At 73.4% G+C, this 53,925-nt stretch carries 55 protein-coding genes, 1 tRNA gene, 1 pseudogene and 1 riboswitch (1 of these 58 only partly in view); of the genes and pseudogenes, 27 read left to right on the forward strand and 30 right to left on the reverse strand.

All coding sequences use genetic code 11. From position 1 onward, the window contains the following. From ACFYNO_RS05220 to thiC, 4 genes are all read right to left on the reverse strand, one after another. On the reverse strand, window positions 1-368 hold a 368-nt coding region (locus ACFYNO_RS05220; protein ID WP_388005524.1), incomplete at its 3' end, for a transposase. A gap of 233 nt (window positions 369-601) precedes the next feature. Next, entirely contained in the window at window positions 602-1,021 is a 420-nt protein-coding gene (locus ACFYNO_RS05225; RefSeq protein WP_388005527.1) for a PIN domain-containing protein, read from the reverse strand. After that, window positions 1,018-1,239 carry a type II toxin-antitoxin system VapB family antitoxin gene (locus ACFYNO_RS05230; RefSeq protein ID WP_388005530.1) on the reverse strand — a complete coding sequence of 74 codons (222 nt, stop codon included), beginning with the start codon at window positions 1,237-1,239 and terminating at the stop codon, window positions 1,018-1,020. Before ACFYNO_RS05230 ends, ACFYNO_RS05225 begins: the two co-directional genes overlap by 4 nt. Before the next feature lie 114 nt (window positions 1,240-1,353). Further along, window positions 1,354-3,171, reverse strand: a complete 1,818-nt coding sequence (thiC, locus tag ACFYNO_RS05235) for a phosphomethylpyrimidine synthase ThiC (protein ID WP_388005533.1) — start codon at window positions 3,169-3,171, stop codon at window positions 1,354-1,356. After that, a riboswitch (TPP riboswitch) is annotated at window positions 3,167-3,301 on the reverse strand. Its footprint overlaps the gene before it by 5 nt. 146 nt (window positions 3,302-3,447) lie before the next feature. Between thiC and ACFYNO_RS05240 the strand changes: the two genes are divergently transcribed. Beyond that, window positions 3,448-3,669, forward strand: a complete 222-nt coding sequence (locus ACFYNO_RS05240; protein WP_388005536.1) for a hypothetical protein — start codon at window positions 3,448-3,450, stop codon at window positions 3,667-3,669. Window positions 3,670-3,856: 187 nt separating this feature from the next. Next, the gene (locus tag ACFYNO_RS05245) at window positions 3,857-5,335 is read left to right on the forward strand and encodes an SPFH domain-containing protein (protein ID WP_388005539.1); all 1,479 of its coding nucleotides are present in this window, start codon (window positions 3,857-3,859) and stop codon (window positions 5,333-5,335) included. A 90-nt stretch (window positions 5,336-5,425) separates the two neighbouring features. On the opposite strand, the gene ACFYNO_RS05250 is transcribed toward ACFYNO_RS05245, so the two are convergent. The 4 genes from ACFYNO_RS05250 to ACFYNO_RS05265 all read right to left on the reverse strand — a co-directional run bounded on the left by ACFYNO_RS05250 (window position 5,426) and on the right by ACFYNO_RS05265 (window position 7,773). Then, a complete protein-coding gene (locus ACFYNO_RS05250; protein WP_388005542.1) occupies window positions 5,426-6,145 on the reverse strand; it encodes a VC0807 family protein in 720 nt (239 codons plus the stop codon). A 212-nt stretch (window positions 6,146-6,357) separates the two neighbouring features. After that, on the reverse strand, window positions 6,358-6,558 hold the full coding sequence (locus tag ACFYNO_RS05255) for a DUF5326 family protein (protein WP_388005545.1): 201 nt from the start codon (window positions 6,556-6,558) through the stop codon (window positions 6,358-6,360). Window positions 6,559-6,746: 188 nt separating this feature from the next. Continuing rightward, window positions 6,747-7,415: a thiaminase II gene (gene tenA / locus ACFYNO_RS05260; RefSeq protein ID WP_388005548.1), complete on the reverse strand. Its 669-nt coding sequence runs from the start codon at window positions 7,413-7,415 to the stop codon at window positions 6,747-6,749. A gap of 40 nt (window positions 7,416-7,455) precedes the next feature. Beyond that, the gene (locus tag ACFYNO_RS05265) at window positions 7,456-7,773 is read right to left on the reverse strand and encodes a cupin domain-containing protein (RefSeq protein ID WP_388005551.1); all 318 of its coding nucleotides are present in this window, start codon (window positions 7,771-7,773) and stop codon (window positions 7,456-7,458) included. 59 nt (window positions 7,774-7,832) lie between these two features. Between ACFYNO_RS05265 and ACFYNO_RS05270 the strand changes: the two genes are divergently transcribed. Next, on the forward strand, window positions 7,833-8,210 hold the full coding sequence (locus ACFYNO_RS05270; protein WP_388005554.1) for a phage holin family protein: 378 nt from the start codon (window positions 7,833-7,835) through the stop codon (window positions 8,208-8,210). 107 nt (window positions 8,211-8,317) lie between these two features. Here the strand turns inward: ACFYNO_RS05270 and ACFYNO_RS05275 are convergent, their stop codons facing one another. Further along, window positions 8,318-8,737, reverse strand: coding sequence for an SsgA family sporulation/cell division regulator (locus ACFYNO_RS05275; RefSeq protein WP_388005557.1), 420 nt, complete (start codon window positions 8,735-8,737; stop codon window positions 8,318-8,320). A 184-nt stretch (window positions 8,738-8,921) separates the two neighbouring features. Then, the gene (locus ACFYNO_RS05280) at window positions 8,922-9,722 is read right to left on the reverse strand and encodes an IclR family transcriptional regulator (protein ID WP_388005560.1); all 801 of its coding nucleotides are present in this window, start codon (window positions 9,720-9,722) and stop codon (window positions 8,922-8,924) included. 506 nt (window positions 9,723-10,228) lie between these two features. Between ACFYNO_RS05280 and ACFYNO_RS05285 the strand changes: the two genes are divergently transcribed. After that, window positions 10,229-10,732, forward strand: a complete 504-nt coding sequence (locus tag ACFYNO_RS05285) for an NUDIX domain-containing protein (RefSeq protein ID WP_388005563.1) — start codon at window positions 10,229-10,231, stop codon at window positions 10,730-10,732. Here the strand turns inward: ACFYNO_RS05285 and ACFYNO_RS05290 are convergent, their stop codons facing one another. The 3 genes from ACFYNO_RS05290 to ACFYNO_RS05300 all read right to left on the reverse strand — a co-directional run bounded on the left by ACFYNO_RS05290 (window position 10,733) and on the right by ACFYNO_RS05300 (window position 12,663). After that, on the reverse strand, window positions 10,733-12,232 hold the full coding sequence (locus tag ACFYNO_RS05290) for a globin domain-containing protein (protein ID WP_388005566.1): 1,500 nt from the start codon (window positions 12,230-12,232) through the stop codon (window positions 10,733-10,735). A gap of 124 nt (window positions 12,233-12,356) precedes the next feature. Then, a complete protein-coding gene (locus ACFYNO_RS05295) occupies window positions 12,357-12,512 on the reverse strand; it encodes a hypothetical protein (RefSeq protein ID WP_388005569.1) in 156 nt (51 codons plus the stop codon). A gap of 77 nt (window positions 12,513-12,589) precedes the next feature. Next, window positions 12,590-12,663 (reverse strand) — tRNA-Met (locus ACFYNO_RS05300). Window positions 12,664-12,927: 264 nt separating this feature from the next. Here ACFYNO_RS05300 and ACFYNO_RS05305 point away from each other — a divergent pair. After that, window positions 12,928-13,344, forward strand: coding sequence for a prevent-host-death protein (locus ACFYNO_RS05305; protein WP_388005572.1), 417 nt, complete (start codon window positions 12,928-12,930; stop codon window positions 13,342-13,344). Further along, on the forward strand, window positions 13,341-13,766 hold the full coding sequence (locus tag ACFYNO_RS05310) for a cytotoxic translational repressor of toxin-antitoxin stability system (protein ID WP_388005575.1): 426 nt from the start codon (window positions 13,341-13,343) through the stop codon (window positions 13,764-13,766). Before ACFYNO_RS05305 ends, ACFYNO_RS05310 begins: the two co-directional genes overlap by 4 nt. Window positions 13,767-13,809: 43 nt before the next feature. Here ACFYNO_RS05310 and ACFYNO_RS05315 read toward each other — a convergent pair whose 3' ends face one another. Beyond that, window positions 13,810-14,013, reverse strand: a complete 204-nt coding sequence (locus tag ACFYNO_RS05315) for a DUF397 domain-containing protein (protein ID WP_388005578.1) — start codon at window positions 14,011-14,013, stop codon at window positions 13,810-13,812. Then, entirely contained in the window at window positions 14,006-14,872 is an 867-nt protein-coding gene (locus ACFYNO_RS05320) for a helix-turn-helix domain-containing protein (RefSeq protein ID WP_388005581.1), read from the reverse strand. Before ACFYNO_RS05320 ends, ACFYNO_RS05315 begins: the two co-directional genes overlap by 8 nt. Window positions 14,873-15,032: 160 nt before the next feature. Between ACFYNO_RS05320 and ACFYNO_RS05325 the strand changes: the two genes are divergently transcribed. The 4 genes from ACFYNO_RS05325 to ACFYNO_RS05340 are packed head-to-tail and all read left to right on the forward strand — an operon-like array spanning window position 15,033 to window position 16,795. Continuing rightward, the gene (locus ACFYNO_RS05325) at window positions 15,033-15,419 is read left to right on the forward strand and encodes an ATP-binding protein (protein ID WP_388005584.1); all 387 of its coding nucleotides are present in this window, start codon (window positions 15,033-15,035) and stop codon (window positions 15,417-15,419) included. Beyond that, window positions 15,416-15,655, forward strand: coding sequence for a hypothetical protein (locus tag ACFYNO_RS05330; protein WP_388005587.1), 240 nt, complete (start codon window positions 15,416-15,418; stop codon window positions 15,653-15,655). Before ACFYNO_RS05325 ends, ACFYNO_RS05330 begins: the two co-directional genes overlap by 4 nt. Next, on the forward strand, window positions 15,652-15,804 hold the full coding sequence (locus ACFYNO_RS05335; protein ID WP_388005590.1) for a hypothetical protein: 153 nt from the start codon (window positions 15,652-15,654) through the stop codon (window positions 15,802-15,804). The genes ACFYNO_RS05330 and ACFYNO_RS05335 overlap by 4 nt, the downstream gene beginning before the upstream one ends. Window positions 15,805-15,838: 34 nt before the next feature. Continuing rightward, on the forward strand, window positions 15,839-16,795 hold the full coding sequence (locus ACFYNO_RS05340) for an NAD-dependent epimerase/dehydratase family protein (RefSeq protein ID WP_388005593.1): 957 nt from the start codon (window positions 15,839-15,841) through the stop codon (window positions 16,793-16,795). A 44-nt stretch (window positions 16,796-16,839) separates the two neighbouring features. Here the strand turns inward: ACFYNO_RS05340 and ACFYNO_RS05345 are convergent, their stop codons facing one another. The 3 genes from ACFYNO_RS05345 to pdhA are packed head-to-tail and all read right to left on the reverse strand — an operon-like array spanning window position 16,840 to window position 20,197. Then, entirely contained in the window at window positions 16,840-18,066 is a 1,227-nt protein-coding gene (locus ACFYNO_RS05345) for a dihydrolipoamide acetyltransferase family protein (protein WP_388006557.1), read from the reverse strand. 5 nt (window positions 18,067-18,071) lie between these two features. Next, window positions 18,072-19,058 (reverse strand): alpha-ketoacid dehydrogenase subunit beta, encoded by a 987-nt coding sequence (locus ACFYNO_RS05350; protein ID WP_388006560.1) that lies wholly within the window; start codon window positions 19,056-19,058, stop codon window positions 18,072-18,074. A 5-nt stretch (window positions 19,059-19,063) separates the two neighbouring features. Beyond that, window positions 19,064-20,197, reverse strand: a complete 1,134-nt coding sequence (pdhA, locus tag ACFYNO_RS05355; protein ID WP_388005596.1) for a pyruvate dehydrogenase (acetyl-transferring) E1 component subunit alpha — start codon at window positions 20,195-20,197, stop codon at window positions 19,064-19,066. A gap of 187 nt (window positions 20,198-20,384) precedes the next feature. On the opposite strand from pdhA, the gene ACFYNO_RS05360 reads away from it, so the two are divergent. Beyond that, window positions 20,385-20,888 carry an Lrp/AsnC family transcriptional regulator gene (locus ACFYNO_RS05360; protein ID WP_388006563.1) on the forward strand — a complete coding sequence of 168 codons (504 nt, stop codon included), beginning with the start codon at window positions 20,385-20,387 and terminating at the stop codon, window positions 20,886-20,888. A gap of 3 nt (window positions 20,889-20,891) precedes the next feature. On the opposite strand, the gene ACFYNO_RS05365 is transcribed toward ACFYNO_RS05360, so the two are convergent. Then, window positions 20,892-21,476, reverse strand: coding sequence for a TetR/AcrR family transcriptional regulator (locus ACFYNO_RS05365; RefSeq protein ID WP_388005599.1), 585 nt, complete (start codon window positions 21,474-21,476; stop codon window positions 20,892-20,894). A gap of 113 nt (window positions 21,477-21,589) precedes the next feature. Between ACFYNO_RS05365 and paaN the strand changes: the two genes are divergently transcribed. Continuing rightward, the gene (paaN, locus tag ACFYNO_RS05370; RefSeq protein ID WP_388005602.1) at window positions 21,590-23,272 is read left to right on the forward strand and encodes a phenylacetic acid degradation protein PaaN; all 1,683 of its coding nucleotides are present in this window, start codon (window positions 21,590-21,592) and stop codon (window positions 23,270-23,272) included. A 70-nt stretch (window positions 23,273-23,342) separates the two neighbouring features. On the opposite strand, the gene ACFYNO_RS05375 is transcribed toward paaN, so the two are convergent. Then, complete coding sequence (locus tag ACFYNO_RS05375; RefSeq protein WP_388005604.1) at window positions 23,343-24,617, reverse strand: glycosyltransferase 87 family protein; 1,275 nt, start codon at window positions 24,615-24,617, stop codon at window positions 23,343-23,345. A 516-nt stretch (window positions 24,618-25,133) separates the two neighbouring features. Between ACFYNO_RS05375 and ACFYNO_RS05380 the strand changes: the two genes are divergently transcribed. After that, window positions 25,134-26,435, forward strand: a complete 1,302-nt coding sequence (locus ACFYNO_RS05380) for an LPXTG cell wall anchor domain-containing protein (protein WP_388005607.1) — start codon at window positions 25,134-25,136, stop codon at window positions 26,433-26,435. 14 nt (window positions 26,436-26,449) lie between these two features. Here ACFYNO_RS05380 and ACFYNO_RS05385 read toward each other — a convergent pair. Further along, window positions 26,450-27,316 (reverse strand): annotated as a pseudogene (locus ACFYNO_RS05385) (dolichyl-phosphate beta-glucosyltransferase); the annotation flags it as partial. Window positions 27,317-27,423: 107 nt separating this feature from the next. Between ACFYNO_RS05385 and ACFYNO_RS05390 the strand changes: the two are divergent. From ACFYNO_RS05390 to ACFYNO_RS05420, 7 genes are all read left to right on the forward strand, one after another. Next, window positions 27,424-28,941, forward strand: a complete 1,518-nt coding sequence (locus ACFYNO_RS05390) for an FAD-dependent oxidoreductase (RefSeq protein ID WP_388005610.1) — start codon at window positions 27,424-27,426, stop codon at window positions 28,939-28,941. A gap of 66 nt (window positions 28,942-29,007) precedes the next feature. Continuing rightward, entirely contained in the window at window positions 29,008-29,904 is an 897-nt protein-coding gene (locus ACFYNO_RS05395) for an oxygenase MpaB family protein (protein WP_388005613.1), read from the forward strand. 242 nt (window positions 29,905-30,146) lie between these two features. Beyond that, on the forward strand, window positions 30,147-32,567 hold the full coding sequence (locus ACFYNO_RS05400) for a protease pro-enzyme activation domain-containing protein (protein ID WP_388005616.1): 2,421 nt from the start codon (window positions 30,147-30,149) through the stop codon (window positions 32,565-32,567). A 320-nt stretch (window positions 32,568-32,887) separates the two neighbouring features. Then, window positions 32,888-33,955 (forward strand): hypothetical protein, encoded by a 1,068-nt coding sequence (locus ACFYNO_RS05405; protein ID WP_388005619.1) that lies wholly within the window; start codon window positions 32,888-32,890, stop codon window positions 33,953-33,955. 106 nt (window positions 33,956-34,061) lie between these two features. Next, window positions 34,062-34,544, forward strand: a complete 483-nt coding sequence (locus ACFYNO_RS05410; RefSeq protein ID WP_388005622.1) for an HPP family protein — start codon at window positions 34,062-34,064, stop codon at window positions 34,542-34,544. A gap of 53 nt (window positions 34,545-34,597) precedes the next feature. Continuing rightward, on the forward strand, window positions 34,598-35,065 hold the full coding sequence (locus ACFYNO_RS05415; protein WP_388005625.1) for an SAM-dependent methyltransferase: 468 nt from the start codon (window positions 34,598-34,600) through the stop codon (window positions 35,063-35,065). A gap of 48 nt (window positions 35,066-35,113) precedes the next feature. Further along, the gene (locus tag ACFYNO_RS05420) at window positions 35,114-35,890 is read left to right on the forward strand and encodes a TrmH family RNA methyltransferase (protein ID WP_388005628.1); all 777 of its coding nucleotides are present in this window, start codon (window positions 35,114-35,116) and stop codon (window positions 35,888-35,890) included. On the opposite strand, the gene ACFYNO_RS05425 is transcribed toward ACFYNO_RS05420, so the two are convergent. Genes ACFYNO_RS05425 through ACFYNO_RS05440 form a run of 4 tightly spaced genes read right to left on the reverse strand, consistent with a single transcriptional unit; the run spans window position 35,876 to window position 41,194 of the window. Next, window positions 35,876-38,023, reverse strand: a complete 2,148-nt coding sequence (locus tag ACFYNO_RS05425; RefSeq protein WP_388005631.1) for an FUSC family protein — start codon at window positions 38,021-38,023, stop codon at window positions 35,876-35,878. The genes ACFYNO_RS05420 and ACFYNO_RS05425 overlap by 15 nt on opposite strands. A gap of 10 nt (window positions 38,024-38,033) precedes the next feature. Then, on the reverse strand, window positions 38,034-39,320 hold the full coding sequence (locus ACFYNO_RS05430; protein WP_388005634.1) for an HTTM domain-containing protein: 1,287 nt from the start codon (window positions 39,318-39,320) through the stop codon (window positions 38,034-38,036). Next, entirely contained in the window at window positions 39,317-39,958 is a 642-nt protein-coding gene (locus ACFYNO_RS05435; RefSeq protein WP_388005637.1) for a DUF5819 family protein, read from the reverse strand. The genes ACFYNO_RS05430 and ACFYNO_RS05435 overlap by 4 nt, the downstream gene beginning before the upstream one ends. 27 nt (window positions 39,959-39,985) lie before the next feature. Next, a complete protein-coding gene (locus ACFYNO_RS05440) occupies window positions 39,986-41,194 on the reverse strand; it encodes a rhodanese-like domain-containing protein (RefSeq protein WP_388005640.1) in 1,209 nt (402 codons plus the stop codon). 262 nt (window positions 41,195-41,456) lie between these two features. On the opposite strand from ACFYNO_RS05440, the gene ACFYNO_RS05445 reads away from it, so the two are divergent. Further along, window positions 41,457-44,138 (forward strand): SpoIIE family protein phosphatase, encoded by a 2,682-nt coding sequence (locus tag ACFYNO_RS05445; protein ID WP_388005643.1) that lies wholly within the window; start codon window positions 41,457-41,459, stop codon window positions 44,136-44,138. Window positions 44,139-44,185: 47 nt separating this feature from the next. Here ACFYNO_RS05445 and ACFYNO_RS05450 read toward each other — a convergent pair whose 3' ends face one another. After that, window positions 44,186-44,893 carry a hypothetical protein gene (locus tag ACFYNO_RS05450; RefSeq protein ID WP_388005646.1) on the reverse strand — a complete coding sequence of 236 codons (708 nt, stop codon included), beginning with the start codon at window positions 44,891-44,893 and terminating at the stop codon, window positions 44,186-44,188. 298 nt (window positions 44,894-45,191) lie between these two features. Next, window positions 45,192-47,024, reverse strand: coding sequence for a phosphatidylglycerol lysyltransferase domain-containing protein (locus ACFYNO_RS05455; RefSeq protein WP_388005649.1), 1,833 nt, complete (start codon window positions 47,022-47,024; stop codon window positions 45,192-45,194). Window positions 47,025-47,288: 264 nt separating this feature from the next. Here ACFYNO_RS05455 and ACFYNO_RS05460 point away from each other — a divergent pair, with 264 nt between their 5' ends. The 3 genes from ACFYNO_RS05460 to ACFYNO_RS05470 all read left to right on the forward strand — a co-directional run bounded on the left by ACFYNO_RS05460 (window position 47,289) and on the right by ACFYNO_RS05470 (window position 49,454). Further along, a complete protein-coding gene (locus tag ACFYNO_RS05460) occupies window positions 47,289-47,894 on the forward strand; it encodes a response regulator (protein WP_388006566.1) in 606 nt (201 codons plus the stop codon). Next, complete coding sequence (locus tag ACFYNO_RS05465; protein ID WP_388005652.1) at window positions 47,891-49,042, forward strand: sensor histidine kinase; 1,152 nt, start codon at window positions 47,891-47,893, stop codon at window positions 49,040-49,042. The genes ACFYNO_RS05460 and ACFYNO_RS05465 overlap by 4 nt, the downstream gene beginning before the upstream one ends. Before the next feature lie 172 nt (window positions 49,043-49,214). Then, a complete protein-coding gene (locus ACFYNO_RS05470) occupies window positions 49,215-49,454 on the forward strand; it encodes a chaplin (RefSeq protein WP_388005655.1) in 240 nt (79 codons plus the stop codon). A gap of 68 nt (window positions 49,455-49,522) precedes the next feature. Here the strand turns inward: ACFYNO_RS05470 and ACFYNO_RS05475 are convergent, their stop codons facing one another. Then, window positions 49,523-50,326, reverse strand: a complete 804-nt coding sequence (locus ACFYNO_RS05475) for a hypothetical protein (RefSeq protein WP_388005658.1) — start codon at window positions 50,324-50,326, stop codon at window positions 49,523-49,525. 163 nt (window positions 50,327-50,489) lie between these two features. Between ACFYNO_RS05475 and ACFYNO_RS05480 the strand changes: the two genes are divergently transcribed. Beyond that, window positions 50,490-51,746 (forward strand): MFS transporter, encoded by a 1,257-nt coding sequence (locus ACFYNO_RS05480; protein ID WP_388005661.1) that lies wholly within the window; start codon window positions 50,490-50,492, stop codon window positions 51,744-51,746. Window positions 51,747-51,754: 8 nt separating this feature from the next. On the opposite strand, the gene ACFYNO_RS05485 is transcribed toward ACFYNO_RS05480, so the two are convergent. Next, complete coding sequence (locus ACFYNO_RS05485) at window positions 51,755-52,513, reverse strand: alpha/beta family hydrolase (RefSeq protein ID WP_388005664.1); 759 nt, start codon at window positions 52,511-52,513, stop codon at window positions 51,755-51,757. Window positions 52,514-52,671: 158 nt separating this feature from the next. Here ACFYNO_RS05485 and ACFYNO_RS05490 point away from each other — a divergent pair, with 158 nt between their 5' ends. Then, a complete protein-coding gene (locus ACFYNO_RS05490; RefSeq protein WP_388005667.1) occupies window positions 52,672-53,046 on the forward strand; it encodes a hypothetical protein in 375 nt (124 codons plus the stop codon). Window positions 53,047-53,053: 7 nt separating this feature from the next. Here ACFYNO_RS05490 and ACFYNO_RS05495 read toward each other — a convergent pair whose 3' ends face one another. Beyond that, window positions 53,054-53,716 (reverse strand): MOSC domain-containing protein, encoded by a 663-nt coding sequence (locus ACFYNO_RS05495; RefSeq protein WP_388005670.1) that lies wholly within the window; start codon window positions 53,714-53,716, stop codon window positions 53,054-53,056. A gap of 84 nt (window positions 53,717-53,800) precedes the next feature. On the opposite strand from ACFYNO_RS05495, the gene ACFYNO_RS05500 reads away from it, so the two are divergent. After that, on the forward strand, window positions 53,801-53,925 hold the 5' end (the start) of the coding sequence (locus ACFYNO_RS05500; protein WP_388005673.1) for a potassium channel family protein. It continues 469 nt past the right edge of the window; the window shows 125 of its 594 coding nt (coding positions 1-125); its start codon is at window positions 53,801-53,803; its stop codon lies beyond the right edge, outside the window.

Consider the following 53,925-nt stretch of genomic DNA (forward strand, 5'->3'; position numbering starts at 1 on the left):
TGCGGCGGCACGAAACTGGGCCTCACCAGACCGTGCTGGACGAGCTCGCAGAGCCACTCGGCGTCCTTGACGTCGGTCTTGCGGCCAGGGACGGCCTTGATGTGACGAGCATTCAGCAGCCAGCACTCGAAGTCGTCCTCGAGCAGGTAGAAGATCGGCTTCCAGTAGTCGCTGGTCGCTTCCATACCGACGACGGTGACGGCCTCGGCCAACAGCCACTCCCTCATGGCCAGAAGGTCGTTGGTCATCGTCGTGAACGTCCGGGTCTCTTTGCGGCGGCGCTTGCCGGGACCGGGGACCCGCACACATACCTTCACGTCGGCCTTGCTGATATCGATGGCTGCGGCTCGCTCGTGGACGATCTCCATGACACTCGGTACCCCCTTCGCGCAGCTGACGGCACGTCAAGGCGCCCGGGGGAACCCAGCAGGCGGAAGAGTCTGATACACGTGCTCGAGGCAACAGTTCCGGGTGCCTGTCGAAGGGGTTCCCAGCGTCCTACTAACCCTCGGGCTCGGATGGCGCCAAGCCGGAACGACGTCAGCCGGACGCCCCAGCGGATTTTCTACCCGTCAGGGTGCCGCCGTAGGCGTTCGGATTACTATCCCGGAATGTCGCGAACGCTGCGCTGGTGGACGTCGGGCAGGACGCCCGCCGCGGTGACAAAGTCGTTGTCGTCGTGCAGCACGATCAGCCCGTGGTGAGCTGCGGTCGCACAGATCATCAGGTCGACGGTGGACAGCGCCCGGACGGCTCCCCCGGCCCGGGCGAGCTGGAACTGGGCGGACTCGATCCAGCCCCAGATGTTCTTCGGCAGGGGCACATCCGGGTACAGGTCCGCAAACATCTCGCCCATCTGCTCGTAGTGGACGAGGTTGCGGGCGGAGCGACGGAACTCAGTGCGTTGCGGGGCACAGGATCCGATGACGCGCAGGTCAATGTCCTCCCCCCACGCGTCGTTCAGGTGCAGTTCGCGTGCCAGCCGCCATACGGCGGTCGAGTCCGCGAGGTACTGGATCACTCCTTGCCCCGCTTCTCGGCGTCACGGAGCTGCTGCCACCCCTCGTAGTCCCACTGCTGGGCGGCCTTCATGTGCCGGGCGCGCTGGGCGGCCCGCTCGTGGCGCTCGGCGTACTCACGGAGGGCCGCGTTGACCACGTCCTTCTTGGTGGCGCCACCGGAGACGCGCAGGGCCTTCGCCAGCGCGTCGTCGTCCAAGTCGATCGTCGTCACACTCATGCTTGACCTCTCTATATAAGGCAAGTACTTCCCTTGAATAGAGTAGCGCGCCGAGACGCCGCGCCGGGAAGCCCCCCGGCCTCCCAGCGCGGTGCCACGGCCATCCGAATCGGGTCAGTCCGCCAGGGGCAGATAGACCCGGTTGCCGTGCTCGGCGAACTCGGCGGACTTCTCGGCCATGCCCGCCAGGGCCTCGGCGTCGAACTCGGTGGCCACGGCGCTGGATCCGTCGCCGTGCTCGTCGCGGATCTTCTGACTGATCTTCATCGAGCAGAACTTCGGCCCGCACATCGAGCAGAAGTGCGCCGTCTTCGCCGGCTCCGCGGGGAGGGTCTCGTCGTGGAAGGCGCGGGCGGTCTCCGGGTCGAGGGCCAGGTTGAACTGGTCCTCCCAGCGGAACTCGAAGCGGGCCTCGGAGAGGGCGTCGTCCCAGGCGGAGGCGCCGGGGTGGCCCTTGGCGAGGTCGGCGGCGTGGGCGGCGATCTTGTAGGTGATCACGCCGGTCTTGACGTCGTCGCGGTTGGGCAGGCCCAGGTGCTCCTTGGGCGTGACGTAGCAGAGCATCGCGGTGCCCCACCAGGCGATCATCGCGGCGCCGATGCCCGAGGTGATGTGGTCGTAGCCGGGCGCCACGTCGGTGGTGAGCGGGCCCAGGGTGTAGAACGGGGCCTCGTCGCAGATCTCCTTCTGGAGATCCATGTTCTCCTTGATCTTGTTCATCGCCACGTGGCCCGGGCCCTCGATCATCACCTGGACGTCGCGGTCGCGGGCGATCCGGCCGAGCTCGCCGAGGGTCTGGAGCTCGGCGAACTGGGCCTCGTCGTTGGCGTCCGCCGTCGAGCCCGGGCGCAGGCCGTCGCCGAGCGAGAAGGTGACGTCGTAGGCGCGCAGGATGTCGCAGAGCTCCTCGAAGTTGCTGTAGAGGAAGTTCTCCTGGTGGTGCGCCAGGCACCAGGCGGCCATGATCGAGCCGCCGCGCGAGACGATGCCGGTCTTGCGGCGGGCGGTCAGCGGGACGTACCGCAGCAGCACGCCGGCGTGCACGGTCATGTAGTCCACGCCCTGCTCGCACTGCTCGATGACGGTGTCGCGGTAGACGTCCCAGCTCAGCTCCTCGGCCCTGCCGTCCACCTTCTCCAGCGCCTGGTAGAGCGGCACGGTGCCGATCGGCACCGGGGAGTTGCGCAGGATCCACTCGCGGGTGGTGTGGATGTTGCGGCCGGTGGAGAGGTCCATGACGGTGTCGGCGCCCCAGCGGGTGGCCCAGGTCATCTTCTCCACCTCCTCCTCGATCGAGGAGGTGACCGCGGAGTTGCCGATGTTGGCGTTGATCTTCACCAGGAAGTTGGTGCCGATGATGGCCGGCTCCACCTCCGGGTGGTTGACGTTGAGCGGGATCACCGCCCGTCCGCGGGCCACCTCGGCCCGGACGAACTCCGCCTCCAGGCCCTCCCGCAGCGCGATGAACTCCATCTCCGGGGTGATGATCCCCCGCTTGGCATAAGCGAGTTGGGTGACCGCGGCGCCGTCCCGGGCGCGCAGCGGGCGGCGCGGGCGGCCGGGGAAGACGGCGTCCAGGTTGCGCAGGTCGCCGCCGCGCGGCGAGGTGTGGCGGATGCCGTCGTCCTCCGGGCGGGCCTCGCGGCCGTCGTACTCCTCGACGTCGCCGCGCTGGCGGATCCAGGAGTCGCGCAGCGCGGGCAGGCCGCGGCGCACGTCGGCCCGGTACTCGGGGTCGGTGTACGGGCCGGAGGTGTCGTACAGCGGGACGGTGGCGCCGTTGGTGAGGTGGACCTCGCGGTAGGGCACCCGCAGGTCGGGGCGGCTGCCCTCGCGGTAGGCCTTGCGCCAGGCCGGGGTCGGGTACCCGGTGGCCGCGCTGCTCACGGACGTTCCGGCAGCGGACAGGCGTGCGTCATCGATGCTGGTCATCAGACCTTCTACTCCCTACGCCGGCATTACCCGGTCAGGTTCCTGCGGTCGGCGCAGCCTTCGACCCGTCCGTCGACGTGCCGGTCAGCGCCCTCTCAGCCCGGTGCTCCGAGCTCCCGTTCGGCAGGCGGAAGTGCCTGCCCAAAGACGTCCCACACGGTAGCCGCAGCTCAGCGGAGCGTCCAGTGGGCCTCGAGGGGCGGACGGCCCCCGCCCTGTCGCGCCGTCGGTGCCCGGGCGCACACTGGGGGTCAGTCACGGAACGGGGGAGCCACGATGATCGGATACACCGGCCGGGTCACCGGCAAGATCGGCGCGGGCCTGGTCGGCGAGGTGCTGGTGCACGTGCCGGAGCGGGTCGGCAGCGAGGCCTTCCTGGCCTACCTGGCGGTGCCCGGCGAGCCGCTGCCGCTCGGCACCCAGGTGGTGGTGGTCGAGTACCAGCCGCCGCGCACGGTCTTCGTCGCGCCGCTCACCCCCCTGAGCGCGGGCGGCTGACGCCGGGTCGGCACACGAACCGTCCGCGGTTCGTCACCAGTGCGTGACAACCTCCGCCGACACACCACCACCGGCTTCCCAACCGCGGAGGGCGAGGCGCAGAATCCCATTCGCCACCGCGTTCCGCGCAATCCTGCACAACCGAGCGCAGCCACGGAGCGGTGCGCCCTGAAGGGGGAACAAGCCGATGCTGATCGGCACCATCGCGGGGGCCGTCGTCGCCGCCCTCATAATCCTGATCGTTCTCTTCAAGCTCTGCTGGCGGGTCGCCGAGCCCAACGAGGCACTGATCATCTCCGGGTCCAAGCACCGCACCGAGGGCGTCGGCGAGGGGCTCGGCTTCCGGGTCGTCACCGGCCGCGGGACCCTGGTGACCCCCGGCATCCAGACCGTGCGCAAGCTCTCGCTGGACCTCAACGAGGCCGACCTGGACGTCGAGTGCGTCACCTCGCAGGGCATCCCGGTCCAGGTCAGGGGCGTGGTGATCTTCAAGGTCGGCGACGACACGGTCTCCATCGCCAACGCCGCCCGGCGCTTCCTGGACCAGCAGAAGTTCATGGGTCAGCGGGTGCACAACGTCTTCGCCGGCCACCTGCGCTCCATCGTCGGCGGTCTGACGGTCGAGGAGATGATCCGCGACCGCGAGCGGCTGACCGGCGAGACCCGGGCCGCCTCCGGCTCCGAGATGGAGAAGCTCGGCCTGATCATCGACTCGCTGCAGATCCAGGAGATCCTGGACCCGACCGGCTACATCACCAACCTGGCCGCCCCGCACGCCGCCGCCGTCCAGCGGGACGCCCGGATCGCGGCCGCCGCGGCCGACCGGGCGGCCACCGAGGCCGAGCAGGAGGCGTTCGCCCGCAAGGCCGAGGCGACCCGCAACTCCGGTATCCAGCAGGCCGGCTACCAGGCCGAGATGGACACCGCCGCGGCCCGCGCGCTGCAGGCCGGCCCGCTCGCCCAGGCCGCCGCCCGGCAGGAGGTCGTGGTCCAGGAGACCAAGGTCGCCGAGCTGGAGGGTCTGCGCAAGGAGCAGCAGCTGCAGGCCGAGGTGCGCAAGCCGGCCGACGCCCGGGCCTACGAGGTCCGCACCCACGCCGAGGCCGAGCGCGACGCCCGGATCTCGGCCGCCCAGGCGCAGGCCAAGGAGACCGAGCTGAAGGCCGGCGCCGAGGCCAACCGGGTCAAGATCGCGGCGGCCGCCGAGGCCGAGGCCACCAAGGCCCGCGGTCTGGCCAGCGCCGAGGCCACCCGGGCGACCGGTCAGGCCGAGGCGGCCTCCGCCGAGGCGAAGGGCCTGGCGGCGGCCGAGGCGGCCCGCGCGCTGGGTCTGGCCGAGGCCGAGGCGATCAAGGCCCGGGCCGCGGCGCTGGCCGAGAACCAGGAGGCCGTGGTCGCCCAGCAACTCGCCGAGAACTGGCCGGAGATCGTCCGGGCCGGCGCGGACGCCTTCGGCAACGTGGAGCACATGGTGCTGCTGAACGGCGCCGAGGGCATGGGCGAGATGTTCGCCAAGGCGCTGACCATGGGCGGCACCGGCCTCGGCCTGGCCCGCCAGCTGCTCAGCGCGATGAACCCGGGCGAGGGCGAGGGCGCCCCGGCCCCGACCGGCCGCAAGGCGGAGCGGATCCAGACCATCCCGGTCCAGGCGGACCAGGAGGGCTGAACCCGCGGCCGCCGGTGGAACAGCGGCGTCAGGCCGATCCCGCCCCCCGCGCGGGATCGGCCTGACGCCTGTTCAGGGGGCCCTGCCGGGTCAGGCGCCGGTCAGCTGCCACATCCGCTTGCTCAGCGGCCGGGTCAGCACCGTCGCCGCCCAGATGGTGCCGACCAGCAGCACGGTGGGCAGCCAGGCCATGGTGGCCAGCGGCAGGCTGTAGGCGCCGACCACCCGGGCCGCGCACTCCAGCACCAGGGCCGCACCCCAGACCAGCGAGAAGCCGCGCTCGGCCCGGCGGAAGGCGGCCGCGGCAGAGTCATTGGCGGACTCGGCGGACCCGGCGGACCCGGCGCCACCGGTGCGCAGCCCGTCGAAGGCGGCCTCGCGAGCCGCGTCGCCCTTGGTGAGGAACGGCCGCAGGCCCTCGGTCATCATCGGCCGGCCGCGCCGCACCGAGAGCAGGATGACGATCCCGATGGTGCTGCTGACCAGCCCGTCCTTGGCGATCATCAGCCGGGGGTCGCCGGTGAGGAAGGTGGTGAGCAGGCCGACCGCGTTCACCGCGAGGATCAGCGCGGCGAAGGCGTTCAGCCGGCCGGAGCGGAGCAGCCCGTAGCCGGTGCGGACGGCCGGCAGCACGCTGGAGACGATCAGCGACTGGACCAGCGGGACCCCGGCGCCGCGCGCCGCGTAGTAGGCGGCCAGCGGCAGCGCCACGTCCACCGCGAGCGGGGCGAGCGCCTGGACCAGCGGGCTGCGCCGGCGCTGCCCGGCCTTCGGCCCGGCCGCCGCGATCGGAAGTCCGACAGTGCTCATCGTCCTGGTCCCTTCCCGTGCTTCCCTGCTCCCTGCTGACGGGTTCCACACTGTCACCGGGAGCTGAGCCGCCGTCAGTGCCGACTGTCGCCGACCCGGCGTGACAGCTGTCATGCCGCCGGTCTGACAATCAGGCCGCCGGACAACGCCGAGCGCCCGCTCCCCCGGGTGCGGGGGGCGGGCGCTTGGGCGGATGGGGTGCGGGCTGCGGGTCAGCTCCTGGCGGCCTTCTTCACCAGGACCACCACGGCCGCGGCGATGCCGACCACGATCAGGATCTTGACCGCGAACCAGACGAGGGCGCTGACCACGCTGAAGATCGCGCCGATGATGTTGAAGGCGATCACCAGCAGGATGATCGGGACCACGATGTTGCGGACCCAGCCCGGCAGCGACTTCCAGATCTCAGCCATCTCGGATACCTCTTCTTCTTCGCTCGGGTCGGCTCTGCTGCCGCGCCCTCTCCGCTTCGGTACTTCGATCGTAGGAGGGCGGGGGAGCGGAAACGAGCGGATCGGCCCCCGAGAGAACCCGGATAAAGCCCTGAGGGAAACCCTTCGGGTTCGCACCGCGAACCCTCAGGCGGGACCCCCGGGACGGCTCAGACCGGCCACTCCTCGCCGCGCCAGGCGGCGTCCCAGAACATCCACTCGTACCGGGTGGTGGTGGTGAAGTGCTCCCGCACGCGCCGCCGCTCCGCCTCCGAGAGCTGCTCCCCGAGCCGGTCGGTGAGCGCCAGCACCCGGCGCACCACGGACTGGAAGGCCTCGTCGCCGTAGGTGGCGATCCAGCGGGCGTAGAGCGGGTCCGGGGAGGACTTGGCCAGCAGCTGCTCGCCGACCTTGGCGTAGACCCAGTAGCAGGGCAGCACCGCGGCCACCGCCTCGGCGAACGAGCCGCCGTAGCAGGTGGCCAGCAGGTAGCTGGTGTAGGCCCGGGTGGTCGGCAGCACCGGCTCGGCCGCGGCCCGCTCGGCGCTCTCGCCGAAGGCGTCCAGGAACTCGGCGTGCATGCCCTGCTCGGCGGCCAGCGCCCCGATCGCGTCGTCCGCGAAGGCCCGCACCTCGGCCTCGCCCGGCGCCTTGGCGGCGCAGACGGCCAGCGCCCGGGCGTAGTCCCGCAGGTAGTGCGAGTCCTGCACGACGAAGTGCCGGAACGCCCGGCGCGGCAGCGTGCCGTCGGTCAGCCCGGCCAGGAACGGGTGGGCCAGGATCTCCGCGTAGACGGGCTCGACGGCCGCCCACAGCTCCTCGGTCAGCGTCTGGGTCATGGCCCCGACCCTACGCGAGGGCCCCCGCGCCCCCGCCGGCTCAGCTCTCCGGCGGGGAGAAGACCACCAGCACCCGCAGCTCCTCGGTGATGTGGTGGAACCGGTGCGGCACCCCGGCCGGCACGAAGACCACGCTGCCCCGGCCCACCGTGGTGGTCTCCTCGCCCACCGTCAGATAGGCCCGGCCGCTGACCACCTGGTACAGCTCGTCCTGCGGGTGGGCCTGCTGGGTGTCGGTCTCGCCGGGCGCCAGCGCGTACAGGCCGACCGACATGCTGCGCTCCCGGAGGAACCTCAGGTAGGCGCCCTGCTCGGCCGCCCGCTCGGCGTCCAGCTGGTCCAGTCGGAAAACCTTCATCGGCCCGCTCCCTCTCAGATGCTTCCGCCCGCCGCCCGAGCCTGCCACCATGCGGGATCATGAAGCACTTCGTTCTCAAAACCCTGATCAACGCGGCCGCCATCTGGGTCGCGGCCTGGCTCGTCAAGGGGATCAGCCTCTCCGGCGGCACCTGGAGCAAGCAGGCGCTGACCGTGATCGCCGTCGCACTGGTCTTCGGGGTGGTGAACTGGCTGATCAAGCCGCTGGTGAAGTTCTTCTCCTTCCCGCTCTTCATCCTGTCGCTGGGCCTGATCACCTTCGTGATCAACGCGCTGATGCTCTGGCTGACCTCGTTCGCCTCGGACCAGCTCAAGCTGGACTTCCACGTCACCGGCTTCCTGCCGGCGCTCTTCGGCTCGCTGATCATCAGCCTGGTCGCCTGGGGCCTGCACCTGGCGGTCGGCGACGAGGACTGAGCCCGACGGCCCGGAACGGCCCGGCCCCCGCGGAGGGGGGCCGGGCCGTTGCCGTCTTTCGGGCGGGCTCAGCCGGCGTTCTCGGCCGACGGGCTCAGCCGACAGGCTCAGCCGGCGTTCTCGCAGCCGCGGCTGAGGATGTCGGCCAGCTCCGCGTCCAGCGAGCGGCCGGCCAGCTCCTCCCCCATCGGCACCAGCCGGTCCGCCCGGGCCAGGAAGGCCACCAGCGGCGCGGCGGCGCAGCGCAGCAGCGCGTCCCCGTCCGGGGAGCGGAGCTGGATGCAGACCTCCCCGTCCGCGACCGGGTGGATGTGCACGTCGCCCTCGCCGCTCGGCACGCTGATGCCGTCGAGCAGCAGCTCCCGGCCGAACACCCAGGTGACCGGGGCGTCCCCGGGCAGGTGGAAGGTCAGCCGGACCGCGTAGGGGTCGCCCGGGTCGTACCCCAGGTCCGCCACGAGCCGGAAGGACAGCTCGGCGGAGACCACCAGGCTCATCACCACGTGTCCCTGGACAGTGCTCTGCATGGGCCGGTACCTCTCGTTCTGCCCCGCTCGGGTCCGCACCTGGTGGCGGCCGCTGTGCCGGGCATGCCGTTCGATTCGTCTTCTGTGCTGGTGTGTCGTCCGCCGTGTGTTCAGGCCTGACTCCGTCCCCCTCGGCTGTCCCCATCCTCCACGTATGGGTAAGAAGTGGACAAGACGTGCTTTTTCAAATGGTGAACGAGGGCCCGAGGCCGCTGATCAGCGCCCCCGCCGCGCCGGCGAGGCGGTTGCCGGCCAGGGCGAGCCGGTCCGCCTGCTCGTTCGGCAAAGAGATGGCAAGGGTCGCCGCGTCCGGTCCGAGCCGCAGCGGCACCGCCGCGCAGACCGTGCCGAGCGCGTCCTCCTGGTGCTCGAAGACCGGAGCGCTCGGCCGGACGCCGGCCAGCCGGCGCAGCAGCACCGACTCCTCGGTCACGGTGGCGGCGGTCAGGTCCACCGGGCGGTGCCGGGCGAGGTGGTCCCGGCGCTGCTCCTCGCCGAGCTGGCCGAGCAGGCACCTGCCGATCGCGTGCGCATGGGCGGTGGCCCGGAAGTCCGCCCACTCGGCCACCGCCGGGCAGCGGTCGGAGTCGGCCACCTCGACCACCTCGACCTCGCCCTCCCGGTAGACGGCCAGGTAGACGGCGGCGCCCAGCTCGGCGCAGAGCTCGGTCAGGCCGGTGCGCAGCCGGCGGCGGACCCGCTGCCGGTCCTCCGCCTCGCTGATCCCCGCCACCGACTCGCCGTAGAAGAACCGGCCCTCGCTGCGCCGCAGGTAGCCCTCGTGGGTCAGGGTCCGCAGCAGGTGGTAGGTGGTGCCCAGCGGCAGGTCGGCGGTGCGGGCCAACTGCTTGGCGGTGGCGCCCTGGACGAACCCGCCGACCGCCTCCAGCAGCCGCAGCGCCCGCTGCACCGAGGCGATCAGGGTCGGCCCGGATCCCCCGGCCCGCGGCCGCACCCGACCGCTCCGGTCGGCGGCGTGTTCCACCGGGTGCCCACAAGCCGGCGTCCCAGCGGAGTTCGCGGTGCGTTGCACGGCCACACTCAGCCCCCAACCCGAGTTTTGATGGTACGTGAGCCAATCGGAACAGTTCGGTCCGGTTTGCCCGGTCGGGCTCATTGCAGCACAGCGCCCGGATAGTCGCAATCACGGTTAAGACACCCTTAAATGCCGAAATCACTCCGAACTCCCTTGAATGGTCCGGACCAGCAGCCCGATCAGCCGGGACTTCGCACCGCCGAACCACCGAACCCCCCGCTCCCGCACGGCTGCTGGCCCGTCCGGGCCGCCGGTCCACATTCACCCGTTCCCGGGCGTGTCGGAATGTTCGATTCCTTTTCGTCCACTTGTACGAGTTTCGGCCCCGCCGGGCTGCGGGATGCTCCAGCACAACGCTCCTGGAGGTGAGCACGGTGGCGGTGAGCACGGCTGCTGCGGGGACTGCTGCGACGAGGACCGCGACCGGGCCCGGCCCGACCCCGCACCCGAGACCGGTGGTCAAGCGCACCGCCCGGGCGATCCTGCTCGACCTGCCACCCGGTGATCCGCAGCACGGCACCGCCGAGCTGATCGTGATCAAGCGCACCCGGCCCGGCTGCGCGCCGTACTGGATCACGCCCGGCGGCGGCGTGGAACCGACCGACCGCACCGTCACCGCCGCCCTGCACCGCGAAGTCTCCGAGGAGTTGGGCGGCAAGGTGGTGGACGTGGTCCCGGCCTTCGTGGACACCGTCGCCCACTCGCACCACGAGGACGGCTCGCTCGCCCACCCGCACGGGGTCAAGGTGCAGCACTTCTTCGTCTGCCGGCTGGCCGCGATGGACCCGGGCCGCCGGCACGGGCCGGAGGTGGACGAGCCGCGCGGCGAGTACGAGATCGTCCGGCTGCCGTTCACCCGCGAGGGGGTCACCGCCGTCAACCTGGTACCGCCCTCACTGCGCGCCTACCTGGCCGCCAACATCGAGGGCATCCGGGCGCTGCTCACACCTGACCTCTGATCAGTTCGGCTGCGGGTCGGGCAGGTCGTGCGTGATGTGCTCGGCCCGCACCCCGGCCCGGGCCAGCGCGGCCACCGACCGCCGGACCATCGCGGCCGGGCCGGCCAGGTAGGCGCGGTGGCCGTCCCAGGGGCCGAGCTGGGCCACCACATCGCTGAGCAGGCCCGGCAGCTGACCCGCCACGGCGGGCGCCAGGCCCGGCTCGGAGACCACCGGACGGACCGTCAGCCAGGGTCGGCCCTTCGCCAACTCCCAGAGCCGCTCAAGCTGGTAGAAGTCGTCCGGACTCCGCACGCCGTACAGCACCTGCACCCTGCGGTCGCCCGGGCCGTGCGCGGCCACCTCCTCCACCAGCGCGCTGACCGGGCTGATCCCGGTGCCGCCGCCGAGCAGCAGCAGCGGCGCGGGGTCGGCGTGGTCCAGCACCATCCGGCCGGCGGGCGGCCCGAGCCGAAGCACGTCGCCCGGCTGCGCCCGCCGCACCAGCGCGCTGCTCACCCAGCCGGTGGAGAGCGCCCGGACGTGGAAGGTCAGCAGCCCGTCGGGGCGCGGCGCGGCGCCGAACGAGAAGTGCCGCCAGACCCGGGGCCACCAGGGCGTCTCGAGCGTCGTGTACTGCCCGGCGCGGAACGGGTACGGCTGGTCGGGGCGGACGGTCAGCACGGCCACGTCCCGGCCGCGCACCTCGTGCGCCACCACCTCGGCCTGCCACCAGGGCGGCGAGGTGCGGGCGGCCTCCTCGGCCGCCTCGGTCATGATCCGCGCGATCAGGCCGTAGGCCCGGCGCCAGGCCAGCTCGGTCTCCGGGTCCCAGCGGGCGGCCGCGTACTTGGCCAGCGCGGCGATCAGGCACTCGCCGACCGGGCCGTAGTGGCTGGTCAGCGTGCCGTACTTGCGGTGACCACGGCCGAGGCCGCTGAGGTAGGCGGTCAGGCCGACCGGGTCGCCGGCGCCGCGGGCGGCCTGCAGCAGGGCGCGGAAGAGGCGGTCGCGCTGCACGTCCATGGCGGCGGGGAAGAGCGAGCGGACCTCGGGGTGGTGCACGAAGATCAACGCGTAGAAGTGGGCGGTCGCCCGGTCGGCCACCGGCTCGACCACGGCCAGGGTGGACCGGATCAGCTCCAGGTCGCGGGGGGTGGGCGCCGCCTCGACCGCCGGACCGTTCCCCAGCGGAGTGGGCGGCGGCACGGGGTGCGCCTCGGCCGCCCAGGCCTGGCTCCACTGGTCGCCGGGGCCGGCCCAGTTGAGCTGCGGCGCCCAGGAGAAGAGCGGCTCCACGGCGGGGCGCTCGGGTTCCTGGTGCGCCTCCGGCTCGGGGGCGGGCACCCGGGGCGGCTCGGTGGGCATCGGCGGCACCACCAGTTCGGGCGGCTCGGCCACGGGCTCGACCGGCTCGACCGGCTGCACCATGCCCGGCACCGAGTTCGCCGCCGCCGAGCCCTGACCGGACCTGACCAGCAGCGCGGAGAGCGGCTTCACCGCTAACTGACGCGTACTCAAGAGAATCGTTTCGCCTCCGGTCGTCCCAGCAACGCCTCCGGTAGCGTGGCACGGCCGCTCAGCTGATCCGACAAATCCGTCAAACCCCGGACGGACGGACACCGGGGGCGCTATCGTCCGCCCCTCAGCCGCGGAACTGGTCGATGACGACGACCCCGGTCGGCCCGTACCCCGCCATCGACTCCAGGACCGCGCTCCGCAGCACCTTCGCCTTCGAGCCCTCGGTCAGCGACGACACCCTCCGCGCGCGGTACCAGCCGAGGACCAGCACCTCGGACAACCTCCGCACCACCCGAGGCCGGTCACCACGAACGCCGAAGGCCCGCCACGGATGCGGCGGGCCTTCGTGCTACTGAGTAGCGGGGACAGGATTTGAACCTGCGACCTCTGGGTTATGAGCCCAGCGAGCTACCGAGCTGCTCCACCCCGCGTCGGTAATGATGACCGTACACCAGTCGATGCCCGGACCGCACATCGCAGCCGGCACGGGGGGTCATTCGGTGGCGGACGGTCTGGCGGATGAAGCGCCTGGGCGGCCGCCGACGATCCGAAGGCTTGGCGTGGGGCATCGGCCCCGACCTGGACCTTGCTGCACGTCCCCTCGCCCAGGGCTCCGGGGCTATGCAAGTACCTCACGTACTTGACGTACTTATCTGCTTCTGGCGATGCTGGTACCACCAAGAAGGAGGATTCCGATGCCGGCAGTCCACTACGAGAGCTACACCGAAGCCAGAAACCACTTCAAGGACATCCTGGACGCCGCCGACCAAGGACGCGTCGCGACGGTCCGCCGGGACGCCAGGTACGCGGCCGTGGTCGACGCCGAACGGCTCCGGCACGCGCTCACCCTGTTGTGCACGTCCAAGGCGGAGGTCGTCCGTGAGGACGGCGGCTGGTCGGCCTTCTTCCCCGGGCTTCCGATAGCGGCGGACGGCGCCACCTTCGAGGAGGCCATCGACGAGCTGGCCGACGCCCTGCGCGAGTACGCCGAGGACTGGCAGGAACGCCTCCTGAACGCGCCGAACCATCGCGACAACTGGGGACTGGTCCAGCTGATCTGCCTCAGCGACGATGCCCAGCTACGACAGTGGCTCGTCGGGGCCGCCGAGTGACCTGGCCGGAGCCGAACTGCGAACGGCACGAACAGTTCTGCAAGACCGAGGAGTGGCAACGCGTACGCGACGCTCGCGGCCGCACCGGCACTCACCACGTCACCTACGAGCTCACCCTTCCTGACGGGCGCATCCTGCGCACCAGGGTCTCGCACCCGGTGGACCGCACCGGATACGGCGCGAGCCTGTGGGCGCACATCCTGCGGGACCAACTGGACGTCGTGGAAGGCGTCTTCTGGGCCTGCGTGCTGGAGGGTCGGCTCCCCGACCGAGGTACGCCCGCCCCGCCGCGCGAGGCTCTGCCGGCGCAGCTCGTCCATCTGCTCCTCAACCAGGTCGGGCTGACAGAGGAGGAGGTCGCCACGATGGACAAGGCCCAGGCGATCGAGCGGCTCAACCAGTTCTGGACCGAGGGCCGCTGAAAGCAGTGAGCACCGCTTCAGGAGAGCGGTGCTCACCGTTCGGTCAGTCGGCGAGGTCGGTGAAGTGGTCGAACTCGCCGTCCTTGACGCCCTGGAGGAACTTGGCGAACTTGGTCGGGGTGGTGCGGACGATAATGTCGCCGGAGTCGGACTCACGCAGCTCGATCAGGCCGTCGACCTCGCGCACCTCGATGCACTGGTTGTTCGCCGCGCTGTAACTGGACTTCTGCCACGCCGAGCTATTCATTCCTGTTCTGCATCTCTTTCATGATAGAGCGAATGAAGGATCGCGACTCATCGTCCGGCAGGGCAACGGACCCGATGTGATCAAGAATCGCACGATAGCGCCCCAGATGTGCCGGGAGATCAAAGATGTGAGATCCGTATGACGCATCGGCCTGAACCGTATCAAGCTCCGGAACGGGACCCGCCAGATGCGTGAGGTCCTCACTGGGGATGGGGAAATCGGCCACCTCAAACGGCACGACCCTGACCGAGATTCCCGGGCGCCCGCTGTCTTCAACCAACGAGGCAAGCTGATCGATGAGCACGTCCCGCCCACCGAACTGACCCCGCAGGGCAGCCTCGTGCACGAGTGCCAAGTACGGCTTCTCGCCCGACCGCACCACCTGCTGCCTTCGCATGCGGAAGTCGGTCCTGAGATCAATCTCTTTCAGCGGCAATGGCAGGGGCCCTCTGGTGAACAGAGCGCTGGCATAGGCGCGAGTCTGAAGCAGACCTGGAATGTAGACGATTGTGAAAGTCGTGACCCGCTTCGCATGGCCTTCCAGCTCGGCGACCTCAAGGTAGTCCACCGGAAGGGAACTCCGGTATTCCTCCCACCAGCCGCCCTTAGCTCGATCCGTGATGATATCTGCCAACGCATCGAGCAGTGGCTGGTTGTCGCACATGCACATCCCGGCAATCGCGTACAGCCGCTCCACACTGAGCCCGGTCTTGCCGCTCTCCATCTGCGTGACGTGGGCAGGGTTGATGCCCAGCTTGCGCGCGAGCTGGCTACCTCCGAGGCCGGCTTGCTCCCGCATCCTCCGCAGCTCAGTGCCCAGGCGGCGCTGACGGAGTGTCGGGTTCATTCGAAGAGCCATGGAGGCCAGTCTGCCGCAGTGCCCACGATCGGATGAACCTCGCAGCGAGAGGCACAAATTTGTGACTCTGTGCGCTATGGTCGTTGCTGCAGCCGATCCGACGGATCGTCAGCAACCCCTGCCACCAGGGCAATCACCCCCCTCCTGCCTGGAGATCCCCATGCCCGAATGCCCCCTCCCTCCCGACTGGTCCGCCGCCCGCGAGGAGCTCCGTGCCCTCCTCACCGCCGCCGACTGGCACCGCGACCTCATCGCCGACGCCGAACTCGCCCTCCACGAGCTCTTCGTCAACGCCTGGAAGCACGGCAACAGCCCCGCGCCCGTCGTTGCCGTCCTGCTCCTCACCGACCGCGCGCTCCACACCCTCCGCGTCTCCGTCGCCGACGACAACCCGACCCTCCCCAACCCCCGTATCGGCACCGCCGACCCCTACGAGATCTCCGGCCGGGGCATCCACCTCGTCCGCTCCCTCACCCACCGCTTCGGCGCCGACCCCCACCAGCACGGCGGCAAGCGCGTCTGGTTCGAGCTGGACGCCGCCGCATGAACAAGCCGCTCTCCCCCGCCGACCCCGCCACGCTCGCCTACACCGACGCCGAGATCACCGGCCTCCTCCGCGAACTCCACCAGCGCGGCCAGGGCTTGGGCCTCCTCTGGGGCTCCGCCCGCACCAACGGCACCGTCAACGGCCACATCCTCGTCAACTTCGGCAACGCCCCCGTCTCCACCCTCCTCAACCTCCTCGACCTCGTCCGCCGAACCGAAGGCAGCACCGAGGCGTGAGCTCCACCGTCCCCGACACCGTCATCGTCACCGCCCTCACCATCACCTTCCTCCTCACCCTCGCCACCACCACCCTCAGCGTCATCACCACCATCCACCTCACCAAGAACAGCGCACACCAGGAGACCCCTCCAGTCGAATCTCGGTAGAACCCCCTCCACAACACCACTACCGTCCGATGCCATGCGACTTCTTGTACTCGGCGGCACCTCGTTCGTGGGCCGGGCCATCGTCGACGAGGCGCTGCGTCAGGGCATCCACGTCACCCTCTTCAGCCGTGGCATCACCGGCACCGATCTCTTCCCCGACGTCCCCCGCCTGATCGGCGACCGCGACACCGGCGACTACACCGCCCTCCGCAACGACCACTGGGACGCCGTCGTGGACGTCAGCGGCTACGTCCCGCGACACGTCGGACAGGCCATGGACGCCCTCGGCGACCGCGTCTCCCGCTACCTCTTCATCTCCACCCAAGCCGTCTACCAACGCAGCGGCATCGGCCCCGGCGCCGACGAGGACACCCCTCGCCGCCCACCCGTCCGCGACACCGAAGAACTCACCGAAGCCACCTACGGCCCCTGCAAGGTCGCCTGCGAGGACGATGTCGTGGCCCGCTACGGCCCGCGAGCCACCATCGTGCGGCTCGGCAAGGTCGCTGGCCCGCACGACGTCCAGCACGGGCTCGTCTACTGGGTCCGCCGAGCCTCCCGCGGCGGCCGGGTGGCCCTGCCCACCCACCCCGACCAACCCGTCCAGCTCATCGACTCCCGCGACGCGGCCCGCCTCGTCGTCCAACTCCTCCTCGACGGCCGCCCCGGCGCGTTCAACGCCATCGGCCCGGCCGAGCCGATCACCATCTCGGAGCTGATCACCACCTGCGCCCAAGTCGCAGGCACCGAGGTCGAGATCGTCCCCGTACCGGCCGCACCTCCGACGGCGTTCTTCCCGCTCATCCAGCCCGACCCGCTCTGGCCCACCCAGCAACGCAGCAGCGCCCGCGCCCGAGCGGTGGGCCTGACCTCAACTCCCCTGGCAGCAACCATCGCCGACGTCCTCACCTGGGACCGCGAGCGCGGCGAACCGCCGCTCGACCACGGGTTGTCCCCGGCCGAGGAGGCCGCGCTGATCGCCGGAGCATGACGGCGGCGGGGCCGGCTCCTCGAAGCCGGCCCCGCTCGCACTCCTCACACCCCGCGCAGCAGCACCCCCGGCCGCTCCACGCAGTCCGCCACGAACCGCAGGAACCCGCCCGCTGTGCCGCCGTCGCACACCCGGTGGTCGAACGTGAACGACAGCTGCGTCACCTGACGCACCGCCAACTGCCCGTCCACCACCCACGGCTTGGCCGCGATCCTCCCCACCCCCAGCATTGCCGCCTCCGGGTGGTTCAGGATCGGCGTCGAGCCGTCCACGCCGAACACGCCGTAGTTGTTCAGCGTGAACGTCCCACCCGTCAGCTCCGCCGTCGTCAGCGAGCTCGCCCGCGCCGCAGCGGTCAACCGCCCGAGCTCCGCGCCCAGTTGCTCCGTCGTAAGCGCCTGCGCGTCCCGCACCACCGGCACCACCAGCCCGCGCTCGCCCTGGGCCGCGAAGCCCAGGTGCACCGCGGCGTGCCGCCGGATGCCGTCGCCCTCGACGCTGGTGTTCAGGTCGGGGAAGCGGCCCAGCGCCGCCACGCAGATCCGGGCCAGCAGGGCCAGCAGGCTGACCTTGGGCAGCTCGGGGTTCTGGTTCATCTGCGCCCGCACGGCGAGCAGTTCGGTGGCGTCCGCGTCGACCCAGCAGGTCGCCGCCGGGATCTCCCGGTGGCTGCGCGTCAGCTTCTCCGCCACCGTCCTGCGCAGCCCGCGCAGCGGCACGACGTCACCGTCGGCCGCGGTCACGGCGGCCGGCACCGCGCGCGCCTCGATCGCCCGGTCCACGTCGGCCCGCAGGATCAGGCCGTCCGGCCCGCTCCCCGACAGCCCGCCGAGCTCGATCCCGTTCTCCCGCGCCAGCCGCCGCACCAGCGGCGAGATCACCGCCACCACCGCGGGGGTGGGCACCGCCACCGGGTGCACCTCGGCGACCGGGGTGGTCCCGACCCGGCGCCGGCGCGCGCCCTTGCCGCCCTCGGCGATGCCGTAGCCCACGAGCGGCCGCTCCGGCACCTCCGTGCCCGGCTCCGGGGCCACCGCCACGGTGACCAGCGGCTGGCCCACCAGCCGCTCCTCGCCCACCTCGCCGAAGCGCGCGGTGACCACCCCGCCGTACGGGCAGGGCACCTCCACCACCGCCTTGGCGGTCTCCACCTCCACCACCGGCTGGTCGACGGCGATCACCTCGCCGACCTCGACCAGCCAGCGCACCACTTCGGCCCCGGTCAGCCCCTCGCCCAGGTCGGGCAGGGTGAACTCGCGCACGATCGGCATCACGGTCACCCCTCCCACTGCAGCTTCGCGACGGCGTCCAGGATCCGGTCCACCCCGGGCAGGTGGTGGTGCTCCAGCATCGGCGCCGGGTACGGGATGTCGAACCCGGTGACCCGCAGCACCGGCGCGGCCAGGTGGTGGAAGCACCGCTCCGAAACGCGAGCAGCGATCTCGGCACCGACCCCGGCGAAGCCGGTGGACTCGTGCACCACGACCGCCCGGCCGACCGAGCGGACCACCTCGGCCACGGTGGCGTCGTCGAACGGCACCAGGCTGCGCAGGTCGAGCACCGCCAGGTCCCAGCCCTCGGCGGTGGCGGCCTCGGCGGCCTCCAGGCAGACCGGCAGCGAGGGCCCGTAGGTGATCAGCACGGCGGAGCGGCCCTGGCGGCGCAGCACGGCGCGGCCGATCGGCTCGCAGTCGGCCGCCGGGTCCAGGTCGGCCTTGGACCAGTAGAGCCGCTTGGGCTCCAGGACGATCACCGGGTCGTCGGAGGCGATGGCCGCGCGCAGCAGGCCGTAGGCGTCCGGCACGGTGGCCGGGGTGACCACGTGCAGGCCGGGCGTGGCGGCGTAGTAGGCCTCGGAGGAGTCGCTGTGGTGCTCGACCCCGCCGATCCCGCCGCCGTACGGCACCCGCACGGTGATCGGCAGCGGCAGCTTGCCGCCGGTGCGGTTGCGCATCTTCGCCAGGTGCGAGACCAGCTGCTCCATCGCCGGGTAGGCGAAGGCGTCGAACTGCATCTCCACCACCGGGCGCAGCCCGTACATCGCCATGCCGATCGCGGTGCCCAGGATGCCGGCCTCGGCCAGCGGGGTGTCCAGGCAGCGGTCGGGGCCGAACTCGGCGGTCAGGCCGTCGGTGATCCGGAAGACGCCGCCGAGCTGGCCGACGTCCTCGCCGAGCAGGTGGACCGAGCGGTCCTCCCGCATCGCGTCGCGCAGTGCCGTGTTGAGGGCCTGCGCCATGGTCAGGGTGCGGGTCGCGGCCATGGTCGTCACCGGTCGGCCTCCGCAGCCAGCTCAGCGGCCAACTGAGCCTGCTGCTCGATCAGTTGGGGGGTCGGGTGGGCGTAGACGTGCTGGAACAGGCTCATCGGGTCGAGCTGCGGCTCGGCGTGGAACTCGCTGCGCATCCGGGCCGCCAGGGCCTCGGCGGCCTCCGTGGCCGCCGCCGCGCCCGCGTCGTCGAGCAGTCCGGCCGCGCGGAGCTGGCGCTCCATCAGCAGGATCGGGTCGTGCTCCTGCCAGGCCGTCACCTCCTCGGACTGCCGGTAGCGGGTGGCGTCGTCGGCGTTGGTGTGCGCCTCCAGGCGGTAGGTCAGCGCCTCCACCAGGGTCGGACCGCCGCCGGTGCGCGCCCGCTCCACCGCCTCGGCCAGCACCTGGTGCACGGCGACCACGTCGTTGCCGTCCACCAGCCGGCCGGCCATGCCGTAGCCGACCGCCTTGTGCGCCAGGGTGGGGGCGGCGGACTGCCGGGTGAGCGGCACCGAGATCGCGTAGCCGTTGTTCTGCACCAGGAAGACCACCGGGGCGTTCAGCACGGCCGCGAAGTTCAGCGCCTCGTGGAAGTCGCCCTCGCTGGTACCGCCGTCGCCGATCAGCGCCAGCGCCACCAGCGGATCGCCGGCCAGCCGGGCCGCGTGCGCCAGGCCGACCGCGTGCGGGGTCTGGGTGGCCAGCGGGGTGCAGAGCGGGGCGGTGCGGGTGGCCCGGGGGTCGTAGCCGGTGTGCGCGTTGCCGCGCAGCAGGGTCAGCGCCTCCAGCGGGTCCACCCCGCGGCCGACCACGGCGAGGGTGTCGCGGTAGCTGGGGAAGAGCCAGTCGCCGGGGGCCAGCACGGTGGCGGCGGCCACCTGGCAGGCCTCCTGGCCGGTGGAGGAGGGGTAGACGGCCAGCCGGCCCTGCTTGGTCAGGGTGGTCGCCTGCTGGTTGTAGCGGCGGCCCACCACCAGGCGGCGGTAGAGGTCGCGCAGCAGCTCCGGGTCGTACGCCGCCAGATCGGCGGTGCCGAGCACCCGGACCGGCGCGGCGTCGGGCAGCAGAGGCGCGGGATCGGTCCGCGGTGCGGTGGCACCGGGCAGCCAGCCGGGCACCGGATCGGTCGGCCGGTGATCGAGAACGGTCACAGGGCACCTCCAAGGGGTGGGGAGGGCAGCAGGGCAGGAGCGGGGGATTGCCTCCCAACCGATTGTTCGGTTGTCTTTTCATTGTGGCCACAGCGCAGCGAAGGTGCTGGACAATCGGCCGCCGCAGCAGTCTGCTGAACGCAGCACGTCCATCATCGGAGGCTTGGGGGACATGGTGGCTGAACAAATGGTCGGACCGGGTGGCGCGAGCAGACCCGGGCTGCCGGGGCAGCTGGTCGGCGGCGATCGCGGGCTGGACCGGGTGGACCGGTCGATCCTGCGACTGCTGCAGCAGGACGGGCGGGCGTCGATCCGCTCGGTGGCCGAACGGGTGCACGTCTCGCGGGCGAACGCCTACGCGCGGATCGCCCGGATGATGGAGGACGGGGTGATCCGGGGCTTCACCGCCCGGGTGGACCACGAGCGGGCCGGGCAGAGCGCCTGCGCCTACGTCACCCTGAAGATCGTCCAGAACTCCTGGCGGACCGTGCGCGAGCAACTGCTCGACCTGCCGGGGGTGGCGCACATCGCCCTGGTCGGCGGCGAGTTCGACGTGCTGATGCTGGTGCACACGGCGGACAACCGGGCGCTGCGGGAGCTGGTGCTGGGCAGCATCCAGTCGATCCCGGAGGTGCTCTCCACCCAGACCCTGCTGGTGTTCGAGGAGACCGACCGGGTGCCGCCGGGGTAGGCCCTAGGACGTCCGCAGGCCGTCGAAGGCCAGCCGGACCACCGCGTCCGGGATGCCGTCGGTGTCCCCGTGGTCCGGCCGGTACCACTCCACGATCGAGTTGATCATGCCGAAGAGCAGCCGGGTGGCCAGCCGCGGATCCACGTCGGCGCGCAGCTCGCCCGCCGCCACCGCCTCGCGCAGCAGCCCGGCGACCCGGTGGTCGAAGTCGCGGCGCCGCTCCAGCGCCCACTGCTCGGTGCCGGTGTTGCCGCGCACCCGCAGCAGCAGGGTCACGTAGGGCAGCTCGGCCAGCAGCACCTCGGCGGTCCGGCGGACCACGTGCTCCAGCCGGTCCACCGGACGGCCGGCGGCCGCCGCCGGCTCGTCGAGGATGCCGAACAGCCCGTCCAGCGCCCGGCCCACGGCGAGCCGGAGCAGCTCCTCCTTGCCGCGCACGTGGTGGTAGATCGAGGACTTGGAAATGCCCGCCGCCCGGGACAGGTCCTCCATCGAGGTGCCGTCGTACCCGCGCGCGTTGAAGACCTGCACGGTGACCGCCAGCAGCGAGTCGACGGTGTACGTGGTGCGGGTGGGGGTCTCGGCCATGCTCCGAGTATCCACGGCCCGCGGACGGGTGCGGCGCGGGGGCTGTTATCCCGACCGATCGTTCGGTTACGCTGAGCTGAGTCAGCCCCTTCCTGTGCCCCGAGGAGCGCCGCATGGCCCCCGTCGACGATCTGATCGCCCGTCACCAGGACACCCTCACCAGGGCGCTGGCGGCGCTCACCGAACGCGACTACTGGACGCCGTACCCGGAGATCCCCAAGGCCTACGGCGAGAGCGCGGCCGCCGACGGCAAGGCCGCCTTCGAGGCGCTGCTGGGCACCGTCTTCGCCCTGCCGGGCCACCCGGAGAGCGGCGAGACCACCGGCACCGAGGCCTCGCCGTACGGCATCGAGCTGGACATCAGCTACCCGCAGGCCGACCTGGACACCCTGCTCACCGCGGCCGCCGCGGCCCGGGCCGGCTGGGCCGCCGCCACCCCGCAGGCGCGCGCCGCGGTCTGCCTGGAGGTGCTGGCCCGGATCAACGCCCGCTCGCACGAGATGGCCCAGGCCGTCATGCACACCACCGGCCAGGCCTACGCGATGGCCTTCCAGGCCGGCGGCCCGCACGCCCAGGACCGCGGCCTGGAGGCGGTGGCCTACGCCTACGCCGAGCAGAGCAAGCTGCCGGCCAGGGCCGCCTGGACCAAGCCGCAGGGCAAGCGCGACCCGCTCACCCTGACCAAGGACTTCATCACCGTGCCGCGCGGCACCGCGCTGGTGATCGGCTGCAACACCTTCCCGACCTGGAACGGCTACCCGGGCCTGTTCGCCTCGCTGGCCACCGGCAACCCGGTGGTGGTCAAGCCGCACCCGCGCGCCGTGCTGCCGCTGGCGCTCACCGTGCGGATCGCCCGCGAGGTGCTGGCCGAGGCCGGCTTCGACCCCGACGTGGTGACGCTGGCGGCCGAGCGCGAGGGCCAGGGCATCGCCAAGACCCTGGCGCTCCACCCGGACGTGCGGATCATCGACTACACCGGCTCCACCGAGTTCGGCGACTGGCTGGAGCAGAACGCGAAGCAGGCCCTCGTCTACACCGAGAAGGCCGGCGTCAACACCGTGGTCATCGACTCCACCGGCGACTACAAGGGGATGCTGAACAACCTGGCCTTCGCGCTCTCGCTCTACACCGGCCAGATGTGCACCACCCCGCAGAACCTGCTGATCCCGCGCGGCGGCATCGACACCGACCAGGGCCCGAAGTCCTACGACGAGGTGGTCGCCGACCTGGCCCGGGCGATCGACGGACTGCTCGGCGACGACGCCCGGGCCACCGCGATCCTCGGCGCCGTGGTCAACCCGGCGGTGCTGCAGCGCAGCGTGGCCGCGGCGAGCGGCGAGTACGGCGACCTGGCGCTGGCCCCGCGGGTGATCGAGCACCCGGAGTTCCCGGGCGCCACCGTGCGCACCCCGGCGCTGGTCAAGGTCGAGGCGCACAAGCCGGACGACCGGTCGCACTTCCTCACCGAGTGCTTCGGCCCGGTCTACTTCGCGGTCGCCACCGAGTCCGCCACCGACGCGGTGGACCTGCTCCGGCAGACCGTCACCGAGCACGGCGCGATGACCGCCACCGGCTACACCACCTCCCCCGAGGTGGAGCACGCCCTGATCGAGGCCTGCCTGGACACCGGCGTCTGCCTCTCGCTCAACCTGACCGGCGGCGTCTACCCCAACCAGACCGCGGCCTTCTCCGACCTGCACGGCACCGGCGCCAACCCGGCCGCCAACTCCGCCTACACGGACGCGGCCTTCGTCGCCAACCGGTTCCGGGTCATCGAGGTCCGGCGGCCGGCCTGACCCCGCACCGCCCACGACCAGCGCTCCGGCCGGCTGACCACAGACCGCCGGCCGGGGCGCTGCACACGGTTCAGCGCCGTCCCGCTCCGACCGGCGCGGCCCAGGCCGGCCGGTGGCGGTCGGGCCGGTCCGCCCAGACCGGCGGCCGCCTCCGGAACTCCAGCACGGTCACCGCCAGCAGCGAGACCAGCAGCACCGCCACGGCCGCGGCGAACCAGCGCTGCTCGTGCGGCGCGTGGTGCCAGGCGTGCCGCTCCAGGTACTCCAGGTAGGAGCCCAGCGAGGCGAACTGCATCAGCAGCGGCGCGAACCAGAGCCGCCTGGGCAGGTAGCAGAAGGCCACGACGGTGAGCACGTCGGCCGGGTAGAAGTACCGGTCGTGCATCGAGGGCAGCAGGAACGGCACCGCCACCACCGCCACCGTAGCCATCAACACCACGCGGGTGTCGGTCAGTTCGGGCTCCTCGGCGCGCAGCCTCCGGCGCCCGCCGGAGGTCCGGCTGAACAGCACCGCGGCGGCCAGCAGCAGCATCACCACGCCGGCCAGCAGGATGCCGAGCGAGCGGACGAGCTCCTCCGCCTGCCGGCCCCGTACACCCACGAACTGGTAGACCGACGGCGCGTTCAGAGTCAGCGCCTGGTAACTGCCGGTCTGCCGCTGGTAGATCGTCAGCAGCTTCCAGGGGTCGGCGCCGACCAGCAGCGCCGGCACGTCCATCAACAGGTAGACCCCGGGGATGGCCAGCAGGCTGCGCACGCTCAGCCGCCGGGTGGGCACCAGGACCAGCAGCAGCGGCAGGATGAAGACCGCCTGCAGTTTGAAGGCCAGCGCCAGGCCGAACAGCGCGCAGGCCGTCCAGGAGCGCCGGCGCAGCGCGTAGTACACCCCGCCGAGCGCGAAGGAGGTGTAGATCGAGTCCGCCTGACCCCACCACCCGCTGTTGACCGCGACGGTGGGCAGGAAGAGCACCAGCACCGCCGCGAGCAGCGGCCGCCAGGGGTTCGCCGGGCTGCGCAGGGCCGCGATCCGGGCCGCGAAGAAGGCCAGCAGCAGGTCGGAGCAGAGCGAGATCGCCTTGATGCCGGCCATCGCGGGCACCGGCAGGTAGCTGAGCAGCGCCAGCAGGTAGAGGTACGGCACGTTGTAGTCCGCGAAGCTCGGATCCCGCAGCGCGCCGAAGTGCCCGTGCCACTTGATGTGCTGGTACCACGGCTGCAGGAAGTACCGGTAGTCGTCCGACTCCCGGCCGAACATCGCGTACCGCAGGCCGACCGCACCCACGACGACCAGGACGGTCACCGCGGTCCGGAGCAGTCCCCCCTTGCCGCGTCCAACCAGGTTCAATGTTCGGCCCCCCGCAGAACAAGAACTCGCGCTCAGTCTCCCCAACGGGTCGAATCGGGCATAAGTACTTCGCCGGCGATCGACAAACCGAGCAGCGGTCGGCAGAGCGCCGACCGTTCATCACATGTCTTTCACATCGTCCGATGCTCTGTCAACTGACGATGCCCCGACCCTGCCGCATGTGGCGTCCAAGCCTTGTACAACAAGGAAACAGAGGGTGCATCAGCACTGCTCAGCAGGCCGGAATGCCTTTACGAATCCCTTACAACTGGATTTCATCAACCATTTTGAGCATGCTCATGTTCTTGGGCGTCCGGTCGCCGGAATGCCTGGTTCCAAAATTTCCCCCGCACCATCCACCCGCCCCGCCCGAGCGGTCGCCGACCCGTCGGCCCGGCGTGCGGCACCCGCATACGTACTGGTCCCACCACACCGCTAGGGTGTGCGACTGCCGGGGGGAGTGCCTTCCGCGCTGCGCGGCCACACCCGGCCGCAGACCGCTGGAACGGACACCTCGTGAAGATCGCTCGCACCACGGCTGTCGGAGCCGCCGCGCTCGGCCTGTTCTCGCTGCAGCTGGCGCTCGGCGCCGCCGCCGCCCACGCGGACGGCCTCGACGGCATCACGCTCTCCCCGTGGGTCGGCGGCGACTCGACCGGCCAGGAGACCACCATCGCCCCCGGCGACAGCCTGGGCTGGAACATCTGGGCGGACAGCAAGACCGCGGGGCCGATCAACGCCAAGGTCCTGGTCAGCCTGATCCCCCGGTCCGGCACCCTGGAGCCGCTGCCGGCCGGGATCTCGCTGAGCTTCCCCAACGGCACCTGCGTGCCCGCGGCGGACGGCCCGAACCCGGCCGCCTACCTCTGCGACCTGTCCAAGCCGACCGACACGGCGACCATGCCGCCCGCGGCCCCCGGCAGCGGCGCGACCTCCCGCGCCGAGGTGACCCTCACCACCACCTCGGCGACCAAGAGCACCAACTCCCTCGAACTGACCGAGCAGTTGGTCGACTCCTCCTACACCAGCTACCAGCAGGTCGGCCTGGACGTCGCCAAGGGCAAGCGGTTCCAGACCAGTTCGGTGCCCCTGACGATCGAGTCCAAGGACCTCGCCGCCCAGAACACCGCCACCCTGCAGCTGTCCGACCTGACCGCCGGCCAGACCGCCACCCAGACCGTCAAGGTGCACGCGGTCGGCTCCTCGCTGCTGCTGCTCAAGACCGAGGACGGTGTCCCGGGCGAGGTCTGGAACCCCTCCGGCAACGGGCAGATCGACCTGCCGCAGGGCCTGGACCTGCTCTCCGTCACCACCGACGACAAGGTCACCTGCACCACCGACGAGGTGGAGCGCCAGCACCTCCCGCCTGTCGAGGGCAACTGGCTGAGCTACTGCCTGCTGACCCCCGGTGACACCACCCTGACGCTCACCTTCAAGGCCGATGCCGCCGTCAAGCAGCTCAAGGCCAAGCTGACCGCCGGCTTCCACGTCTACACCAACTCGGACATGGCCCAGCCGTTCAGCAGCGCCAGCGGCACCTTCGTGGTGAACGCGGCCCCGGCCGCCAGCGCCGCCACCACCGCGGCCCCGGCCGCCACCAGTGCCGCGCCCGCCGCGCCCAGCACGGCCGCCGCGGTGCCCGCTGCCGCCACCAAGGCCTCGCCGACCGCCACCGCCACCAAGGCCGCGGGCGGCCAGGAGCTGGCCTTCACCGGCTCGACCGGCACCACCGCGATGGCCGTGGCCGGCGCCGCCGTGCTGGCCGCGGGCGCCGGCATCGTCTTCGCCACCCGTCGCCGCCGGAGCACTCAGGCCTGACGCTCCGCCACCCCCGCCAGCGCGCTCACCGCCCCGATCACCCCGGCGCCCAGCAGCAGCCGCAGCCGCCCCGGCCCCCGGCGGGCGCCGGGGCGTCCCGGCAGGGCCGGGGCGGCAGGGACGAGGGCGGCGCGCGCCACCCGGGACATGCCGCGCAGGTCGTCCAGGACCGTGCGGCAGATGTCCACCCGGCTGTCCGGGTCGTCCACCCAGTCCACCGGGACCTCGTGGATCCGCAGCCCGGACCGCTCGGCCAGCAGCAGGAGTTCGGTGTCGAAGAACCAGGAATCGTCCTCGACCCGGGCGAGCAGCGGGCGCACCAGGCCGGTCCGGACCGCCTTGAAGCCGCACTGGGCGTCGCTGAAGCGGGTGGCCAGGGTGGCTCGCAGCAGCAGGTTGTAGCAGCGCGAGATCAGCTCCCGCTTGGGGTCGCGGACCACCGCCGAGCCGGGGTGCAGCCGGCTGCCGATCGCCAGGTCGCTGTGGCCGGAGAGCAGCGGGGCGACCAGCGGCAGGAAGGCCTCCAGGCCAGTGGAGAGGTCCACGTCCATGTAGGCCACCACGTCGGCCGAGCTGGCGGTCCAGACCCGGCGCAGCGCCCGGCCGCGGCCCTTGAGGTCCAGGTGCACCGCCTCCACCTCGGGGAACAGCCCGGCCAGCCGGCAGGCCACCTCCCAGGTGCGGTCGGTGCTGGCGTTGTCGGCGACGGTGATCCGGAACGGGTAGGGGAAGGTCTCGTCCAGGTAGCCGTGCAGCCGGCGCACGCTGCGCTCCAGCACGTGCTCCTCGTTGAAGACGGGGACGACCACCTCGACGGTCTGGATGCCGGTCAGGCCGGCTCGCTCCAGCACGGCGGGGGACCGCGGCGCGGACTCTGTCATGGGAACGAGGTTCACAGCACCCGGTGGGGCCGCGATGATGAGAGGCTGAGAGGCGGCTGAGAAGGCGTCGACGACCTCGGCCGCCGACCGCGACCAGGGGAGATGGCATGACGAGTACGGTGACGGAGTCCCAGGTGGTGGTGGTCGGCGCGGGTCCGACCGGGCTGCTGCTGGCCGGCGACCTGGCGGCCGCCGGGGTCGCGGTGACGGTGCTGGAGCAGCGCGCCGAGGAGTCCGGCCTGACCCGCGCGTTCGCCGTGCACGCCCGCACCCTGGAGGAGCTGGACGCCCGCGGGCTGGCCGAGGAGCTGATCGCCACCGGCCGCACGGTGGACCGGATGCGCGCCTTCGACTCGGTCGAGGTGAACCTGGGCGAGCTGCCGACCCGGTTCCCCTTCGTGCTGATCACCCCGCAGTCCCACACCGAGCGGCTGCTGCGCGAACGGGCCGTCAAGGCGGGCGCGCAGCTGCTGCGCGGGCACCGGGTGACCGGCCTGCGGCAGGACGCCGAGGGGGTCACCCTGGAGGTGGACGGCCCGGCCGGGCCGGTGCGGCACCGGGCCGGGTACGTGGTCGGCTGCGACGGGGTGCACAGCGCGGTGCGCGAGCTCTCCGGCATCCCGTTCCCGGGCGAGTCGGTGGTCTCCTCGATGGAGCTGGCCGACGTGCGGCTGGAGCACGAGCCCGCCGAGCCGCTGACCTTCGCCGCCACGGCCGGCGGCTTCGCCATGGTGGCCCCGTTCGGGGACGGCTGGTTCCGGCTGATCGGCTGGGACCGCGACCGCCAACTCCCGGACAGCGAGCCGGTGGAGATCGACCGGCTGGCCGAGCTGGTGAACCGGGCGCTCGGCACCGACCTGGGCATCCACGACGCCCGCTGGACCTCCCGGTTCCACTGCGACGAGCGCCAGGTGCCGCGCTACCGGGACGGCCGGGTGCTGCTCGCCGGGGACGCCGCGCACTGCCACTCGCCGGCCGGCGGCCAGGGCATGAACACCGGGCTGCAGGACGCGGCCAACCTCAGCTGGAAGCTGGCCTCGGTGGTCCACGGGCACTGCCCCGAGGAGCTGTTGGACAGCTACCACGAGGAGCGCCACCCGGTCGGCAAGCAGGTGCTGCGCAGCTCCGGCGGGCTGATCCGGATGGCGCTGGCGCAGTCCAGCGGGCTGCGGGCGCTGCGCTCGATGCTGGGCGGGATCGGCGGGCTCGGCCCGGTGGTCAGCCCGCTGGCCTTCCGCGGCGCCCGGCTGGTCTCCGGGATCGGCATCCAGTACCCGGCCGAGCGCGGCTCGCACCCGCTGGCCGGCAAGCGGGTGCCCGACCTGCGGCTGGCCCAGGACGACCCGCGCTCCCCGGCCCGGCTCTACGAGGCGCTGCGGACCGGGAGGTTCGTGCTGGTGACCACCGACGTGCGGGCCCCGGGCGCGTTCTTCAGCGGGCTGGAGCCGGAGGCGACCGGCCCCTGGGAGGACCGCCTGGTGCAGGCCGCCCCGGCCGACCCGCACGGCAAGCTGCGGGCCACCGTGCTGCTGGTCCGCCCGGACGGCTACGCGGCCTGGGCCGCCGCCGACCCCAGCCGGGCCGAACTGACCCGGGCGCTCACCCGGTGGCTCGGCCCGGCGTAGCGCGGAATTGACGGTCCGTCACCTGACCCTCGCTCAGCGCATCGCGCCGTGCGAGGATGGGTGACCATGAGGCGCTTCGACCGGCTGCGGCGGATCCGTTCACTCGACCCCGAGACGGACTACCTGGAGATCTACCGGCTGAGCTCCGCCTACGAGTTCCCCTGGGACCACACCAGGGCCCTGGAGCTGGCGCTCTACCGCACCTACGCGGTGCCGGCCATCGGGCGGCTGCTGGCGGAGACCGCCGAACTGACCGACCGCAGCCAGAAGCGCTACGACGACACCGTGCTGCTGCTCGGGGCCGTGCTGGAGCACGGCCCCGACAGCGAGCAGGGCCGCACCGCGGTGCGCCGGATGAACCGGATGCACCGCAGCTACCCGATCAGCGACGAGGACATGCGCTACGTGCTCTGCACCTTCGTGGTGCTGCCCAAGCGCTGGATCGGCGAGTACGGCTGGCGCCGGCTGAGCGAGCACGAGCTGCGCGCCTCGGCCAACTACTACCGCCGGCTGGGCGAGTTGATGGGGATCAGCGGGATCCCGCGGACCCACCAGGAGTTCGAGGAGTGCATGGACGCCTACGAGGCGGCGCACTTCGGCTTCGACGAGGGCGGTCGGCGGGTCTCCGACGCGACCCTGAACCTGATGGGTTCCTGGTACCCGGCGCCGCTGCGCCCGCTGCTGCACTCGGCCACCGTGGCGCTGCTGGACGAGCCGCTGCGGCGCGCCTTCGGCTACCCCGAGCCGGCCCCGGGCACCGTCTCGCTGGCCGGCAACGCGCTGCGGCTGCGGGCCAGGGTGGTGCGCGCGCTGCCGCCGCGCCGCCGGGCGCACTGGCCCCGGATGAACCGCGAAGTCCGCAGCTACCCGGGCGGTTTCCGGATCGAAGGGCTCGGCACCTTTCCCCCCGCCGGCACCGGCTGCCCGGTGCACCCGGCCGGACCGGCCGCCGCCGGGGAATAGCCCCCCACCCGCCCCGGGGGCATTTGTCCAGACCAATTCGTCTGGACCAATCCTATTCACTGTATACCGTGCGTGCTATTCCGTTGATTTGACGCGGTTTCACACTTGACTGTTATTTAGCTTTTCATTGCCTGGACTTGGCTCATTTCCCAGGGAACTTCTGGAATGTTTCTACGCAGCGTTACGACCCCCACGCCCACTCGCCCGGCCGGTCCTGCACACCGGCCAGAGGAGGAGCCCCCGTGCGTCCCCGCCCGCTCGCGCTCGCCGCCGCCATAGCCCTGCTCCCGCTCTCGGTCGCCACCCTCGGCACCGTCAGCGCCCAGGCGGCCACCCCCAACGCCAGCGCCCCGCGCGTCGCCCTGCCGGAGACCGTGACCCCGGCCGTCGCCCACTCGCAGAAGCAGGGCGAGGTGCCCGCCGACCGCCAGCTGTCGGTCGCGGTGGCGCTCAAGCTGCGCGACACCGCCGGCCTGGACGCCTTCCTGGCACAGGTCTCCGACCCGAAGTCCCCGCAGTACGGGCACTACCTGACCCCGGAGCAGTTCGCCGACCGCTACGCCCCCACCCAGGCGGACACCGCCAAGGTGGTCGCCTTCCTCAAGGCGCACGGCCTGACCGCCACGGTCAGCGCCAACCGCCAGGTGGTGGACGCCAAGGGCAGCGCCGCGCAGATCTCGGCGGCCTTCGGCACCCACGAGAGCGCCTACTTCGACGCCAAGCAGCAGAAGGCCTTCTTCGCCAACGACGACGCGGCCACCCTGCCGGCCGACGTGGCCGGCCTGGTGGCGGGCGTGGGCGGGCTCTCCGACCACACCGTGCGCACCCCCAGCCTGGCCAAGCCGAACGGCTCCAACCCGGCCGCCACCCCGAGCGGCTACGGCCCGGGCCAGTACGACGGCGCCTACCGCCTGGACAAGGTCGGCGCGAACGGCTCCGGCGTCAAGGTCGCGCTCTGGGAGTTCGACGGCTACAGCTCGTCCAACCTCACCACCTACGACCACCAGTACGGCCTGACCGGCCCGGCCGTCAGCACCGTCTCGGTGGACGGCGCCAACTACGACAGCAAGCCCGGCGACGGCCAGGGCGAGGTCGAGCTGGACTCGGAGATCGTCCGCGGCGTCGCCCCGCAGGCCACCCAGCTGGTCTACGAGGCCCCCAACAACGACCAGGGCGAGATCGACATGGCCGCCAAGATCGTGGCGGACAACCAGGTCTCGGTGATCTCCATCTCCTGGGGCTCCTGCGAGCCGGACACCACCGCCTCGGTGATGACCGCAGTGGACAACTCCTTCAAGCAGGCCGCCGCCCAGGGCATCTCGGCCTACTCCGCCTCCGGCGACGACGGCTCCCGCGACTGCACCCGCTCGACCAGCGGCGCCAACGTCAAGGCCGTCGACTACCCGGCCTCCGACCCGTACGTGACCGGCGTCGGCGGCACCAACCTGCAGCTCAGCGGCGCCTCCTACAACTCGGAGAGCGCCTGGAGCACGGCCGGCGGCGGCGTCTCCACCCAGTTCGCCAAGCCGTCCTGGCAGACCGGCACCGGCGTCAGCGGCAGCATGCGCACCGTGCCGGACGTCTCCTCCAACGCCGACCCGAACAGCGGCTTCGCGATCTACACCCAGGGCAGCTCGGGCCCCGGCTGGCAGGTCTACGGCGGCACCAGCGCGGCGGCCCCGCTCTGGTCCGGCTACACCGCGCTCTTCAACCAGAAGGCCAAGACGGCCGGCAAGGCCAACCTCGGCCAGGCCAACCCGGCGCTCTACACGGTCGCCAACTCGGCCTCCTACGGCACCGCCTTCCACGACGTCAGCACCGGCGCCAACCAGGACTTCCCGGCCCGCACCGGCTACGACCAGGTGACCGGCTGGGGCTCCCCGGTGGCCGACGCGCTGACCACCGCCCTGCTCGGCGGCGGCTCCGGCGGCAACACCGGCAACACCGTGACGGTCACCAACCCGGGTGCGCAGAAGGGCACCGTGGGGGCCGCGGCCAGCCTGCAGATCGCCGCGACCGACTCGGCCGCGGGCCAGACCCTGAGCTACTCGGCCACCGGCCTGCCGGCCGGCCTGTCGATCAGCACCAGCGGCCTGATCTCCGGCACCCCGACCGCCGCCGGCACCTCCTCGGTCACCGTCACCGCCACCGACGCCACCGGCGCCACCGGCAGCGCCGCCTTCACCTTCACCGTCGCCGCGCAGTCCGCCTGCACCCCGGCCCAGCTGCTCGGCAACGGCGGCTTCGAGACCGGCAGCGCGGCGCCGTGGACCACCTCCTCCGGCGTGATCGACAGCTCCAGCAGCGAGCCGGCCCACAGCGGCTCCTACAAGGCCTGGATGGACGGCTACGGCAGCGCCCACACCGACACCCTGGCCCAGACCGTCACCGTGCCGGCCGGCTGCAAGGCGACCTTCGGCTTCTGGCTGCACGTGGACACCGCCGAGACCGGCAGCACCGCGTACGACAAGCTGACCCTGACCGCCAACGGCACCACCCTGCAGACCTGGTCGAACGCCGACGCGGCGAACGGCTACACCCAGCACAGCGTCGACCTGTCGGCCTACGCCGGCCAGACCGTCACCCTGAAGTTCACCGGCACCGAGGACTCCTCGCTGCAGACCAGCTTCGTGATCGACGACGCCAACCTGAACGTCGGCTGACAGCGCCGACCCCTCGCCCGGTGGCCCGCCGACACGAATTCGGCGGGCCATCGGGGCACCACGGGTATCCCGTCGGTTTCGGGCCACCGCCCGGACCGACGGGATTTGTTGCATTTCCGTTTCGGCCATCGGCAGATCCGCTGCAGCACCCGTGAAAGTAATTTGTCGTGACCACTGTCATAGCGCACGACAGATGACGTAGCCTCTGGTGCCTGCGTAAGGTTCCTGCAGCTCGGTGGCGTCCCCACAACGCCACCGGGCCGGTCCCGCCGCGTAAGTCTCGGAACAGCACGGGGCGGCTGGTGGGGAAGGTTATTCGCATGGGCTCGCAATACCAGCAGAACACCGCACACCTGCGCCTGGTCGGCCACCGGCAGCCTGCCGCGACGGTGCTCCGCGGGCAGCCCGCCGGGCCGCCCGACCGGGTCCCGGCGGCGCCACCGCTCCCAGCCGACTCCCAGCCGGCGAGCGCCCCGCTCAGCCTGCCGAGCAGCTGCTCCGGCAGCTTCGCGCAGACCCTGCACCACGCGATCGAGGCCAGCGGGCTCAGCCTGGACCGGATCCGGACCGAGCTCTCCCAACACGGCGTCAGGGTCAGCGTCACCACGCTGAGTTACTGGCGGCGCGGGCGCAGCCAGCCGGAGCGGGCCGCCTCGGTGCGCGCCGTGGTGCTGCTGGAGGAGCTGCTGGGGCTGGAGGACCGGGCGCTCTCCAGCCTGCTCGGCCCGCCGCGCCCGCGCGGCCGCTGGGTCTCCCAGCAGGTCCCGGACAGCATGCCGGTCTCCGAGCTGTGGCCGGAGGAGCGGCAGGTCGCCGAGGTCTTCACGGAGCTGGACGCGCCGCCGATCGGCGAGCTGGAGCGGCTGAGCATCCACGACGCCTACTACGTCGGGGCCGGCCGGCAGGGCCAGCTGCTGCGCACCCGCCAGGTGGTCCGGGCCACCGCCAACGACGTCAACCGCTGCCTGGTGGTGCAGAAGGCCGACGAGGACGCGCTCGACTGCCCGGAGATCACCTCGGTGCGGCACGCCCGGCTCGGCCGGGTGCGGCGCCACCCGGAGATCGGGCTGCTGGTCGCCGAACTGCTGCTGGACCGGCCGCTCGGCCAGGGCGACTCGGCGGTCTTCGAGTACGAGGTGGAGCTGCCGCCGGCCGGCCCGACCACCCTGTACGGCCGCCGGTTCGCCGTGCCGGTGCGGGAGTTCGTGCTGCAGGTGCACTTCGACCCGGCCGCCCTGCCGGCCCACTGCGAGCGCTACGAGCGGATCGGCGGCGAGGAGCAGGACCGGGTGCGCGAGCGGCTCTGGATCGGCGCCTCGGCCAGCGTGCACGCGCTCGCCACCGAGCAGCAGCCGGGGCAGACCGGCATCCGCTGGGAGTGGGACTGACCGGGCTGTCCAGCCGCCTTGCCCCCGGGGCAAGGCCGTGGCCGCCCCGACCGGGCGCTCCCTAGTCTCGGAGGCATCCCAGCCGGTCACCCTCCGTGGAGCAGCCATGTCCGAGTCCGTCCACCGCCCGCACCATCCGCTGAACGCGCTGCGGGCCGGCGCCTTCGCGATCGGCGCGCTGCTGCTGCTGGTCGCCGTCGGGGTGCTGCTCGGCGCGCCGCTGCTGATCCCGCCGCTGGCGGCCAGCGCGGCACTGGTGCACGGCGCACCGCGGCTGCCGATCTCGCAGCCGCGCAACCTGGTCGGCGGGCACCTGGTGAGCGCGCTGGCCGGCTTCGCCGTCCTGGCGGTGACCGGCCGCTCGATGTGGGGCGCGGCGGTCGCGGGCGGCCTGGCGCTGGTCGCCATGCTGATCGCCCGGGTGCCGCACTCCCCGGCCGCCGCCACCGCGGTGATCGTGGTGCTGCAGGGCGTCCACCCGGTGCCGTTCCTGCTGCTGCTGGCGCTGGCCACCGCCCTGCTGGTGCTGATCGGCTGGCTGGCCGGGCGGCTGGGCCCGGAGGCGGTGCGCTACCCGGTGGCCCGGTAGGGCAGGATCGACAGCCGACCGGACACGGAGAGCACAGCAGAAGGGGGAGCAGGATGACCGAGCAGGTGGTGCTGCGGCCGATCGGCCTGGTGGTCGGCGGGCGGACCGAGGTGGCCGACGACGACTGGGGCCGGGAGACGGCCGTGATCCGGCTGGACGCCGAGCAGTACACCGCGGAGGCGGTGCGCGGGCTGGAGGCCTTCTCGCACCTGGAGGTGGTCTTCCACTTCCACAAGGTGGCCCCGGAGAAGATCGAGACCACCGCCCGCCGCCCGCGCGGCAACCCGGACTGGCCCGAGGTGGGCATCTTCGCCCAGCGCGGCAAGAACCGGCCCAACCGGCTGGGCGTCTCGCGCTGCCGGCTGCTGGGCGTGGACGGCCTGGAGGTGCGGGTGGCCGGGCTGGACGCGGTGGACGGCACCCCGGTGCTGGACCTCAAGCCCTGGCTGGCCGAGTTCGGGCCGCTGGGGGAGACCGCGCAGCCCGAGTGGGCCACCGAGCTGATGCGCGAGTACTACTGACGCACCGGCGGTCCGCGGCCGCGCCGGCCCGCGTGCGAGAGTGCTGCCATGACCACGCACCAGGATCCCGAGACCGCCCTGCGCCACTGGCGGGCCGCCGCGGCCGAGCCGGACAGCCTGCTGATCGACGGCTTCCACGCGCTCAAGCACACCCTGCGGTTCGGCGGCGAGCTGCGCGCCGTGGTCACCGGCGACCCGGCCGGGCTGGCCGAGCTGGCCGGGCGGCTGGCGCCGGACGTGGCCGAGCGGGTGCTGGCCGCCGCCGTGCCGGTGCCGGCCGAGGCGCTGCGCACCCTGGTGCCCCGGCCGCACCCGACCGGGGTGGCCGCGCTGGCCGTCCGCCCGGACCCGCGGGCGCAGCTGGAGCGGCTGCGGGCGCTGCCCCGCAGCGCGCCCGTGGTGGTGCTGGACAACCCGCGCAACCTCGGCAACATCGGCGCGGTGGTCCGGCTGGCGGCCGGCTTCGGCGCCACCGGCGTGGTCACCACCGGCGACGCCGACCCCTGGCACCCGGGCGCGGTCCGGGCCGGCGCCGGACTGCACTACGCCACCGCGGTCGCCCGGCTGACCGCCGCCACCCTGCCGCCCGGTCCGCGGTTCGTCCTCGACCCGGAGGGCGAGGACATCCGCTCGGTCCGGCTGCCGGACGACGCGCTGCTGGTCTTCGGCTCCGAGCGGCACGGCGTCTCGGCCGAGCTGCGGGCGGGCGCCGACGGACTGCTGGCGATCCCGATGCGGCCGCAGGTCTCCAGCTTCAACCTGGCCACCTCGGTCGGCATGGGCCTGTTCCACTGGATGTCGCACGCACCGTCAGCCGGCCGCTGAGGCCTTCGCCTCCTGCGGCCGCTTCAGCGCCCGCTCCAGCTCCCCCAGCGCGTTCAGCAGCAGCCGGCAGCCCGAGCGCACCACGTCCTGCTGCTCGCTGCCCCGGTGGCTGAAGGCCAGCTCCGGGTCGGTGGCGGGCAGCTCGGACTCCTCCCAGGCCCGGTGCGCCGCGCGCAGCCCGGCGAAGTCCACCGGCGCGCCGGTCAGCACCGCCGCGCCGGCCGCCGCGGTGGCCCGGGCCAGCCGCTCGCCGAAGCCGGTCGCCCCGGAGACCGGCTCGGCCTCCTCCGGCGGCAGGTGGGCCTCCATCAGCAGCGCCACCCGGGAGAGGTAGCCCAGCGCCTCGCGGACCCGGCCGAGCTGTGTGCGGGTCAGCTGGGGGGAGTGGGCGGCCAGCGCCACCGGCTCGGCGGCCGCCTTCTCCCGGGCCTGCAGGAAGTCGGCCCGGGCCTCCCTGGCCTCCAGCAGCGCGGACCGCACGGTGTGCGGATCGCGCCCGGCCGGATCGCCGTACCCGGCCAGCACCGCCGCCGCGTACCGGCCGACCGCCGCGATCCACTCGGCGGTGCGCTCCGGCAGCCGGGCGGTCTCCCAGGTCGGGAAGAGCGCGTAGGCGAGCAGCGCCACCGCGCCGCCGAGCAGCGTCATCAGCACCCGCTCCCAGGCGGTGTGCAGCGCGCTGCCGGGCAGCAGGTCGAGCAGGAAGACCACGTAGGCCGAGATGCAGGTGGTGGTCACCGCGTAGCCGGTCTTCAGGGTCAGGTAGGCGCCGCCGATGCAGACCACCGCCAGCGCGCAGGAGACCCACTGGTCGGGCCGGCCCAGCTCCACCACGGCGGTGGCCAGCAGCACCCCGACCACGGTGCCGGCCACCCGGGCCACGCCCCGGCTGTAGGTCTGGCCGAAGTCCGGGCGGATCACCATCGCGGCCGTCATCGCCGCCCAGTAGCTGTGGTGCAGGCCGGTCAGCCGGGCCAGCAGGTAGGCGGCGGTGACCACCCCGGCCAGCCGCACCGCGTGGTGCAGCACCGGGGTGCCGAGCCGGACCTGGCGCCAGGCGGTGCGCACCGCCACCGGCGCCATGGCGGCCAGCCCCGGGCGGCGCAGCCCGCCGTCCGGGCCGGTGACCGGGCCGGTCAGCGGGGTCTCCCGGCCCCGGTCCAGGGCGCCGGAGGCCCGGCTGAGCTGGGTGGTCAGCCGGCGCGCGGCGCGCTGCGCCGGGCCGCGCAGCACCGGCGGGCCGGGCGGGGCCAGCGCGGCCGGGGTGGACTTCGGGTAGTCCAGCGGCTCGCCGGAGCGGATCGCCCGGGCCAGCGCGTCCAGCAGTTGGGCGGCGCCGGCCAGCACCTCCCGGGCCCGGTCCCGCTCCGGGCCCTCGGCGGCCGCGCCGATCTCCGGGTCGGCGATCGCGGCCAGCGCGGGCCGGATCCGCTCGGCCACCGCCCGCAGGCCGTGCAGCTCGGGCGGACGGCGGCGCTCCTGCCAGGGCGTCAGGGCGGCCGCGTGCCGGGCCTGCATCAGCGGCTCGGGGTCGATGGTGGCGTGCGGGTCGTGCCGCAGCCGGCGGGCGTAGTGCGCCAGTTCCGCGTAGGCGTCGGCCAGCGCGTCGCGCTGCGCGCCCCAGTTGCGGATCGGCCAGACGGCGATCACCAGCGCCTGCACCCCGCCGCCGAGCGCACAGAGCAGCGCGTGGTCCACCGCGGTCGGCACGCTGACCGGCAGCTGCACCACCACCAGCATCACCGTCACGGTGTTCGCGGCCACCACCCCGGCGGTCGGCCCGAGCGCCCAGGCCAGCCCGGCCGCGAACGACCAGGCGGCCAGCAGCAGCGGGAACATGCCCGGCACGCCGACCGCCAGGTAGCCGAGGAAGGTGCTGACGCCCAGTCCGACCCCGGCCGCCACCGCCAGCGTGGGGCGCGGCCGGAAGCTGCGCTGGAAGGTCGCGGTGCCGGCGATGAAGGCGCCCATCGCGGCCGAGGTGGCCTCCCGCGCCCCGCCCAGCGCCAGCACCGGGAAGACCACCAGCGCCACCGCGAGGGCGCCGCGGACGGCCCGCTTGGGATCGGTGTACGCCCGCTCCCACCGCAGGCCCGCCCTGCCGGTGTGACGGAGTGCGGCGAACCACGACATAACGGACAGTCTAGGCGGGCTGCTCCACCCTGACGCTCCGCCACCCGGCCAGCCGGCCCCGCACCGTGCGGCCGGCCCACAGCAGCAGCCCGGTGGGCAGGAAGACCGCGTCCGCCGCGATCATCGCCAGCGAGAAGAGCGGCAGCCCCAGCAGCACCGCGATCCCCAGGTGCTCCAGCACCATCAGCACCAGCAGGCCGTTCTTCAGCCGCCGGTTCAGCAGCGTGAACGGGAACGCCACCTGCACCAGCACGGTGCCGTAGGTGAGCAGGAAGACCAGCAGCGAACTGCCCGCCAGCAGCCCGGACAGCCCCGGCCAGGGCGTGAAGTAGTCCAGGTGCAGCGGGTAGTAGAGCGCCGTGCCGTCCTGCCAGCGCGAGCCCTGCACCTTGTAGAGCCCGGCCGTCGCGTACACCAGCACCACCTGGGCGCCGATCACCGCGACCGCGCAGTGGTGCACCATCGCGCCCAGCGCGTCCAGCACCGCGCGCGGCTCGCCCAGCGGCCACCAGTGGTTGACGGCCCACCAGGCGCCGGCCACCGCCCAGAGCGTCCAGAACAGCGCCGCCCAGCCCGGGCCCGGCCAGCCCGGCGCCGACCAGGAGATCCGCCCGGCCGCCTCGGCCCAGACCAGCGCCGCCCCGCCGAGCACCCAGAGCAGCACGCCGGACGTGCCCGGCCGGCCGCCCCGCGCCCGCCGCCGGGCGTCCAATGACCAGACCTCGGTGCACCGGGTGAAGGCCAGGTAGAGCGCCAGCAGGTGGACCAGGTTGTCCCCGCCGTCGCCCAGCAGCACGCTGCGGTTCTGCAGCGAGAGCACCGCCACCAGGAAGAGCACCGAGCTGAACCTGGTCCGCCAGCCGAGCAGCAGCAGCATCGCGGCCAGCAGCGCCAGCGCGTACCAGGCCTCGAACCACCACCGCCCGTCCTGCCAGGAGAGCACCGAGAAGGCGTGCGTCTGGTCCTGCAGCGCCCGGGCCAGCGGCAGGCTCCAGGCCGCCCGGTCGCCGTACAGCTCGCGCCGGTGCGGCCACTCCCGGAGGAACTGCAGCAGCACCACCAGGGCGAGGCCGATCCGCACCACGGCCGCCTGGTGGCGGGCCAGCGGCGGGCTGCCGGTGAAGGCCCGCAGCCCGGCCAGCACCGCCGCGCCCAGCTGCGCGGTGAAGCCTGGCAGCGGTGCGGGCGGGCCCGGCGGCGGCACCGGCGGGCCGGCCGGGCCGGCCTGGCGCGGGATGCCGGGCAGCAGCCCGGACTGCCCGGGGATCTCCTGACGGTCCGTCCGGTGCTCGCTCACAGGTCCGCCCAGTCCGCGGCCGCCACCGGCCACCAGGGCAGCTGGCGCAGCTGCGGCCCGGCGGCGGCGGACCGGTTCGGACTCCAGGACGGCGGCGCCACCGCCGTGGTCGAGGCCCGCAGCTCCACCGCGGTGACCGGCGTCCCGCCCGCCTCCCGGCCCAGCCGCTGCAGCGCGATCCGCTTCAGGTACTCGTCGGCCAGCTGGCTGCGCACCCCGGCGGTGGGCGCCTCCTGCCCGTCGTGGGTGGAGTCGTAGAAGTCCCAGGCCCGCCGCAGCAGGTTCTGGTCGGCGTGGCTGGGGAACGGGTTGCCGCGGATCGCGGCCACGTCCCGGGCCGTCAGGTCCACCCAGCCGCCGTCGCCCGCCGCGCTGCGCACCCGGGCCTGCACGGCCACGTTCTCCTGCAGCGGGTCCGGGGCGAAGAGCCGCCAGTTCTGCTCGAACTCCGGGTAGACCAGGCCGTCCAGTTCCGTCTGGTGGCGCTGCGAGAACGAGTTCGGCGGCGCGTCGGCCAGCAGCAGCGCGCCGACCAGCACCGCGCTCGCGGCGACCAGCACCGCGCCGGCCACGCTCAGCACCAGCAGCGCGGGCAGCGACCAGGTGCGGCCGTCCCCGGGCGCGGACTCCCGCTCCATCCGCCGCTCCCCCTCGGTGCCCGCCCCCTAGAGGACGAAGGCCTCGGCGCCGGAGTCGGAGACCAGCGGCCGGCCGGCCTGCTCCCAGGCGAACATCCCGCCGTCCACGTTGAAGGCCTCCCGGCCCTGCGCCACCAGGTACTGGACCACCTGGGCGGAGCGGCCGCCGACCCGGCAGACCACGTAGAGCGGGCCTTCCGGCAGCTCGTCCAGCCGGGCGGTGAACTGGCTCATCGGCAGGTGCAGGGCGCCGTCGGCGTGCCCGGCGTCCCACTCGTCCTGCTCCCGGACGTCGATCAGCGCGGCACCGTCCGGCACCGTCTGGACCAGGGCGGTGGGGATCTGCTGGAACATGCTCGGGGTCTCCTGTCCGGGCTCGGGTCGGGGGGACGGAACGGGCCCATTGTGCCTGGCCCGGGCGGCGGGCGGGACCGGGTCGCCGAGCAGCCGGCCCAGTTCCCGGCGCCGCTCCTCGGCAGTGGCCAGCAGCTGCTCGGCCAGCTCGGCCAGCAGCTGCTCCGGATCGCCGGGGGCCAGCGCCAGCAGCTCGCCCATCGGGCCGGACTCCAGCCGGACCTGCTCGGCCGCCAGCTCGGCGATCCGGGCGGAGAGCCAGGCCAGCCGCTGGTGCAGCCACTCGCCGCGCTCCGGGGTGCCCGGCTGCGGGGCCGCCTCGGGGGCGGTGGACCACTCCTCGGCCAGCGCCCGCAGCGCGGCGGTGTCGCCGCGGCCGTAGGCCTCGTTGGCCCGGGCGATGAAGGCCGAGCGGCGCTCCTGCTCGGCCGGCTCGGGGGAGAGGTCGGGGTGGGCGGCCCGGGCCAGCTCGCGGTAGAGCCGCTGGGCCTCCTTGCCGGGGCGGACCCGGCGCGGCGGCTCCGGCTCCGGCCGCTCCTGCTGCTGGGCGGCCTCCCGGACGCTGTCGATCAGCGCGTCCAGATCCGGCAGCCCGTCCACCACCTGGCGGGCCTCGGCGGCCCGGCGCAGGTCCTCCGGGTCGCCGCTGAGTACCGCCCGGGCCTCGGCGACCAGCGCCTCCAACTCGTCCAGCCGGGCGTACAGCGGCCCGAGCCGCTGGTGGTGCACCAGCGCGAAGTTGTCGATCTCCACCCGCAGGGTGGCCACGTCCACGTCGAGGGTCAGCCAGGCCAGCTCGGTGGCCGCGACCCGCTCCTCCAGGAGCGCCATCTCGGGGTCGAACCACGGGACCGGGGTGCGCACGTCGGCTCGCTCTTCCACCCGGCGAGCCTACCTGGGCCGCGCGACCCGCCGGACGGGTGTTTCCCGGTGGCTGTTTTCGGCCATTCCTCAAGGGAGTGGGGCGTACGACCCGGCGCACGCCCGCAGACACGCAACTGATACTGAGGAATCTGACGGTTTCGGTACCGGTCTCCGGTCCGCACGTGCTTCGCTGGAGCGGCAACAGCGACACGACAGGCATGACAGCCGCACAGGTGGCGGCCCGAATCGCGGCCGGACAGGCGGGAGCGATACCAGACCCATGGCGGACGACCCGAACTCCACAGCGGACCCGACGAGCGAACTCCCCCGTGCGCTGGGCGCACTGGCCGCGGCCCCGGACGCCCCGGGGGAGGCGGCCGGGTCCGGCGAGCAGCCGGCCGGCGTGGTGGCGATGGTGCGGCTGGCGGCCGTGCTGGTCGACCAGGACGGCCGGATCGCGCTCTGGAGCCGGGCGGCCGAGGAGCTGTTCGGCCACCGCAGCGAGACGGTCCAGGGCCGGGCCGCCACCGGGCTGCTGCCCGCCGTCGAGCCGCGGGTGCCGAGCGAGGCCCCCGGCACGGCCGGCCGGCGCTGCGACGCCTTCGACACCTTGGACGACCTGACCGCCGCCGGCGCCTGGGCCGGCCTGATGCCGGTCACCGACCGCGAGGACCGGGCCCGCTCGGTGCTCTGGTGGGCCTATCCGCTGGTCGAGCCGGACCGCCGCAGCCTGCTGGTGCTGGCCGCGGACGCCCGGCCGCTGCGGGCCCGCGGGCCGCGGATCGCGATCGGCCGCCGGCTGCTGCCGTACGCCGCCACCGAGGCCGGGCAGGGCGCCTTCCACTGGATCTCCGCCACCATCGGCCCGGCCACCCCCGGCGGGGCCGGGCCGCTGGCCCCGCTGCTGGGCCGGATCGGCGCCGGCCGGCAGCGGGTGCTGCTGCGCCAGGTGGCCGCCGCCGGGCTGCCCGCGCTCTGGGTGGACGCCGGCACCCGGCTGCCGGTGGTGCCCTACGAGCCGCAGGCCGCCGGGGTGGCCGCGCTCGCCGCGGGCCTGGGCCGCCGCTACCCCACCCCCCAGCAGCGGGCCAGCGCGGCGGGCGGCCCGGGCCAGCTCGGCCTGCGGGTGGTGCCGGAGCCGACCGCTCAGGCGGTGGCCGAGCCGCCCGCCGAGCCCCCGGCGTCCGAGCCCGCCGTGCCCTCGCCCCGGACCGCCGCGGCCGGCGCCGCCCGGCCGGCCCCGGCCCGGCTCCGGGACCCGATCGCCGACCAGCTGGCCCCGCTGCTCACCAACGGCCAGGCCGGCGAGCAGCTGGCCCTGCTGAACGAGGTGGGCTCCAAGGTCGGCACCACCCTGGACCTGGACACCACCGCCCGCGAGCTCTGCCAGGTGCTGGTCCCCCGGGTCGCCGACTTCGCCTGCGTGGACCTGCTGGACCGGCTGATCTCGGACGCCGAACTGCCCCAGGAGCAGCCCGACGACGACACCATGCTGCGCCGGGTGGCCCGCAGCTTCCACGCCGCCCCGGAGCAGTGGAACCACGTGCTGGAGGAGGGCGCGCTGCTGGCGATGCCGCGCTCCACCCCGCCCGGCATGGCGCTGCAGCGCAACCAGGCGGTGCTGGTGCCGACCGTCGGCGAGGAGATCGCGGTGGACTACGCGGCCTCGCTGGGCGGCGGTCCGGGCCTGGTCCCGGTGGTCTCCGGGCGCTCGATGCTGGTGCTGCCGCTCTCCGCCCGCGGCACCGTGCTCGGCATCCTCAAGCTGCTGCGGCTCTCCGACCGGGCGCCGTTCGACGAGTCGGACGCGGCCACCCTGCTGGAGCTGGCCGCCCGGGCCGCGCTCTCGCTGGACAACGCCCGGCTGCACCGGGCCGAGTCCAAGGTGGCCACCACCCTGCAGCGCTCGATGATCCCGACCCGGCCGCCGCAGATCCCCGGGGTGCAGATCGCCCACCGCTACATGCCGGGCGACCGGCGGGCCGAGGTCGGCGGCGACTGGTTCGACGCGATCCAGCTGCCCGGCAGCCGGGTCGCCCTGGTGGTCGGCGACGTGATGGGCCACGGCCTGCACTCGGCCGCCGCGATGGGGCGCTACCGCACCGCGATGCAGACCCTCGCCGCGCTGGACCTGCCGCCGGGCCAGCTGCTGCGGCACCTGGACAACCTGGCCCAGAAGATCGGCGACGACCACCTGGCCACCTGCCTCTACGCGGTCTACGACCCGATCAACCGGACCTGCGACCTGGCCAGCGCCGGGCACGTGCCGCCGGTGCTGGTCCACCCGGACGGGCGCGGCGAGCTGCTGGAGATCCCGGCCGGCGCGCCGATCGGGGTCGGCGGGGTGCCGTTCGTCGCCAAGCGGATCGAGGTCAGCGACGGCTCGATGCTGGTGCTCTGCACCGACGGGCTGGTCGAGGTGCGCGGGGGCGACATAGGAGCCGGGCTGGCCGCGCTCTGCGGGAACCTGATCGACCCCCGCCGCACCCCCGACGAGGCCTGCGACACCGTGCTGGACCGGCTGCACTCGGAGGACCGCAAGGACGACGTGGCGCTGCTGGTGGCCCGGTTCGACGGGGTCGCGGAGACCGAGGTGGCGACCTGGACCCTGGCGGTGGACACCGCCGAGGTCCGCCGGGCCCGCGGCCTGGTCCGCCAGCAGCTGGCCGCCTGGGGCCTGGACGCGCTCAGCGACACCACCGAACTGCTGGTCAGCGAGCTGGTGACGAACGCCGTCCGGGTGGCCCGGGACTACGTCCAGCTGCAGCTGATCCGGGTGGACAAGCTGCTGGTCGAGGTCAGCGACGACAACCACAACCTGCCCTCGCTGGAGCCGGCCGAGTCGATGGACGAGCACGGGCGCGGCCTCAACCTGGTCAGCAAGCTGGCCGAGCGCTGGGGGACCGCCCGCAAGGCGGTCGGCAAGGTGGTCTGGTTCGAGCAGCCGCTGCCGCGCGGCTGAGCGCCCCGGCGAGGCGGGGGAGGCGGGGGAGGCGGGCGGCCGCCGGGTCAGGCGGTGCGGCGCTGGCCGGCGAAGAGATTGGCCGCGCCGACCCCGTTCAGCACCCGGGGCCAGTAGCTGCCGAACACCTCGCCGGTGGCGGCCAGCAGCACCGCGGTGACGATCGCCACCAGGTGCTCCATGCCGGCCAGGTTCGGGATCGCGACCACCTCGGCGATCATCACCAGCACCACGGCGGTGCCGGTGGTCCAGGCCCTGGTCTTCCAGGCCACACAGACGGCCAGCGCCACCACGGCGGCCGACGGGCCGGTGTCCCGCAGGTGCCCGACCGAGGCCGGGAAGCCGAACAGGTGGTCCGGTCCGATGTGCGTCCCGACCCGGGCGAAGAGCGTGCCGGCCAGGGTGCAGGCGTAGGCGACCAGCAGCGTGGTCTTGCGGCCGAGCACGATCTCGGCGATCCCGAAGACCAGCAGCACCTGGGCCAGCGCGCCCCAGACCGGCAGGTCCAGCGCGGGCACGAAGAGCGAGAACGGGGTGCGCAGCAGCGAGACGTCCAGCGGCTGCCCGGCCCGCACCACGCCCACCTCGTTGACCAGCCGCTCCCCGTGCGGCAGGTGCTGGACGATGCTGAAGGCCAGGATCAGCAGGGTGGCACTCGCGGCCAGCGGTACGGCGGCGAACTTCCTGGTCCGGACCCGCTCCCAGACCGTGCCGAACAGGGTTCCCCACTCGGCGACGGCGAATCGCTGGACCACTGCCAGCCACCCCCGTCGCTCGTCCCCCCGGTGGGTCGTCTGATTCACGACAGCCTCTCTCGTCAGTTCGCGGAATCCCGTCGATGTCGTCCTTTTCCCGGGCCCCGAACCCGGTTTCGCTCCACTGTCCAGCCTAGGGAGTTCCAACACCGGGCGACTCGCTCTCGATACCGATATTCCCGTCATCCTCCGGAGGGACTCGTGGTGTTCCCGACCCCCGCCGCTTCCCGGGGGTGGCCGCGGCAAACCCCGATTCCTCCCCTAGGGCACAGGCCCCCTCCGCCCCCCGGCGGAGGGGCTACCCCGGCCCGCCGCCTTCCGCCGTGGGCGCCTTCGGGCCCGTGCTGACGGGCGGCCGGCGGTGCCTGCGACGGAAGAGCGACGGGAGGCTCGGTGCGGTGATGAAGCCCTCGGCGCGGGCGTTGGCGATGCCGATCCGGGGCAGCTCGCTGCTCTTCTCGAAGAGCAGGTAGCGCGGCTCCCAGATCGGCCGGTACTTGGCGTTCGCCCGGTACAGCGACTCGATCTGCCACCAGCGGGAGAAGAAGCCGAGCACCCCGCGCCACAGCCGCAGCACCGGCCCGGCGCCCAGCTTGGAGCCGCGCTCGAAGACCGAGCGGAACATCGCGAAGTTCAGCGAGACCCGCTCCAGCCCGACCTCCCTGCCGCCCTGCTCCAGCAGCTCGATCACCATGAACTCGACCAGGCCGTTCTCGGACTCCCGGTCGCGGCGCATCAGGTCCAGCGAGAGGCCCTTCTCGCCCCAGGGCACGAAGCTCAGCAGGGCCCGCAGCCGGCCCTCGCCGTCATGGCACTCCAGCATCACGCAGCGCCCGTCGGCCGGATCGCCGAGCCGGCCCAGCGCCATCGAGAAGCCGCGCTCGGTCTGGCCGTCCCGCCAGTGGTCGGCGGCGTCCAGCAGCTCGACCATCTCGCACTCGGGGATCTCCTCGTGCCGCCGGATCCGCACCGTGTAGCCGGCCCGCTTCACCCGGTTGTAGGCCTGCCGGACCACCCGCATGGCCCGGCCGTCCAGCGAGAACTCGTCCAGCTCGACGATCGCCTCGTCGCCCAGCTCCAGGGCGTCCAGCCCGTGCCGGGCGTAGATCACCCCGGCCTCCTCGGAGGCGCCGGTGACGGCGGGCGCCCAGGCGTGCTCGCGGGCCTCGGCCAGCCAGAGCTCGATCGCGCCCGGCCAGGCCTCCGGGTCGCCGATCGGGTCGCCGGAGGCCAGCGAGACGCCGCCGACCACCCGGTAGGTGACCGCCGCCTTGCCGGTCGGCGAGAAGATCACCGCCTTGTCCCGGCGGGTGGCGAAGTAGCCCAGCGAGTCCCGCTCGCCCTGCCGGTCCAGCAGCTCCCGCAGCTTCGCCTCGTCCTCGGGGGTGAGCAGTTCCTTGCCGCGCGGGCTGCGGAAGGCCACGTAGAGCACCAGCAGGAAGAGCACCGCGCCCATCGCGTTGATGAAGGCGTTCACCCAGCTCGGCACGTTGATCACGTCGAGCACCCGGTCCGAGGGGGAGACCGTGATCATCCGGAAGACGGCGTAGCGGAAGCGATCGCCGAAGCCGGAGCCGCTCAGCGTGTTGTTGGCGTCCACCAGCAGCTCGCCGATCAGGCCGCCGACCAGCAGGCCGCCCAGGAAGGTGGCCACCGCCATCCGCGGGTTGGAGCGGTCCCCCTTGGAGGTGAACTCCTTGCGGCCGACCACCAGGCAGAGCATGAAGAGGCCGGTCAGCACGGTGGAGAAGTAGTTGAAGGGGTGCCGGTCGTAGTGGTCCTGCCCGGGGACCGCCAGCGCCAGCAGGTAGAGCAGGAAGGTCAGGCCGCCGAGGCCGAAGTTGAAGATCCAGGCGGCCCGCTTGCGCCGCCGCATCGCCACCGCGAGGAAGAGCGAGAGGACGGCGGTGGCCAGGCCGGCGGTCATCAGGTAGGGCGTGAAGAACTGGCCCTCGGAGTGGTGGCGCACCGTGGCCCGGAACGGCTCGGCGACCACCGCGAGCAGGTTGAGCAGCGCGATCAGCCGCAGGTACCAGACCGTCCCGGACGCGGCCACCGGCCGCACCCGGGCCGACAGGGAGCGGCGGGGCGCGTCCGGGGCCGACTGCGGCTGCTTGCTGGTGGAGGACACGGCTCAATTCCAAACGATCAGGTCCAGGCGCGCATCCGCACCTGGTGGTGCCTCATCCATCGTGGCTCACGGCCCACCCGGGCCGCGTGATGCGGTCAGCGGATTCGGCCCCCGCCGTTCGGCGGGGGTGGCAACCGCCGGAAGCCCTACGCTCGTCCCGTGGAGCGAGAACCCGAGGAACGGGAAGAAGTGGAGGAGCGGACCGTGGAACCGATCCGGGTGCTGATCGTCGACGACGAGCTGCTGGTCCGCTCCGGCCTGGGGATGATCATCGGATCGGCGCCGGACCTGCGGCTGGTCGGCGCCTGCTCGGGCGGCGAGGCCGAGGAGCAGACCCGGCGGCTGCGGCCGCACGTGGTGCTGCTCGACGTGCGGATGCCCGACCTGGACGGGCTCTCGGTGCTGCGGCTGCTGCGCGCGCTGCCCGAGCCGCCGGCCGTCTCGATGCTCACCACCTTCGACACCGACGAGTACATCGGCACCGCGCTGCGCGGCGGGGCGGCCGGGTTCCTGCTCAAGGACACCGCGCCGGAACAGCTGGTGCACGCGGTCCGGGTGCTCGCGGCCGGCGGCTCGATGCTCTCGCCCGCCGTCACCCGGACGGTGATCGGCGGCTACGTGGAGGGCGGCGGGCCGGACGCCGACGCGCTCGCCCTGGTCCGCACCCTGACCGGGCGGGAGCTGGACGTGCTGGCACTGCTCGGCGAGGGCCTGGCCAACGCGGAGATCGCGGACCGGCTCTATCTGGGCAACGGCACCGTGAAGGACCACATCAGCGCCATCCTGGGCAAGCTCGGCGCGGCGAACCGGGTGCAGGCGGCCGTGCTGGCGCACCGCGCCGGGCTGGTCCGGCCGCCCACCCAGCGGTGACCCGCCGGTCCGACCGGGCCAAGGCCTGGGCGGCGCTCTGGGTGCCGGTGGCGGTGGCGCTGCTGGAGAGCTGGCTGCTGGACCACAACACGGTCTGGTGGAAGACCGCGCTGAACTGCGCGGCCGCCTTCGGGCTGCTGCTGCGCACCCGGTGGCCGCTGGCCTCGATGGCCCTGGCGCTGCCCGGCACCTTCGTCACGGACAGCTGGCTGGCCGCCATCGCGGCGCTCTACTCGGTGGCCGCGCAGCGCCGCCGGACCGCCGTCACGGCGGTCTGCGCGGCCGCCTTCGCGCTCTCCGACTACTTCACCTGGTCCGCCTCCGGGCCCAACTCCGGAATCGACCCGATGGCGTTCTCACAGGCCAACGGGCTGGCGATGATGCAGTCGCTGCTGCTCGGCACCGCGCCGGTGGCGCTCGGCATGCTGGCGCGCACCCGGCGGGAGCTGACCGCGCGGCTGGCCGAGCTGACCCGGGGCCAGCAGCGCGAGGCCCGGCTGCTGGCCGAGCGGGTGCTGGCCACCGAGCGGGCCCGGCTGGCCCGGGAGATGCACGACGTGGTCTCGCACCAGGTCAGCCTGATCAGCGTGCAGGCCGGCGGGCTGCAGGTCTCCACCACCGACCCGGCGGCCGCCCGGACCGCCCGGACCATCCGCGAGCTCTCGGTGCGGACCCTGCAGGAGCTGCGGCAGATGGTCGGCGTGCTGCGGGCGGCCGGCGGCACGGTGGCGGGGGTCGACGGGGTGCCGCCGGCGCCGCAGCCCCGGCTGGCCGACCTGCCCCGGCTGATCGAGGACAGCGGGCTGCGGGCCGAGGCCGAGCTGCCCTCCGGCGGCGCGCACTGGCCGGAACCGGTGCAGCGGGCCGCCTACCGGACGGTGCAGGAGGCGCTGACCAACATCAGCAAGCACGCCCCGGGGGCCGCGGTCCGGGTGACCGTGCGCGGCGAGGGGGAGCGGCTGCTGGTGGAGGTCAGCAACGGCCCGGCCGGCGCCGCCGCCACCGCCGCCGCGGAGCTGCCGGGCGGCGGCCACGGGCTGGTCGGCCTGCGCGAGCGGGCCCAACTGCTCGGCGGCACCCTCACCGCCGGCCCCACCCCGGACGCCGGCTTCACCGTCCGCGCCGAACTCCCGGCCACGCACCCCTAGGAGGCCCTCCGGCTGGGCCGTGCGGGTGACTTGAGTGCCACGAGCGGGTGGCGCAACGGGCGAAATCGCACGCGACGACGAAGAGTGACCAGAGGAACACCTTCGGCCAACAACGGTCATAGGTGGTCACTGTATGAACTCGTTCGATCCGGCAAGAGTTTGGAGAACTCCCATGAAGGACTTCCGCAGGGCTCTCGTGCTGACCTGCGCCGCCGGCGCGCTCGTGCTGGGCGGCGCCGGCGCTGCCGCGGCCGACGCGACCGCGACGGGCGCCGCGATCGGCTCGCCCGGCGTGCTGTCCGGCAACGTCATCCAGATCCCGATCCACATCCCGATCAACATCTGCGGGAACACGATCAACGTGATCGGCGCGCTGAACCCGGCCTTCGGGAACACCTGCATCAACGCCTGACCAGCCCTCAGGCCGACGGCCGGCCCCGCCATCCAGGCGGGGCCGGCCGCCTGTCTGCCCGGCGGCTCTCAGCGCCCGGCCAGCCGCAGCTGGCGCAGCGTCCAGCCCCGCCCCGCCGGATCCAGGCCCCGGGTGGCCGCCGCGAAGACCTCCGCCGCCCGGCGGTAGGAGAGCCGGCCACGCCCGGTCAGCGGGCAGCGGTCCCGGGCCGGCACGGCGGCCGGCGCCCGGCGGTCGGTGAGCAGCAGCGGGCCGCCGGTCCGGCTGAGCAGGTGCAGCGGCAGCAGCCGCTCGGTGCCGGGCCCCCAGCCGAGCCCGGCGGCCCGCCCGCGCCCGGTCCGGCCCGGGCCGGCCACATCGCCCACGTCCAGCGCCAGGATCCGCTCGATCGGCGCCCCGGACTCGTACACCAGGTGCCAGCAGACCTGGTCCCGCAGGGTGGCCGGCAGCGCCAGCACCAGGCGCGCCTGCCGCTCGGTCAGCGCGGTGGCCCCGTCCGGTCCGGCCACCGGCTCCGGCAGCGCCAGCCCGGCCAGTGGATCGCCCGCCAGCCAGCCCCGGGCCCGCCACCAGCCGACCGCCCCGCGCAGCACCGAGAGCTCCCGCCGCAGGGTGCGCGGTTCCGCCACCGCCGCCCGGGCCAGCACGGCCGCGCGCAGCCGGGCGGCGGCCCGCGGATCGTCCAGCAGCGCCAGCGGCAGCACCGGCGGCTCGGCCCGCCGCCGGCCGCCGTCGCTCGGCGGGGTGCGGCCGGCCAGCGCCCAGGCCCAGGTGGCCAGCGCGATCCGGTACACCCGCCGGGACCCCTCGCCGAGCCCCGCGGCCGCCGCCAGGTACTGCTCCACGGCGACCGCGTACTCCACCGGCGGCATCGGTTCCATTATCCGCTCCCGCAGTAAACAATCCATTTTCAAGAACACCGTGAACCAATTTACTGCGCCCTGTCGGCGCTCGCCATGAATTGTTGCCGGAAAACTCGATCCACCCCCGCAAAGCCCTTGCCGCGCCTGCCCCGAGGCCTGCACGCTGCTTCCCATGACCACCGCTCTCGGGGAGCGCCGCAACCGCCGGAAGGCCGGTTCGGCGCATTCCATGCTGTCCCTTTTCCGGCGGGAGAGGAATCTCCGCTGGTTCCTTCCCGGCTATGCGACCTCGCTCTTCGGATCGGCGATGGCGCCGGTCGCGCTGGCCTTCGCCCTGCTGCACGGACCGGGCGGCGCGCAATCGCTCGGCTGGGTGCTGACCGCCCGGATCGTGCCGGTGCTGCTGACGCTGCTGATCGGCGGCGCCGCCGCCGACCGGCTCGGCGGCCGGCCGGTGCTGCTCTCCGCGGACGCGCTGCGCTGCGCCGCTCAGGCGGGCATCGCCGCCGCGCTGCTGGCCGGCAGCCCGCCGCTCTGGCTGCTGCTGGCGCTGGCGGCGGCCGGCGGGGTGGGCGAGGCCGTGGTCAACCCCGCGCTGACCGCGCTGATCCCCCGGATCGCCCCGCCCGAGCTGCTGGCCAGGACCAACGCCTGGCTCACCCTGGCCCGCTCCACCGCCTCGGTGGGCGGTCCGGCGTTGGCCGGCCTGCTGACCGTGTGGGCCGGGCCGGGCACCGTGCTGGCGGTGGACGCCGGCACCTACACCGTGAGCCTGCTGGCGCTCGCCCGGCTGCGCATCACCGCCGAGCCGGGCCCGCCCGCCGGCCGCCGCCCCTCCCTGGTCGCCCAGTTGCGCGAGGGCTGGAGCGAGTTCCGCGCCCGCGACTGGCTCTGGGTCAGCTGCCTGCACGCCTGCTTCTTCAACCTGCTGCTCTGGGCGCCCTTCCTGGTGCTCGGCCCGGCCCGGTCCGCGCAGCGCCTGGGCGGGGCCGGGGCCTGGGGGCTGGTGATGGCCTGCTTCGGAGCCGGCGCCGTGCTCGGCTCGCTGGGCCTGCTGCGCCGGGACCCGGCCCGTCCGGTGCGCTGGTCCACGGTGGCGATGTTCGGCTACGTGCTGCCCTCGGCCGCGCTGGCGGCCGGCCTCGCGCTGCCCTGGGTCTGCGCGGCCGGGCTGCTGGCCGGGGTGGGCTCGGCGGTCTCGCAGAGCCTGACCGGGCTGGCCTGGCAGCGGCTGATCCCGGACCAGCTGCAGGGCCGGGTGGCCGCCTACGGCACGCTGGGCGCCTTCGCGCTGGGGCCGGTCGGCCTGGCCGCCGCCGGACCGGTGGCGGCCGGGCTGGGCACCGGCACGGTGCTGGCGGCAGGCGCGCTGTGGCAGCTGGGCGCGACCGCGCTGGTGCTCACCGTCCGCTCGATCCGGGCCAACTGACGCCCGTCTCAGCGCCGGCGCGCCGTCGGCAGCCCGATCCGCAGCCCGTCCGCCCAGCCGTCCCCCGCTCCCGGCGCGCCGCCGTCCCCCGGGGCACCGCCCGGCCCGCGCAGCGCCAGCGCCGCCGCGACCGGCCCGGGCACCGGGCGCAGCCCGAGCAGCGCCGCCACCAGCCCCGCCGCCCCGAGGTGCCAGTCCCGGCCGCGCCGCAGCATCGCGTGGTCCCCGCCGGCCACCTCGATCCCGGCCACGGCCGCCCCGGCGGCCCTGGCCCGGGCCGCGAAGGCCCGGGTGGCGGCCGGATCGGTGACGGTGTCCCGGTCGCCGTGCAGGGTGACCAGGGTCCGGCCGGCCAACTGCTCGCACGGGTCCTCGGCGGGGCACCAGGGCGCCAGCGCCACCACCCCGGTGACCGCCCGGTGACCGGCCGCCCGCAGCGCCGCCCGGCCGCCCATCGAGTGCCCGAGCAGCACCACCGGGACCGGGCCGAACCGGGCCGCCACGGTGTCCAGGGCGGCCAGCGCGTCCTGGGCGGCGTCCGCCCGGTCGCCGTTCCAGCCGCGGTGCCGGTAGCGGACCGCCCCGAGCGCCACCGCCCCGTCGGCGGTGGCCCGGCGCAGCGGACCGCCGAAGCCGGCCATCCGCAGCGCCGCCGGCTGCCAGGACCGGGCCGGCCCGAGCCCGTGCTCCCGACCGCCGTGCAGCACCAGCACCACCGCCCGCGCCCCGCCCTCGGGCACGTACCCCCAGCGCAGCAGCCCCGTCACCTGTGTTCCGCCTTCCACCTGTCGCCTCGCTCCGGACATGCTCCGCGCACGACCGGACAACTGTTGATCAATAGCGGTCAGCAGCCCGCCATGCACCCGCCACCTCCCTACCCTCGGGAGCAGGACGACGATCACCTCACCAGTACCTGGAGGTCCCGATGGGCGGAGTCGAGCAGGCCCTCAAGGAGGCCCTGACCATCGACGGCGCGCTGGGGGTGGCCCTGGTCGACCTGAGCAGCGGCATGGCCCTGGGCACCCTCGGCCACGCCGCCGACCTCGACCTCACGCTGGCCGCAGCCGGCAGCACCGACCTGGTGCGGGCCACCCGGCGGGCCAACGAGCTGCAGAACCGGCCCGGCGAGGCGACCGAGGACATCCTCACCACGCTGACCCACCAGTACCACCTGATCCGGCCGCTGACCGGGCCGGGCGGCGAGGGCCTCTTCCTCTACCTGGTGCTGGACCGCGCCCGGTCCAACCTCGCGTTGGCCCGCCACCACGTGCGCCGGATCGAGACCGGCCTCGCGGTCTGACCCCCGCTCACTCCCCGCCCGGCGCGGTCCGGCGCCGGGCGGTCTCCCGGATCGCCGCCGGCAGCTCGGCCACCGGCACCAGCCGCGCCAGCAGCTCCGGCTCCGTGGTCAGCGCCCGGAACACGGTCGCCACGTCCACCCCGTGCCCGGGCCGGTGCACCACGGCCACCCCGTCCCCGGCGGCCAGCTCGCCCGGCTCCAGCACCCGCAGGTAGGCGCCGGGCAGGGCCCGCTCGGTGAACCGCTTCACCCAGCCCCGCTCGCCCAGCCAGCCCTGGAAGGTGCGGCAGGGCACCCGCGGCGAGGAGACCTCCAGCAGCGGCCCGGCCGCCCCGATCCGCCAGCGCTCGCCGATCAGCGCCCCGTTGACGTCCAGTCCGGCGGTGGTCAGGTTCTCGCCGAACACCCCCGGCGGCAGCTCCCGGCCCAGCTCCCCGGCCCAGGCCGCCAGGTCCTCCGCCGCGTAGGCGTAGACCGCCTGCTCCGGACCGCCGTGGTAGCGGTGGTCGCAGATCGCGTCGCCGGCCAGGCCGCTGCCCCGCTCCGGTGCCGAGACCAGCACCGGGCCGGCCGCCGGGCGCTTGTCGATCCCGGTCACCCCCGGGGCCGAGTACTCGGCCGGCCGCGCGGTGCCGGTGTTCACGGAGCTGATGCGGGCGGGTTCTGGCATGCCCTCAAGGTACCGGCGGCCCGGGCCACCCGGACGGGCCAGCCGGCCGGGCCCGGCGCCGCCGACCGGGCCAGGGTGGAGCCCATGGACTCGCCGCGCCCGTCCCCGCTGCTGGCCTGGCTGCTGCTCGGGGTCTTCCCGGCCGCACTGGTGGTGGCCTTCTTCACCGTGCCGCTGGGGGCCTTCGGACCGGAGCATCCGCAGCTCAG

This window comes from Kitasatospora sp. NPDC006697 (genome assembly GCF_042869935.1).
Taxonomy (GTDB): Bacteria; Actinomycetota; Actinomycetes; order Streptomycetales; family Streptomycetaceae; genus Kitasatospora.

Bases quoted from the DNA above. Each gene is read 5' to 3' on its own strand.
- ACFYNO_RS05230 (WP_388005530.1), bottom strand. From the start codon at position 1,239: ATGAGTGTGACGACGATCGACTTGGACGACGACGCGCTGGCGAAGGCC.
- thiC (WP_388005533.1), bottom strand. From the start codon at position 3,171: ATGACCAGCATCGATGACGCACGCCTGTCCGCTGCCGGAACGTCCGTG.
- ACFYNO_RS05240 (WP_388005536.1), top strand. From the start codon at position 3,448: ATGATCGGATACACCGGCCGGGTCACCGGCAAGATCGGCGCGGGCCTG.
- ACFYNO_RS05245 (WP_388005539.1), top strand. From the start codon at position 3,857: ATGCTGATCGGCACCATCGCGGGGGCCGTCGTCGCCGCCCTCATAATC.
- ACFYNO_RS05250 (WP_388005542.1), bottom strand. From the start codon at position 6,145: ATGAGCACTGTCGGACTTCCGATCGCGGCGGCCGGGCCGAAGGCCGGG.
- ACFYNO_RS05255 (WP_388005545.1), bottom strand. From the start codon at position 6,558: ATGGCTGAGATCTGGAAGTCGCTGCCGGGCTGGGTCCGCAACATCGTG.
- tenA (WP_388005548.1), bottom strand. From the start codon at position 7,415: ATGACCCAGACGCTGACCGAGGAGCTGTGGGCGGCCGTCGAGCCCGTC.
- ACFYNO_RS05265 (WP_388005551.1), bottom strand. From the start codon at position 7,773: ATGAAGGTTTTCCGACTGGACCAGCTGGACGCCGAGCGGGCGGCCGAG.
- ACFYNO_RS05270 (WP_388005554.1), top strand. From the start codon at position 7,833: ATGAAGCACTTCGTTCTCAAAACCCTGATCAACGCGGCCGCCATCTGG.
- ACFYNO_RS05275 (WP_388005557.1), bottom strand. From the start codon at position 8,737: ATGCAGAGCACTGTCCAGGGACACGTGGTGATGAGCCTGGTGGTCTCC.
- ACFYNO_RS05305 (WP_388005572.1), top strand. From the start codon at position 12,928: ATGCCGGCAGTCCACTACGAGAGCTACACCGAAGCCAGAAACCACTTC.
- ACFYNO_RS05315 (WP_388005578.1), bottom strand. From the start codon at position 14,013: ATGAATAGCTCGGCGTGGCAGAAGTCCAGTTACAGCGCGGCGAACAAC.
- ACFYNO_RS05320 (WP_388005581.1), bottom strand. From the start codon at position 14,872: ATGGCTCTTCGAATGAACCCGACACTCCGTCAGCGCCGCCTGGGCACT.
- ACFYNO_RS05325 (WP_388005584.1), top strand. From the start codon at position 15,033: ATGCCCGAATGCCCCCTCCCTCCCGACTGGTCCGCCGCCCGCGAGGAG.
- ACFYNO_RS05330 (WP_388005587.1), top strand. From the start codon at position 15,416: ATGAACAAGCCGCTCTCCCCCGCCGACCCCGCCACGCTCGCCTACACC.
- ACFYNO_RS05340 (WP_388005593.1), top strand. From the start codon at position 15,839: ATGCGACTTCTTGTACTCGGCGGCACCTCGTTCGTGGGCCGGGCCATC.
- ACFYNO_RS05345 (WP_388006557.1), bottom strand. From the start codon at position 18,066: ATGCCGATCGTGCGCGAGTTCACCCTGCCCGACCTGGGCGAGGGGCTG.
- ACFYNO_RS05350 (WP_388006560.1), bottom strand. From the start codon at position 19,058: ATGGCCGCGACCCGCACCCTGACCATGGCGCAGGCCCTCAACACGGCA.
- ACFYNO_RS05360 (WP_388006563.1), top strand. From the start codon at position 20,385: ATGGTCGGACCGGGTGGCGCGAGCAGACCCGGGCTGCCGGGGCAGCTG.
- ACFYNO_RS05365 (WP_388005599.1), bottom strand. From the start codon at position 21,476: ATGGCCGAGACCCCCACCCGCACCACGTACACCGTCGACTCGCTGCTG.
- paaN (WP_388005602.1), top strand. From the start codon at position 21,590: ATGGCCCCCGTCGACGATCTGATCGCCCGTCACCAGGACACCCTCACC.
- ACFYNO_RS05390 (WP_388005610.1), top strand. From the start codon at position 27,424: ATGACGAGTACGGTGACGGAGTCCCAGGTGGTGGTGGTCGGCGCGGGT.
- ACFYNO_RS05395 (WP_388005613.1), top strand. From the start codon at position 29,008: ATGAGGCGCTTCGACCGGCTGCGGCGGATCCGTTCACTCGACCCCGAG.
- ACFYNO_RS05405 (WP_388005619.1), top strand. From the start codon at position 32,888: ATGGGCTCGCAATACCAGCAGAACACCGCACACCTGCGCCTGGTCGGC.
- ACFYNO_RS05410 (WP_388005622.1), top strand. From the start codon at position 34,062: ATGTCCGAGTCCGTCCACCGCCCGCACCATCCGCTGAACGCGCTGCGG.
- ACFYNO_RS05415 (WP_388005625.1), top strand. From the start codon at position 34,598: ATGACCGAGCAGGTGGTGCTGCGGCCGATCGGCCTGGTGGTCGGCGGG.
- ACFYNO_RS05420 (WP_388005628.1), top strand. From the start codon at position 35,114: ATGACCACGCACCAGGATCCCGAGACCGCCCTGCGCCACTGGCGGGCC.
- ACFYNO_RS05425 (WP_388005631.1), bottom strand. From the start codon at position 38,023: ATGTCGTGGTTCGCCGCACTCCGTCACACCGGCAGGGCGGGCCTGCGG.
- ACFYNO_RS05435 (WP_388005637.1), bottom strand. From the start codon at position 39,958: ATGGAGCGGGAGTCCGCGCCCGGGGACGGCCGCACCTGGTCGCTGCCC.
- ACFYNO_RS05445 (WP_388005643.1), top strand. From the start codon at position 41,457: ATGGCGGACGACCCGAACTCCACAGCGGACCCGACGAGCGAACTCCCC.
- ACFYNO_RS05460 (WP_388006566.1), top strand. From the start codon at position 47,289: ATGATCATCGGATCGGCGCCGGACCTGCGGCTGGTCGGCGCCTGCTCG.
- ACFYNO_RS05470 (WP_388005655.1), top strand. From the start codon at position 49,215: ATGAAGGACTTCCGCAGGGCTCTCGTGCTGACCTGCGCCGCCGGCGCG.
- ACFYNO_RS05475 (WP_388005658.1), bottom strand. From the start codon at position 50,326: ATGCCGCCGGTGGAGTACGCGGTCGCCGTGGAGCAGTACCTGGCGGCG.
- ACFYNO_RS05480 (WP_388005661.1), top strand. From the start codon at position 50,490: ATGACCACCGCTCTCGGGGAGCGCCGCAACCGCCGGAAGGCCGGTTCG.
- ACFYNO_RS05490 (WP_388005667.1), top strand. From the start codon at position 52,672: ATGGGCGGAGTCGAGCAGGCCCTCAAGGAGGCCCTGACCATCGACGGC.
- ACFYNO_RS05495 (WP_388005670.1), bottom strand. From the start codon at position 53,716: ATGCCAGAACCCGCCCGCATCAGCTCCGTGAACACCGGCACCGCGCGG.